The 57671-nt window shown below is 36.7% G+C and carries 62 protein-coding genes, 1 tRNA gene, 1 pseudogene and 1 other annotated feature (1 of these 65 cut by a window edge); of the genes and pseudogenes, 51 read left to right on the plus strand and 13 right to left on the minus strand.

Annotated elements, in window-relative coordinates; all coding sequences use genetic code 11:
* The first annotated feature begins 4 nt into the window (after positions 1 to 4).
* The 3 genes from A5866_RS14555 to A5866_RS14565 all read left to right on the plus strand — a co-directional run bounded on the left by A5866_RS14555 (position 5) and on the right by A5866_RS14565 (position 2971).
* Positions 5 to 850: a putative ABC transporter permease gene (locus A5866_RS14555; protein ID WP_086445006.1), complete on the plus strand. Its 846-nt coding sequence runs from the start codon at positions 5 to 7 to the stop codon at positions 848 to 850.
* Between the two features lie 228 nt (positions 851 to 1078).
* Positions 1079 to 2254 (plus strand): 3D domain-containing protein, encoded by a 1176-nt coding sequence (locus A5866_RS14560; protein ID WP_086281407.1) that lies wholly within the window; start codon positions 1079 to 1081, stop codon positions 2252 to 2254.
* A 147-nt stretch (positions 2255 to 2401) separates the two neighbouring features.
* Positions 2402 to 2971 carry a GNAT family N-acetyltransferase gene (locus A5866_RS14565; protein ID WP_086279982.1) on the plus strand — a complete coding sequence of 190 codons (570 nt, stop codon included), beginning with the start codon at positions 2402 to 2404 and terminating at the stop codon, positions 2969 to 2971.
* A 23-nt stretch (positions 2972 to 2994) separates the two neighbouring features.
* On the opposite strand, the gene A5866_RS14570 is transcribed toward A5866_RS14565, so the two are convergent.
* A complete protein-coding gene (locus tag A5866_RS14570) occupies positions 2995 to 3513 on the minus strand; it encodes an LURP-one-related/scramblase family protein (protein WP_176332630.1) in 519 nt (172 codons plus the stop codon).
* Between the two features lie 39 nt (positions 3514 to 3552).
* Positions 3553 to 4422, minus strand: coding sequence for a Cof-type HAD-IIB family hydrolase (locus A5866_RS14575; RefSeq protein WP_086445004.1), 870 nt, complete (start codon positions 4420 to 4422; stop codon positions 3553 to 3555).
* 316 nt (positions 4423 to 4738) lie between these two features.
* On the opposite strand from A5866_RS14575, the gene A5866_RS14580 reads away from it, so the two are divergent.
* The 5 genes from A5866_RS14580 to A5866_RS14600 all read left to right on the plus strand — a co-directional run bounded on the left by A5866_RS14580 (position 4739) and on the right by A5866_RS14600 (position 9179).
* Positions 4739 to 5422, plus strand: coding sequence for a uracil-DNA glycosylase (locus A5866_RS14580; protein ID WP_086445003.1), 684 nt, complete (start codon positions 4739 to 4741; stop codon positions 5420 to 5422).
* Positions 5423 to 5575: 153 nt separating this feature from the next.
* Entirely contained in the window at positions 5576 to 6556 is a 981-nt protein-coding gene (gene pta / locus A5866_RS14585) for a phosphate acetyltransferase (protein ID WP_086279991.1), read from the plus strand.
* A gap of 126 nt (positions 6557 to 6682) precedes the next feature.
* Positions 6683 to 7156, plus strand: a complete 474-nt coding sequence (gene tsaE / locus A5866_RS14590; protein WP_086445002.1) for a tRNA (adenosine(37)-N6)-threonylcarbamoyltransferase complex ATPase subunit type 1 TsaE — start codon at positions 6683 to 6685, stop codon at positions 7154 to 7156.
* The gene (locus A5866_RS14595) at positions 7153 to 7674 is read left to right on the plus strand and encodes a GNAT family N-acetyltransferase (RefSeq protein ID WP_086279996.1); all 522 of its coding nucleotides are present in this window, start codon (positions 7153 to 7155) and stop codon (positions 7672 to 7674) included. Before tsaE ends, A5866_RS14595 begins: the two co-directional genes overlap by 4 nt.
* Before the next feature lie 176 nt (positions 7675 to 7850).
* Positions 7851 to 9179: a 6-phospho-beta-glucosidase gene (locus A5866_RS14600; protein WP_086445001.1), complete on the plus strand. Its 1329-nt coding sequence runs from the start codon at positions 7851 to 7853 to the stop codon at positions 9177 to 9179.
* A gap of 67 nt (positions 9180 to 9246) precedes the next feature.
* Here the strand turns inward: A5866_RS14600 and A5866_RS14605 are convergent, their stop codons facing one another.
* From A5866_RS14605 to A5866_RS14620, 4 genes are read right to left on the minus strand one after another with little or no spacing between them, the layout of a single operon-like run.
* Positions 9247 to 10002 (minus strand): MurR/RpiR family transcriptional regulator, encoded by a 756-nt coding sequence (locus A5866_RS14605; protein WP_086280002.1) that lies wholly within the window; start codon positions 10000 to 10002, stop codon positions 9247 to 9249.
* Between the two features lie 39 nt (positions 10003 to 10041).
* Entirely contained in the window at positions 10042 to 10836 is a 795-nt protein-coding gene (locus tag A5866_RS14610; RefSeq protein ID WP_086445000.1) for an alpha/beta fold hydrolase, read from the minus strand.
* 18 nt (positions 10837 to 10854) lie between these two features.
* Positions 10855 to 11376, minus strand: coding sequence for a GNAT family N-acetyltransferase (locus A5866_RS14615; protein WP_086444999.1), 522 nt, complete (start codon positions 11374 to 11376; stop codon positions 10855 to 10857).
* A 12-nt stretch (positions 11377 to 11388) separates the two neighbouring features.
* A complete protein-coding gene (locus A5866_RS14620; protein WP_086444998.1) occupies positions 11389 to 11859 on the minus strand; it encodes a GNAT family N-acetyltransferase in 471 nt (156 codons plus the stop codon).
* A 244-nt stretch (positions 11860 to 12103) separates the two neighbouring features.
* Here A5866_RS14620 and A5866_RS14625 point away from each other — a divergent pair, with 244 nt between their 5' ends.
* The 14 genes from A5866_RS14625 (at position 12104) to A5866_RS14690 (ending at position 26621) form a co-directional block, all read left to right on the plus strand.
* Entirely contained in the window at positions 12104 to 12277 is a 174-nt protein-coding gene (locus A5866_RS14625) for a hypothetical protein (protein WP_254907202.1), read from the plus strand.
* 22 nt (positions 12278 to 12299) lie between these two features.
* On the plus strand, positions 12300 to 12809 hold the full coding sequence (locus tag A5866_RS14630; RefSeq protein ID WP_086444997.1) for a phage major tail protein, TP901-1 family: 510 nt from the start codon (positions 12300 to 12302) through the stop codon (positions 12807 to 12809).
* A gap of 517 nt (positions 12810 to 13326) precedes the next feature.
* Positions 13327 to 13668, plus strand: coding sequence for a tail assembly chaperone (locus tag A5866_RS14635; RefSeq protein WP_086444996.1), 342 nt, complete (start codon positions 13327 to 13329; stop codon positions 13666 to 13668).
* A gap of 56 nt (positions 13669 to 13724) precedes the next feature.
* A complete protein-coding gene (locus tag A5866_RS14640; protein ID WP_086444995.1) occupies positions 13725 to 14009 on the plus strand; it encodes a hypothetical protein in 285 nt (94 codons plus the stop codon).
* Between the two features lie 15 nt (positions 14010 to 14024).
* Positions 14025 to 16790 (plus strand): phage tail protein, encoded by a 2766-nt coding sequence (locus A5866_RS14645; protein WP_254907594.1) that lies wholly within the window; start codon positions 14025 to 14027, stop codon positions 16788 to 16790.
* 13 nt (positions 16791 to 16803) lie between these two features.
* Entirely contained in the window at positions 16804 to 17571 is a 768-nt protein-coding gene (locus A5866_RS14650) for a distal tail protein Dit (RefSeq protein ID WP_086444994.1), read from the plus strand.
* A complete protein-coding gene (locus A5866_RS14655; protein ID WP_086444993.1) occupies positions 17568 to 20336 on the plus strand; it encodes a phage tail spike protein in 2769 nt (922 codons plus the stop codon). Before A5866_RS14650 ends, A5866_RS14655 begins: the two co-directional genes overlap by 4 nt.
* A gap of 25 nt (positions 20337 to 20361) precedes the next feature.
* Positions 20362 to 21237: a phage baseplate upper protein gene (locus tag A5866_RS14660; protein ID WP_086444992.1), complete on the plus strand. Its 876-nt coding sequence runs from the start codon at positions 20362 to 20364 to the stop codon at positions 21235 to 21237.
* On the plus strand, positions 21237 to 21467 hold the full coding sequence (locus tag A5866_RS14665) for a hypothetical protein (protein ID WP_086444991.1): 231 nt from the start codon (positions 21237 to 21239) through the stop codon (positions 21465 to 21467). Before A5866_RS14660 ends, A5866_RS14665 begins: the two co-directional genes overlap by 1 nt.
* Complete coding sequence (locus tag A5866_RS14670) at positions 21464 to 21784, plus strand: collagen-like protein (protein ID WP_086444990.1); 321 nt, start codon at positions 21464 to 21466, stop codon at positions 21782 to 21784. Before A5866_RS14665 ends, A5866_RS14670 begins: the two co-directional genes overlap by 4 nt.
* Complete coding sequence (locus A5866_RS14675) at positions 21784 to 22326, plus strand: hypothetical protein (protein ID WP_086444989.1); 543 nt, start codon at positions 21784 to 21786, stop codon at positions 22324 to 22326. Before A5866_RS14670 ends, A5866_RS14675 begins: the two co-directional genes overlap by 1 nt.
* 218 nt (positions 22327 to 22544) lie before the next feature.
* Positions 22545 to 23009 (plus strand): MarR family winged helix-turn-helix transcriptional regulator, encoded by a 465-nt coding sequence (locus A5866_RS14680; protein ID WP_086444988.1) that lies wholly within the window; start codon positions 22545 to 22547, stop codon positions 23007 to 23009.
* Entirely contained in the window at positions 23006 to 24742 is a 1737-nt protein-coding gene (locus A5866_RS14685) for an ABC transporter ATP-binding protein (protein WP_086444987.1), read from the plus strand. The genes A5866_RS14680 and A5866_RS14685 overlap by 4 nt, the downstream gene beginning before the upstream one ends.
* Positions 24735 to 26621: an ABC transporter ATP-binding protein gene (locus A5866_RS14690; RefSeq protein WP_086444986.1), complete on the plus strand. Its 1887-nt coding sequence runs from the start codon at positions 24735 to 24737 to the stop codon at positions 26619 to 26621. Before A5866_RS14685 ends, A5866_RS14690 begins: the two co-directional genes overlap by 8 nt.
* A gap of 84 nt (positions 26622 to 26705) precedes the next feature.
* On the opposite strand, the gene A5866_RS14695 is transcribed toward A5866_RS14690, so the two are convergent.
* Positions 26706 to 26779: transfer RNA gene (locus A5866_RS14695), tRNA-Arg, on the minus strand.
* 172 nt (positions 26780 to 26951) lie between these two features.
* Positions 26952 to 27034: a sequence feature (ribosomal protein L21 leader region), on the plus strand.
* Positions 27035 to 27053: 19 nt separating this feature from the next.
* Here A5866_RS14695 and rplU point away from each other — a divergent pair.
* The 4 genes from rplU (at position 27054) to A5866_RS14715 (ending at position 29668) form a co-directional block, all read left to right on the plus strand.
* Positions 27054 to 27362 (plus strand): 50S ribosomal protein L21, encoded by a 309-nt coding sequence (gene rplU / locus A5866_RS14700; protein WP_010762829.1) that lies wholly within the window; start codon positions 27054 to 27056, stop codon positions 27360 to 27362.
* A gap of 34 nt (positions 27363 to 27396) precedes the next feature.
* Positions 27397 to 27741, plus strand: a complete 345-nt coding sequence (locus A5866_RS14705) for a ribosomal-processing cysteine protease Prp (RefSeq protein ID WP_086444985.1) — start codon at positions 27397 to 27399, stop codon at positions 27739 to 27741.
* A 12-nt stretch (positions 27742 to 27753) separates the two neighbouring features.
* Positions 27754 to 28041 carry a 50S ribosomal protein L27 gene (gene rpmA / locus A5866_RS14710; protein WP_010762831.1) on the plus strand — a complete coding sequence of 96 codons (288 nt, stop codon included), beginning with the start codon at positions 27754 to 27756 and terminating at the stop codon, positions 28039 to 28041.
* A 667-nt stretch (positions 28042 to 28708) separates the two neighbouring features.
* Positions 28709 to 29668 (plus strand): peptidoglycan amidohydrolase family protein, encoded by a 960-nt coding sequence (locus A5866_RS14715; RefSeq protein ID WP_254907593.1) that lies wholly within the window; start codon positions 28709 to 28711, stop codon positions 29666 to 29668.
* A 480-nt stretch (positions 29669 to 30148) separates the two neighbouring features.
* Here A5866_RS14715 and A5866_RS14720 read toward each other — a convergent pair.
* Together A5866_RS14720 and A5866_RS14725 are read right to left on the minus strand one after the other, a co-directional pair.
* Positions 30149 to 30352 (minus strand): annotated as a pseudogene (locus tag A5866_RS14720) (DUF5067 domain-containing protein); the annotation flags it as partial.
* Between the two features lie 93 nt (positions 30353 to 30445).
* Positions 30446 to 30754 (minus strand): hypothetical protein, encoded by a 309-nt coding sequence (locus A5866_RS14725; protein ID WP_254907592.1) that lies wholly within the window; start codon positions 30752 to 30754, stop codon positions 30446 to 30448.
* 229 nt (positions 30755 to 30983) lie between these two features.
* Between A5866_RS14725 and A5866_RS14730 the strand changes: the two genes are divergently transcribed.
* The 3 genes from A5866_RS14730 (at position 30984) to A5866_RS14740 (ending at position 32398) form a co-directional block, all read left to right on the plus strand.
* Positions 30984 to 31460: a DUF2798 domain-containing protein gene (locus A5866_RS14730; RefSeq protein WP_086444984.1), complete on the plus strand. Its 477-nt coding sequence runs from the start codon at positions 30984 to 30986 to the stop codon at positions 31458 to 31460.
* 147 nt (positions 31461 to 31607) lie between these two features.
* Positions 31608 to 32012, plus strand: coding sequence for a hypothetical protein (locus A5866_RS14735; protein WP_086444983.1), 405 nt, complete (start codon positions 31608 to 31610; stop codon positions 32010 to 32012).
* Between the two features lie 239 nt (positions 32013 to 32251).
* Positions 32252 to 32398, plus strand: a complete 147-nt coding sequence (locus A5866_RS14740) for a hypothetical protein (RefSeq protein WP_086280066.1) — start codon at positions 32252 to 32254, stop codon at positions 32396 to 32398.
* Between the two features lie 66 nt (positions 32399 to 32464).
* Here A5866_RS14740 and A5866_RS14745 read toward each other — a convergent pair whose 3' ends face one another.
* The gene (locus tag A5866_RS14745) at positions 32465 to 33274 is read right to left on the minus strand and encodes a metallophosphoesterase (RefSeq protein WP_086444982.1); all 810 of its coding nucleotides are present in this window, start codon (positions 33272 to 33274) and stop codon (positions 32465 to 32467) included.
* 175 nt (positions 33275 to 33449) lie between these two features.
* Here A5866_RS14745 and A5866_RS14750 point away from each other — a divergent pair, with 175 nt between their 5' ends.
* The 8 genes from A5866_RS14750 (at position 33450) to A5866_RS14785 (ending at position 40218) form a co-directional block, all read left to right on the plus strand.
* A complete protein-coding gene (locus tag A5866_RS14750) occupies positions 33450 to 34514 on the plus strand; it encodes a M24 family metallopeptidase (protein WP_086444981.1) in 1065 nt (354 codons plus the stop codon).
* A 344-nt stretch (positions 34515 to 34858) separates the two neighbouring features.
* On the plus strand, positions 34859 to 35284 hold the full coding sequence (locus A5866_RS14755; protein WP_086280076.1) for an Asp23/Gls24 family envelope stress response protein: 426 nt from the start codon (positions 34859 to 34861) through the stop codon (positions 35282 to 35284).
* Entirely contained in the window at positions 35277 to 35726 is a 450-nt protein-coding gene (gene nusB / locus A5866_RS14760; protein ID WP_176332590.1) for a transcription antitermination factor NusB, read from the plus strand. Before A5866_RS14755 ends, nusB begins: the two co-directional genes overlap by 8 nt.
* 330 nt (positions 35727 to 36056) lie before the next feature.
* On the plus strand, positions 36057 to 36902 hold the full coding sequence (locus tag A5866_RS14765) for a bifunctional methylenetetrahydrofolate dehydrogenase/methenyltetrahydrofolate cyclohydrolase (protein ID WP_086444979.1): 846 nt from the start codon (positions 36057 to 36059) through the stop codon (positions 36900 to 36902).
* A 9-nt stretch (positions 36903 to 36911) separates the two neighbouring features.
* A complete protein-coding gene (gene xseA / locus A5866_RS14770; RefSeq protein WP_086444978.1) occupies positions 36912 to 38255 on the plus strand; it encodes an exodeoxyribonuclease VII large subunit in 1344 nt (447 codons plus the stop codon).
* 4 nt (positions 38256 to 38259) lie between these two features.
* Complete coding sequence (locus tag A5866_RS14775; RefSeq protein ID WP_086280090.1) at positions 38260 to 38499, plus strand: exodeoxyribonuclease VII small subunit; 240 nt, start codon at positions 38260 to 38262, stop codon at positions 38497 to 38499.
* Positions 38499 to 39386: a polyprenyl synthetase family protein gene (locus A5866_RS14780; RefSeq protein ID WP_086280093.1), complete on the plus strand. Its 888-nt coding sequence runs from the start codon at positions 38499 to 38501 to the stop codon at positions 39384 to 39386. Before A5866_RS14775 ends, A5866_RS14780 begins: the two co-directional genes overlap by 1 nt.
* A gap of 16 nt (positions 39387 to 39402) precedes the next feature.
* On the plus strand, positions 39403 to 40218 hold the full coding sequence (locus tag A5866_RS14785) for a TlyA family RNA methyltransferase (protein ID WP_086280096.1): 816 nt from the start codon (positions 39403 to 39405) through the stop codon (positions 40216 to 40218).
* Between the two features lie 46 nt (positions 40219 to 40264).
* Here A5866_RS14785 and A5866_RS14790 read toward each other — a convergent pair whose 3' ends face one another.
* Positions 40265 to 41791: an NAD-dependent epimerase/dehydratase family protein gene (locus A5866_RS14790; protein WP_086444977.1), complete on the minus strand. Its 1527-nt coding sequence runs from the start codon at positions 41789 to 41791 to the stop codon at positions 40265 to 40267.
* Positions 41792 to 42076: 285 nt separating this feature from the next.
* Between A5866_RS14790 and A5866_RS14795 the strand changes: the two genes are divergently transcribed.
* A complete protein-coding gene (locus tag A5866_RS14795) occupies positions 42077 to 42526 on the plus strand; it encodes an arginine repressor (RefSeq protein ID WP_086280099.1) in 450 nt (149 codons plus the stop codon).
* 17 nt (positions 42527 to 42543) lie between these two features.
* Entirely contained in the window at positions 42544 to 44235 is a 1692-nt protein-coding gene (recN, locus tag A5866_RS14800; protein WP_086444976.1) for a DNA repair protein RecN, read from the plus strand.
* A gap of 144 nt (positions 44236 to 44379) precedes the next feature.
* Here recN and A5866_RS14805 read toward each other — a convergent pair whose 3' ends face one another.
* Together A5866_RS14805 and A5866_RS14810 are read right to left on the minus strand one after the other, a co-directional pair.
* The gene (locus A5866_RS14805; protein ID WP_086280105.1) at positions 44380 to 44493 is read right to left on the minus strand and encodes a DUF4044 domain-containing protein; all 114 of its coding nucleotides are present in this window, start codon (positions 44491 to 44493) and stop codon (positions 44380 to 44382) included.
* 71 nt (positions 44494 to 44564) lie between these two features.
* The gene (locus tag A5866_RS14810; protein ID WP_086280124.1) at positions 44565 to 45521 is read right to left on the minus strand and encodes a magnesium transporter CorA family protein; all 957 of its coding nucleotides are present in this window, start codon (positions 45519 to 45521) and stop codon (positions 44565 to 44567) included.
* A 184-nt stretch (positions 45522 to 45705) separates the two neighbouring features.
* Between A5866_RS14810 and A5866_RS14815 the strand changes: the two genes are divergently transcribed.
* The 12 genes from A5866_RS14815 to A5866_RS14870 all read left to right on the plus strand — a co-directional run.
* Positions 45706 to 46077: a DUF3397 domain-containing protein gene (locus A5866_RS14815; protein ID WP_086280127.1), complete on the plus strand. Its 372-nt coding sequence runs from the start codon at positions 45706 to 45708 to the stop codon at positions 46075 to 46077.
* 279 nt (positions 46078 to 46356) lie between these two features.
* Complete coding sequence (gene mraZ / locus A5866_RS14820; RefSeq protein ID WP_010762855.1) at positions 46357 to 46788, plus strand: division/cell wall cluster transcriptional repressor MraZ; 432 nt, start codon at positions 46357 to 46359, stop codon at positions 46786 to 46788.
* Between the two features lie 13 nt (positions 46789 to 46801).
* Positions 46802 to 47761, plus strand: a complete 960-nt coding sequence (gene rsmH, locus A5866_RS14825) for a 16S rRNA (cytosine(1402)-N(4))-methyltransferase RsmH (RefSeq protein WP_176332589.1) — start codon at positions 46802 to 46804, stop codon at positions 47759 to 47761.
* Between the two features lie 16 nt (positions 47762 to 47777).
* Positions 47778 to 48179, plus strand: coding sequence for a cell division protein FtsL (ftsL, locus tag A5866_RS14830; protein WP_086280130.1), 402 nt, complete (start codon positions 47778 to 47780; stop codon positions 48177 to 48179).
* Positions 48180 to 50060: a peptidoglycan D,D-transpeptidase FtsI family protein gene (locus A5866_RS14835; protein WP_086280133.1), complete on the plus strand. Its 1881-nt coding sequence runs from the start codon at positions 48180 to 48182 to the stop codon at positions 50058 to 50060. It begins immediately after the preceding gene.
* 58 nt (positions 50061 to 50118) lie between these two features.
* Positions 50119 to 51084, plus strand: a complete 966-nt coding sequence (gene mraY, locus A5866_RS14840; RefSeq protein ID WP_086280136.1) for a phospho-N-acetylmuramoyl-pentapeptide-transferase — start codon at positions 50119 to 50121, stop codon at positions 51082 to 51084.
* Positions 51085 to 51365: 281 nt separating this feature from the next.
* Complete coding sequence (gene murD, locus A5866_RS14845) at positions 51366 to 52736, plus strand: UDP-N-acetylmuramoyl-L-alanine--D-glutamate ligase (RefSeq protein WP_086444975.1); 1371 nt, start codon at positions 51366 to 51368, stop codon at positions 52734 to 52736.
* 7 nt (positions 52737 to 52743) lie between these two features.
* Positions 52744 to 53835: an undecaprenyldiphospho-muramoylpentapeptide beta-N-acetylglucosaminyltransferase gene (gene murG, locus A5866_RS14850; protein WP_086444974.1), complete on the plus strand. Its 1092-nt coding sequence runs from the start codon at positions 52744 to 52746 to the stop codon at positions 53833 to 53835.
* 192 nt (positions 53836 to 54027) lie between these two features.
* Entirely contained in the window at positions 54028 to 54888 is an 861-nt protein-coding gene (locus tag A5866_RS14855) for a cell division protein FtsQ/DivIB (RefSeq protein WP_254907591.1), read from the plus strand.
* A 161-nt stretch (positions 54889 to 55049) separates the two neighbouring features.
* Positions 55050 to 56372, plus strand: coding sequence for a cell division protein FtsA (gene ftsA / locus A5866_RS14860; RefSeq protein WP_086280150.1), 1323 nt, complete (start codon positions 55050 to 55052; stop codon positions 56370 to 56372).
* A 26-nt stretch (positions 56373 to 56398) separates the two neighbouring features.
* Positions 56399 to 57655, plus strand: coding sequence for a cell division protein FtsZ (gene ftsZ, locus A5866_RS14865; protein ID WP_086280153.1), 1257 nt, complete (start codon positions 56399 to 56401; stop codon positions 57653 to 57655).
* 15 nt (positions 57656 to 57670) lie between these two features.
* Position 57671 carries a 1-nt sliver of a YggS family pyridoxal phosphate-dependent enzyme gene (locus tag A5866_RS14870; RefSeq protein ID WP_086280155.1) on the plus strand. Its footprint extends 677 nt past the window's final position, so a 1-nt sliver of its 678-nt coding sequence is all that appears in the window; its start codon straddles the right edge of the window (only 1 of its three bases is visible, at position 57671); its stop codon lies beyond the right edge, outside the window.

Here is a 57671-nt window from a genome sequence, read left to right on the forward strand (position 1 = left end):
AGATATGAATGAATTTATTAAAATCGTTTTATTATTTTTCATCTACTCGTTTATTGGCTGGCTATGGGAAACTGTTTATTGCTCATTGAAGGCCAGAAAATTTGTATATCGTGGTTTTTTAGTAGGTCCGTATTGTCCAATCTATGGTTTTGGTATAGTAGGTGTCCTGTATTTTTTAGAGCCGCTTAGACAAAATATTGTTGTTTTATACTTATTATCGACGATCTTGGTTACGATTCTAGAGTATATTACAAGTTATGGATTGGAAAAGTTGTTCCATGCTTCTTGGTGGGATTATAAAGATGTACCACTAAATATCAATGGCCGTGTCGCATTGCCTGTATCACTTTTTTGGGGTGTCGGCTGTGTGCTGATTGTCCGCGTTATCCATCCTAAAGTGATGTTGTTAGAGCACTTTTTATCTGAAAAATTTGGCTTGGTTCTGCCGATTATTTTATTATTACTGATTACTAGCGATTTAATTTATACATTAGTTAATATGCAATCATTCAAAAAAGTCACAACTCAACTTAGTGCAGCCGTTGAAGAACGTAAACAAGAATTAGCTGCAACCTTAAATGAAAAACGTGATGAGTTATCAGCAAGTATTTCTGAGCTTAAAGAATCTGTTTCTGATGAAATCAACGAGCGAAAAAAATCAAAAAAAATGGAACGAACTTCCTTGATAGAAGAGTTCAAAAACACACCGTCAATTAAAAAATTAGTAGGTCATATGAGTTACAATCAAAAACGTTGGATTCGAAATTATCCTAATTTGAAGTTGAAAAATGTTAAAAACCCTTCTGAAGTTCAACAAATCATCGATAAAAACAAGAAAAATAGTAAATAATATCTATAAAGTATAACAGTCATTCGTAGTGTCTTATAAGAGTCATAAACGTTATTATATAAAGGTTTTTAAAGGTTTGTTTTAAAAAGAACGAACTAGATAGAACAAAGCAATGTTACAGAAAAAGGGCTGTTTTCGTTAAAACGTAATAAATTGTAACGCTATTGAAATAAAATGAGCGTTATAGATTAGTATAATAGGTGGAGTTGGATTTAGTTAGGAAAGGTGTTGGATTCAGTGAAAGTAAAAAAATTGATACCATTTTTAGCTGCTGTCTTGCTAATAAATGTTGCTCTACCAATCGGCGCTGCAGCAGAGTCATTAGATGAGCTGAAGGACAAAGAAGCACAAGCCGCACAAACAGGAGCATCCCTTAGCGAAGACATCAATACAGCTCTGAATGATGTTAATGAAAAATACGCTGAAATTGAAAAACTTAAAGCAGATATTTCAAAAGCTGAAGAAACAATCAAGAACTCTGAAGCCGAAATCACAGTAACAGAGCAAAGTATTGCACGCCGTAAAGAAGTCGTTGGAAATCGTATGAAAGATGTCCAGCTAAGTGGGGAACAGCGTACATGGCAAGTATTATTAGATGCTGAAAGTGTATCAGATTTTTTTAATAAAGCGTATGCGATGACGATCTTACAAAATGCAGAAAAAGAAAAAATCGATAGACTATCTCAAGATAAAGAAAAATTGTCTGACCTTAAAGAAACTGTAAAAAGTAAACAAGAAGAATTACAAACCAACGAAACGAAATTACAGGATGAAGCATCAGCAATGGATGAGCAAGTTGTAACATTAAAACAGCAATTATCTGATAATCAAACAGCGTTACAACAAATCGCTAGTCAAAAACAAACAGAAGAAAAACGAATCACAGATGAGAAAAAAGCAGATGAAGCTCGCAAACAACAAGAGGCAGCTAAAGAAGCTCAAAGAAAAGCTGACGTTGTCTCATCGTCTAGCTCAAGTAGCAGTTCTTCATCAAGTAGTGAATCAAGCGACAGTTCAAGCTCTAGTTCTAGCAGTGAAGAACAACCAGTCGTTACACCGCCATCTCAACCAGAAGAAGTACCAAGCACTGGCGGAGAAACGGGTAATGGTGGAGCAAATGGTCGTGTTCTTTACATGCAATCAACAGCTTACTCATGGAGAGAAGCAGGTTCTGGTTTCATTACAGCAACAGGAATCGATCTTCGCTCACAAAGTAATGTGATTGCAGTTGACCCAAGCGTGATTCCACTAGGATCGCTTGTACAGGTAGAAGGCTATGGATTTGCAGTTGCCGGTGATACTGGCGGCGCAATCAACGGAAATATCATTGACGTCCATTTCCCTACAGTTGACCAATGTTTAACTTGGGGACGTAGAAATAACGTCAAAGTTACGATTCAATAGAAAACGAAGACACTCATCTGAGTGTCTTTTTTTGTTACATATGTTGTTTCCTCAAACGATTATTAAAACAAATTAAAAAACAAAGGAATGTAATGCATTAATAAACAATAAATGGTACACTTCAAGAATAGAAAGTGAGGAATAACAATGATTCGTTTTGCAACAAAAGAAGACGGAGAGGCTATTGCTCCGTTGATTTTAGTTATTTTAAAAGATATGGAATTACCTTTATTAGAAATTGTACCAGAAGACACTCTTTTGGCTGTTTTAGCTGAAGCTGTTGCAGACCCTACCTATCGTTATGGTTATCAACGTGGTCTGGTTTATGAAGAAGCGGGCGAGGTTGCTGGAATTGCGTTTGGCTACCCTAATGAGGATGAACCGATCATCGATGAACCGCTAAAAAAAGTATTGCGGAAATACAATTTGGATGAAGAAATCAGAATATTTATCGATCCAGAAACGTTACCTGGTGAATGGTACCTTGATTCGATCTCTGTGGATGAGAAATATCGTGGTTTAGGAATTGGCTCTAAATTATTAGATGCTTTACCAAAAATGGCTAAAAAATCAGGTAAAGAAGTCATTGGTTTAAGTGTAGACAAAGGGAATCCTAATGCTAAAAAATTGTATAGCCGTAAAGGGTTTAAAGATGTTGCTGAGATGATGATCAGCGGACATTTATACGACCATATGCAGAAAAAAATCAGCGAATAACCATACGCTGATTTTTTATTTGTTTAACAAGTTCCCCAACCGATGATTGGTTTATGATTTTGATGTTTCTTCTTATTATATAACCAGTAATCTAACACAGCAGCAACACAAATGCATAGTGGTGCATCTTCATCATTAGTAACTACTAAACTAAAATAATTACCTGAAAAGAGAGTCGCTTTACTCATTTCCATGATTTTGTTGTGATTGACTTGATAAATAGAATAATGATGATTTTTTATGTCACCTAAAACAGTCCAATGCAAGTGTTGAATATAATAAAAATCAGCATTTAAATTTAAGATTTTTCTTAAAACACCAACTTTTTCAAATCCTTTATACAATTCGAAACGTGAACCAAAAGCAAAAGATGTCTGTCTGATGCTGGCAACTAGTTCGCCATTCATTGCATACAAAGAAAGCGAGTCACCACGAGTACCCCAGCGTCCAACAAGTAAGAAAATGGACTTACCGTCCTCATCTTTGACAAGGGTTCTTGTGACATTGCTCAATTGTTGTTCTTGAATAAAAAACTCAGACACCATATTTCACCTCTTTTCAGCGTTTTAGTTACTTGGATATTACAAATTTTCTCGGATTGCTCGCATGATTGCTTCGCCAACGCCGTTTTCTAAATTCGTCGATGTGACGTATTTTGCGTGGTCTTTAACTTCTAGCTCAGCATTTCCCATGGCAAAACTAACACCAGCCCATTGCAGCATGCTGACATCGTTAAAATTATCTCCAATCGTCATGACCTCTTTTTCTGAAATTCCGCGATCTTTCGCAACATGAGCAACTGCGATTCCTTTTTGAGCATTTTTATGATTGACTTCAATATTATTTTGGGCAGATGATGTGACAACTAAATCGTTTAACTGTCGAATATCAGTACTTGCAGGACCTAAAACCTTTGGACCATCCATACTGAAACCAATGATTTTTAGCACTTCGATATCACTTTCTTGGATCAATGTCCGCATGTCTTTGATGTAAGTGATATCTAGTAAAGACAGATGAGCTGCCGCCATTGCGATTGCTACTTTATAAGTCAAATGGGGCATCATTGTAGCGATATGCGAAGCAAAGTTTTCAATTCTTTTTTCTTGGCGCTCAGAATAAATACCTTTGTTCGTTGAAACTTCAAAATACACATCATGTGCATCTAAAATATCTAAAATTTCAAGTGTTGTAATTTTGTCGATCCCAGCTGTAAAGAGCGAGTTCCCGGCTTTGTCAAAAACTTTCGCACCATTTAGGGTAATCATCGCACATTCGATCCCAGCTTCATCTAATGCAGGTTTTGCTTCGGTATAAGCGCGTCCTGTAGCGACCATAAATTCAATGCCACGTCGTTCCGCTTCTCGAATAGCAGATGCATTGTTCTTAGAAATTCCCATTTTTGAGTCGAGTAATGTTCCGTCCATGTCTGAAGCAATCAATTTAATCATAAAATTTTCTACACCTCGTTTATTTAACTTATCTATAGTTTACCATGTTTTTTCCATTTCAGTGCAGAAAAAATGTTCTTGTCACTTCTTAAAAAATCAGATATGCTTAACGTGTAAAAGAAAGCTGTCAGAATAGTAGTTTTAATTAGTTAGAATTAAAAAATAGCGTACCGATCGAAATTGTCTAGCTTCACGTACTAACCTTTCGGGAAAAAGATAAAAATGACTTGTGGAAAAAAAGCCACAGTCATAATTTCCTATTTTCCTGTCAGAGCTGGACGAGCCCGTTTCGCATTTAAATTAAGGAGGACAATAAATGAAAGCAATTATTCATAATAGTTGGCAAGATGTTTTAAAAGAAGAGTTTACAAAGGAATACTATTTGCATTTACGGGATTTTTTGAAACAGGAATATAGTCAGCAGACGATTTATCCAGATATGTATCATATTTATTCTGCTTTGGAATTGACCCCTTATGAAGAGGTAAAAGTGGTGATACTTGGGCAAGATCCTTACCACGGTCCGAATCAAGCACATGGGTTAAGTTTCTCTGTGCAACCAGGTGTGAGAACACCGCCATCTTTGATGAACATTTATAAAGAACTGCAAGCTGATTTAGGTTATCCACCAGTTGCCCACGGATTTTTAGAAAGCTGGGCAAAGCAAGGAGTCCTTTTACTGAACACTGTTTTAACGGTGCGTAATGGTCAAGCGTATTCTCACCGAGGACAAGGATGGGAAAATCTAACAGATGCTATTATTAAGAAGTTGAACGATCGAGATAAACCAATTGTGTTTATCCTATGGGGCAAACCCGCACAAGAAAAAATCAAAATGATTGATACAAGTAAACATATTATCATTAAATCACCGCATCCAAGTCCCTTAGCAGCTCATCGAGGCTTCTTTGGTTCTAAGCCATTCTCAAAAACAAACCAAGCTTTAGAGCAATTAGGAGAAGCGCCGATCAACTGGCAGTTGCCTGATACAGTGTCCTAAAACAGTTCTCTCTGTTATAGTGCAGAAGGGCATGTTTGTGAAAACAATATCAGAATCAGCATTTTTTACACTAATACAGCTAGAAATAACTGTTATTTTCTTGAAGAATGGTGTATGATAAGTTTGTATAAATAATCAGTTGGAGGGTATATCGTGGAACTATTCGATAGCTTAAAATTTAAAGTCATTCGCCGTAACATCAAAATTGTTTTCCCAGAAGCAACAGATCCTCGTATTTTAGGGGCTGCAGCTCGCTTGAAAGCAGAAGAATTAATGGAACCGATCTTGATCGGGAAACAAGAAGCCATTGTAGAAGCAGCACATGCTCGTGGAATCAAGACATCTAACTTTACGATTATCGATCCGGATAATTATGATGGCTGGGAAGACATGGTTGCAGCGTTTGTTGAACGCCGTAATGGAAAAGTCACAGAAGAAGATGCACGCAAGATTTTGAAAGACGTCAACTATTTTGGCACAATGCTAACGTACATGGGACTTGCAGATGGAATGGTTAGTGGCGCGATCCACTCAACTGGCGACACTGTTCGTCCAGCATTACAAATCATCAAAACAAAACCAGGTGTTAGCCGTACAAGTGGTGCGATGATCATGGTTCGTGGTCGCGATCAAGAAAAATACATTTTTGCAGATTGTGCAATCAATGTAAACCCAACAGCACAAGAACTAGCTGAGATTGCTGTTGACAGTGCAAAAACAGCTGAATTATTCGATATCGAGCCAAAAATAGCGATGATGAGCTTCTCAACAAAAGGTTCTGCTAAAGCGCCAGAAGTAGACAAAGTAGTCGAAGCAACAAAAATTGCGAAAAGCTTAGCTCCAGAACTTGAGATCGATGGCGAATTACAATTTGATGCTTCATATGTAGCGTCAGTTGCTCAATTAAAAGCACCAAATTCACCAGTCGCTGGCCAAGCAACAGTCTTTGTTTTCCCAGAATTACAATCAGGAAACATTGGCTACAAAATTGCACAACGTTTAGGTAACTTTGAAGCAATTGGTCCAATCTTACAAGGATTGAACAAACCAGTTTCTGATTTATCTCGTGGTGCAAATGAAGAAGATATTTACAAATTATCGATCATTACTGCTGCCCAAACATTAATGAACTAATTAAAACGACTAGGAAACCGGAACTAGACGCTCAGCGTTTTGTCTCAGTTCCCTAGTTTTTTTTGCGATAATTCGGTATACTACAGTACATAGAAACATGAATTGTTTAAATAGGCAGGTGATAAAATGGAAATGATGATCAACAATCTTGAAGAGATGGAAGCTATAGCGAAGATCATTGGTTTGGTTGCTGATCCAGGAAATGCAATCATTCTTTCTGGCGATCTTGGTGCAGGGAAAACGACAATGACCAAAGGGATCGCCTTAGGTCTGGGCATCGGTCAAATGATCAAAAGTCCTACTTATACAATTATTCGTGAGTATCAACAAGGACGTTTGCCACTGTATCATATGGATGTCTACCGAATCGAAAATGGCGCAGATGATCTTGGATTAGATGAATATTTTGAAGGCGATGGCTTATCCGTTGTTGAATGGGGAAAATTATTAGGAGAATTTTTGCCGGCTGACTATTTAGATATCACGATTGAGAAAGATCCAGAAGACATGGAAAAAAGAAAACTACTAATGCAAGCTTTTGGGGAAAAATCAGAACAGTTTTTAAGACGTATTGAGCAAAAAATGGAGGAACGTACATGACAGAGGTTGAATTTACAATTCGGGAAGCTATTCCAGCTGATGCTGCAGATATTTTACAAGCCTTAAGAATTGTTGGAAGAGAGACCCCCTATCTTGTAATGGATGAAAAAGGTATGGAAATGACGCCAGACGAGATGAGTGAAAACTTGGCGAACTTATATGAATCTCCCAATAACGTGTTGATGGTGGCTTTAGCAGACGGAAAAGTCATTGGCACGGCTTCTGTCAAAGCATCAGCGAAAAAACGCATGGAGCATATAGGTGAGATCGGTATCAGCATTTTAAAAGATTATTGGGGGTTTGGTTTAGGTAGTTTGATGATGGAAGAGCTAATTGAATGGGCTAAGGAAAGTAAGGTGATCCGTCGTCTAGAATTGACTGTCCAACACCGCAATCAGCGTGCGGTTCATGTGTATGAAAAAATCGGGTTTAAAACAGAAACGATCATGGATCGTGGTGCGAAGACGGACGATGGAGAATTTTTAGAGGTTCATTTGATGAGTATGATGATTGATTGAGTTAAAAAGTATTGAACAAGAAAGTATGTTCAATACTTTTTTTGTAACTTCTTGTTACTCAAATGTTACAGGTTACTTCTTCCTTTACTATGTAACCACTTTCTTCTTTTCTATTTATTCTGACTTGTTAAAAGGCTATACTTAAGTCAGATAAAATGCTTAAGGAGCTGAAGGAAATGTCAAAAGGAATTAAAATCGTCACGATCGGTGGAGGATCAAGTTACACACCAGAATTAGTTGAAGGCTTTATTAAGAGATATGATGAATTGCCAGTACGCGAGTTATGGCTAGTTGATATTGAAGCAGGAAAAGAAAAATTAGAAATCGTTGGTGCAATGGCCAAACGTATGGTCAAAGCAGCTGGCGTAGATTGCGAAGTTCACTTAACTCTAGATCGTCGTGAAGCATTGAAAGACGCTGATTTCGTTACAACACAATTACGTGTAGGACTTTTAGATGCACGGATTTTAGATGAGCGCATCCCACTAAGTCATGGCTTGATCGGTCAAGAAACAAATGGTGCTGGCGGTATTTTTAAAGCGTTGAGAACAATTCCTGTAATTTTAGATATTGTAGAAGATATGAAAGAGCTCTGTCCAAACGCTTGGTTGATCAACTTTACAAATCCAGCTGGTATGGTAACAGAAGCTGTGTTACGTTATGGTAATTGGGATAAAGTTGTCGGTTTGTGTAATATTCCAGTTAATGCGGTATTTGAAGAAGCAGCATTGCTAGGAGAAGACAATCGCGATTTATTCTTCCAATTTGCTGGGATCAATCATTTACACTGGCATACGATTACAGATAAAAATGGCAAAGATCGTACGGACGAGCTAATCAAAGTCATGTATGGTCAAGACGATGCCAAATCGATCGTAGCAAACATCAAAGATAATAATTTGATTTGGGAACAAGTCGAAAACCTACACATGGTTCCTTGTCCATACCACAATTATTATTACTACACAGATAAAATGTTAGCAGAAGAATTAGAAGATTTTAAAAACAATGGAACACGTGCTGAAAAAGTCAAAGAAATCGAACATGAATTATTTGAACTATACAAAGATCCTAATTTAGATTACAAACCAAAACAATTAGCAGAACGTGGCGGTGCACGTTATAGTGATGCAGCGTGTGAAATCATCAACTCAATCCATAATGACAAACGCACAACAATGACTGTTAGCACTCGAAATAACGGTACGATCACGGATCTACCAGCTGAAAGTGCAGTAGAAGTAACGTGTACGATCACTGGAAAAGGCCCTGTACCCTATAACTTCGGTAGCTTTAAACCACAAGAACGTGGTTTATTACAAGTGATGAAATCAATGGAAGAGTTAACGATCGAAGCAGCAGTTACAGGTGATTATGGTACATTACTACAAGCATTTACAATGAACCCATTGATCACAAGTGGTGATGTTGCGAAAGAAGTAATGGACGAACTATTAGAAGCACATAAACAATATTTACCAGCTTTCTTTAAAGAAGGAAAATAATTAAAAGAAATCAAGAAAAAGCGTTAAGCTCCGAAATATAATAAGGAGTTTAACGTTTTTTTGCCGTTTATTTAGGTTCTACTCTTTTTTGTTTTTGGACTTCTTTTGCCAAATATTCTACCGTATAAAGCGCTGGAACTTGAGAAGTAATGTCACTATCGCCAATTCTTTCTGTTGAAATATAATAAGGAATATTTACGTCTGAAAGGGCTGCAATCGGTGATTTTTCACTATTAGTAATCGAAATAATCGAACTATCATTTGTAATAAAATGGTTTAGATAATTGATGATGGCCTCATTTTCACCACTAACAGAAAGAGCAATCACGCACACATTTTTTGCCATCGCTTTATTGAAAAAATTGACTGGATGATTGATTGGGTCTTCGATATGAAACGCCATACTGAAAATAGAAGAAAAATACAGTGCACCATATTCAGCAATAATATTTGATGAGCCGGTTCCGATAAACAATACAAGATCTTTTTCGGACAATAATTTTGCTGCAGCCTGAATCCGTTCTTGATAAAAAGCTTCAGTAGAGCGCTGGATAAAATTAGTAAATGACGTTTCATCCACGGCATGTGTGGTGACTGGTTCAGTCAATGATTTTCGATATAAATTCAATTTGATTTTAAATTCAGAAAACCCTTCACAACCAAACTTTCGACAAAAGCGTAAAATACTGGCAGTGCTGCTGTGGGTTTCTTTGGCTAGCTCACGAATTCGCATATAAACCACTTCATCTAAGTGAGACGTAATATATTTATAAATTTCTAAATCGATAGGACTTAAATCTGGACTGTGATCTAAGAATAACAAGATATCCACTACTTTCTTTGTTGAATAATTAATAGTTGTTTAGTGTAGAAAAAAATCAGTTACCAGTTGCTCAACTAATTCTGGACATTCTAAGTTAGCTAAATGAGCAGCATTAGGAATAATTACTTTTTCAGCATGAGTAATTTTTTGATGTAAAAAAGCAGAAATTTTTTGAAAATCATCAACATCATGATCACCAATAATAATCAACACTGGGCATGTGAGCTGATCTAATTTTGTAGATAGTGGTTGAGCCATTTGAATTTCTTCAATGGGTGATAGTGGCTCTGGCTTAGTAAAAGCTGTCATTTGCATATCAAGTATTAGTTTTTTTATGTTAGAATCGAAATATTTTGGATCACGGTCTCTAAGAACCCATGTGTGATAATTTAAATCGGCTGCTTGTTCGTACTGATTTAGTGCTAATAAGTGTTCCTCTTTTTCATCATATTGTTGCAATTCTTCAGAAAAATCCCATTCTCTAATAGTGGAAGATTCTAATGCTAAACGTAAACAGCGCTTAGGATTTTCAAGTACAAAATCTAATGCTACTTTTCCACCAAAAGAGGCTGCGAAGATGTATGTTTGTTTGATTTTTAAATGGTCTAAAAGTTCATTAATGATCATTGTGTAAGAAAATGAGCCGCCTGTAAATGAACTTTGACCGAAGCCAGGAAGATCGAATCGAGTGACTTGAAACTGCTGAGCCAAAGAATGAAATTCATGATACCACATTCGTGAATCAGCGATTCCAGCGTGAATTAATAAAATATGACTTCCTTGACCTTTCGATTCAAAATAAATAGTAGCACCAGAAACGTTTAAAAAAGGCATTTGATCCCTCCAATATTGTCAGTTTAGATCAAGACTATAAACAAAATGTCCGACTGGTCGTCCAGAATAATCTTTATCAAATTGTTTGATGATGGTCATACCATTTTTTTCTGCAACTTTTCGAGAGGACAGATTTGTATCTCGAATGATTGAACAAATTTTTCCAGCCTTTAATTTGTAATTAGCATAAGCCATGCATAGTTGGCTGGCGGAACTTGCATAGCCTTGATTCCAGTATTGCTTGTTTACTAAATAGCCGATTTCTAAGAGCGATTCATCTTCAACATCAGAATAAACAATCCCACATTGACCGATAAAATTCTGACTTTTTTGATCGATGATTGCCCATAAACCAAAGCCGTTTTCTTGATAGCTTTTTAAATTCCAGTTTAACCAATCACTTACTTGCTGTTTCGTAAAAGCTGCCTCATAGGCATACATCGTTTCTTCATCTTGTAAAATCAAACTTAAATCCTCGAAATCATCAGATGTGAGTTCTCTTAAATAGAGTTGATCATTTTCAATTATTCTATTCTGCATTACTTGTCTCCTTTAGTCCAATTTTACACTCATGATATATAAAGGTCCATATTCTCCATCAACGATTCTGTTTAACCGTTGATACCCAGTTTTTTCATAAAGACGTTGCGCTGCTATATTTTGTTTATTTACTGCAAGAATAATTTCATTCGCATTTGGAAAATGTAGATGAACAAATTCCGGTAATAACTGGAGCGCTTTTTTCGCATAGCCTTGTCCTTGGTATCTTTGATCCGTGGAGAAGGTTCTAAGTAAAAGTGCCTGCTCATTGCTTGTATATAAAGCAACATCCTTTTTTTCATCCAAGACAAAAAAATTCGTCAAGCGATCATTAGCAATTCCTATTATCGGATGGATGAACGGATTTTTCAAAGAAATCTTGATAGGCATTTCTGGCGTTCCCGTATAGCGCAATTGTTCGTCATTTAATTGGTATTGCTGGATCATCTTTGAGAAATCGTTGGTATATTTTTGTAAGAACATGATTCAGCACATCCTTTTTTGTCGTTTCCATTATTTTACCATAGTAACGGCTTTTATCAGAAAAAAAGAAGGTTTAACCCTCTAAATAGTGAAAGAAATGTAACAGTATCTTGGGATGATTTTAACAGACTTCTGGGAGTTTGAACTTACTATTTCTTTGTATACTAGGTTCATCAAGTAATAACTGCTGTAAACAGTCGATTCACAGAGTCGCCCGTGACTTTAAATGAGAGGAGATGTCAAAGTGAAAGTAGAGGATGTTGCTTTGCAAAATAAGATGTACTTAACTTTTGAACAGCAAGATAAGGCAATCAAACAACAGTTGAAAATTATCGAAAAGCTGCAACGAAGAGTAAAGGCAGAACAACGACGGAAAAATCAACTGGCATCTCAATTAAAAAAATTAACACAGCAGTAAAACACAAGGAGGAAATGAACAGATGACAGCATTAAGTGGAGTAGATGTAGTATGGCGTTTTCGTTTAGCCGAAGATGAAGGAAATGAACGTGCGTGGGGCTTAGCATACAGCACAGAGAATGGTTATTCCAAATCAAAAGAAAGTGAATCAACTGTCACGAAAGATGGCAGTGTGGTCACACCAGGAGCGACTGAAACAACAGTGACGGCAACAACATTGTATAAAATCGGTTCAACTCAAATCGACAAATTGGAAACGGCAATGGATGAAAACAAGCGTGTTCAGATTTGGCGTATTAATACCAAGGAAATTGGTACTGGCAATGATGAAGGCAAATTTAAAGCAAAATATTTTGAAGGCTATTTTACTTCATTTGAAGAAACTGATTCAGCAGAAAATAAAGTTGAATACTCTTTGGAGTGGGCGATCGAAGGTGCAGGTAAGAATGGTTTTGCGGCATTAGAGCTGGATACATCAGAAGGTGGCGATTATGAGTTTAAAGACACTGTAAAAGTGGAAACAAAAGCATAATCAATTCACAATAAACTATTTAGAAGAGGTTAGATTCTAGCCTCTTTCACATAGTTTTTTATAGCGAGACAATTATTGTCGTTTTTAAATGTTATTGAGCTTCACAGGCTAGCTCTTCAGAAAAAAGATAAAAATGGAGTGAGACAAAAAGAGTCTTAAGCAATTTTTCCTATTTTTCAGACAGAGCTGAAGGAGCCTGTTCAGCTTTTGCTTTGAAACACAGTGAATAAAATGAGCTGATGTTGAAAAGTACAAGGTGGAGTGCAGCGGAACGTTGTTACCTTAGGAAAATAGATAAATCATCATTGAAACATAGGAACGTTTCAATGCCAATTTCCTAATTTTCTACAGGATTAATCGATTTGTTCCGCTTTTAACAGTATCTAGCTTCACAGGCTAGACTTTCGGGAAAAAGATAAAAACTGATTGTGGCAAAAAGCGCCACCTTCATTTTTTCCTATTTTCCTGTCAAGTCTGAACGAGCCTGTTACGCTTTTAAAATTAGGAGGAAAATAATATGGAATTAATGATGAACGAAAAAATATTTGCTTGTAAATTTGGCTATGGCTTTTTAAAAGAAATCAATAAACGTTATTCAGTAGAACGTGGTGGGATGCAACTGAAATTAGGTGTAGGAGCAATTGTTTCAAATCTGCTTTTATCTGATGTGGATACTCTGTTTGAAGTTCTATTGATTGCAAATATGACAGAGAAACCTCGGATGACGGTTAAATTTTTAGAAGATTACGTTGAACAAAAAGGTACGAAAAATTTGTTTGAAGAAGTGATTGATGAGCTAAAAAAGTCGGAATATACCGGGATGATGACCAGCAAGATGTTGGAAGAAGCACAAGCGTAACCACCGTAGATTTTGATGAAGTATACGAGCAAGTTCGCTTAAACTGTTTACGTTTCTTGAAGATCGAGGATTTTAATGAAATAGATCGTTTGACGATTCCAAATTACGAACTACGTATGAAGGCCTATCAATTAAAACAGTTGGATCGACAATATGAGATTCATCTACAAGCTTGGGCAACGGTTATGGCGGGGCAAACACGAAAAGGCAAACCTGTTTTTAGAACCTTTGATAAATTCTTCGATTATCGTAAAGCAGAAGAGCGATTATTAGGCAGACAAAAACGTACTTCTCCTGATAAAGAAAAACTTCAAAATTGGATTGCCAATTTTAATTCATAGGAAAGGAGGAGGAAGATGACAGACGAGATATTACCAACAACAAATAGACAATTTGCTCGATCCATAAACAAATCAATCAAGGCTACTAAGGGGTTGGATCAACAAATAGTTAAAGCGACTAAGCATTTGAATAACTTTGTAAAACCGCTATCGAAAACTTCAAAACTATCAAAACCATTTCTTCATATGGAAAAGCAGATCGAATCTTTAAACAAAGCAATTTCAGCGAACGATTTATCAGAATTTCAAACAACTCTTACAAATATCGGAGTGGTCTTTTCTGAGGTAACGAATCAAAGTTCTCAGATGATTCGTTCAATGAATCAAGCAAGTAAGAGCTATGAAATGCTTAGTAAAGCTTTCAATGGGGAACTAAGTATAGATGACACTAGTTTAATTTCGCTGGATAGCCAAACAAAAACTTTAATTCAAAGTTTTGTCAGCTTTCAAACTCTTCTAACTAGCTTGAAAAACGAGTTAGTTCTGGATGGTTCAAATCTTAAGGAATTAGTTGATATCGGAAGAAAAATAACAACCGAATTTTTTAGTATGAGCCAAGGTATAAATGCTTTCAGTACAACATTTACGAGCAGCCTACCAATTGTTGGAACTTTTAGCAGTATAATTAACGCGACGATAGCATCAATTGATGCATCAGTTTCTAGTTTGATAGTAACGAGTGAAAAACTAAATAGTACATTGACAAATGCTATAAAGGAACCAGAAAAGCAAATAAAAAGTACAGAAAATAGTTTTCAAAAGTTAAAAATAAGTTTAATAGGACTTTTTAAGCCACTAGAAAATACTTCCAGTATAGGGAACTCATTTGATGAAATAAAAGCTAGGATAAGTAGTTTGGATGGAAATCTAGGGAACATTGGGCTGCCAGATTTTCAAAGTTCTCTCATAGGCATTGGAAAAGCCTTCCAAACAGTTACTTCTAAAAGTGGTTCAATGTTTCAAAATATGAATCAATCGATGGATCAAACAAGTCAGAATTATTCTTTGTTAAAAAATGTTTTTAAAGGGAAATTGGAAATTGATGACTCCCAATTTAATCGAATGGATGAAAGCACACAAAATTTAGTTCGACGATTTTCAGATGCCAAAAATGGTCTGAAAGTTTTTAAGGGAGAACTAAAAATTGGGGATGATGCATTTAAGGAGCTCGATAAGGCGTCACAAATATCTGTAAAAAGATTTTCTGAGTTGGAGAAAAAAATAAGTGGTGTCAAGGAAACAATGAGTAATACAGGATTTTCAATGTTAGCGAAGATTGCTCCGCCCAAATTGACAGACCCATATGCTAGTGGGGAATTAGATCCAACTGCAGCGCTCAGATCTACATTAGATTTTGGGTTAGAAGATATAAAACAGAAACTTTCAAAGTTCAGTGTAATAGGTACCGGATTATCTAAAGCAATACAAGTACCGATGAAAATCGGAACAACAGCTTTAGGTGGAATGGTTCAAGGATTAGTGTCAGTTATGGGGATCGCCATGAAAGCTATCGCACCTACGGCCATTTTAGGTGTTGCATTAGCTGGATTAGCTTTGTTAGACGGTCAGATGGGTGGTCAAATTAGTAGTATGATTGAAACTGCTACAACCAAAGGGCCTGAAATCATTCAAGGATTTGTAGCTGGAATTATTACTAAATTACCAGATTTGATTAGTTCTGGTGCTCAAATAGTTGCAGGATTAGCAAAAGCAATTTCTGAAAATCTACCTGTAATCATGCAAAGTGCAGTTGATCTGATTGGCGCACTAGTTCAAGGTGTAATTGAAACCTTACCTACCTTGATTCCAGCAGCACTGATGTTGATTGAATCATTAGCTACTAGTTTATTATCGGCAGCACCACAACTATTATTGACGGGACTAGATTTGTTGATTGCTTTAGTTGATGGGATTTTAGCGAATAAGGATCAGATTGTTACTACTGTAACAAATATTATTGAAGCATTTACCACAAATATCACGAATAAATTACCAGAAATTATTAAAAAAGGTGTCGAGGTTTTAACAAAACTTGCAGAAGGGATTGCCTCTGTATTACCCACTTTGATACCAGTCGCTATAGAAGCAATTGCAACTTTAGTAGGAACACTATTAGAGCAGTTACCAACATTAATTGATGCAGCAATAAAAATTGTTGCAACGTTGTGCAAAGGATTATGGGATAATCTACCAGAAATTTTATCAGCAGCTGGTAAGTTGTTGGGGACTTTTGTTGAAGGGATTATTGGACTTTTACCAGATATTGCTAGTGCAGGATTGAGAATGGGTAACGAAATAATCAAAGAACTTACAGGAGTAGATTTATTTGAAATTGGTGGCAATATAATCCAAGGCTTGATAGATGGTATCGAGGCAGGAGTGAAATGGCTTTTTAAAACTTTGAGCAATATTGGTGATGGTATTAAAAATTTCTTTACTGGCAAGTTCAAAATCCATTCACCATCTCGCTGGATGCGAGATGAAATCGGAGCAATGTTACCAGCGGGTCTAGCTATTGGTATTGAAAGAAATGCTCATGTAGTTGATCAACCAATGGATAAATTAGCTTCTCAAATCATGCTGCCAAGCTTAGACAGTCTAGATCAGCAGTTAGAAACAGTTCAAGATGTATCCGTTCAATCAAGTAGCAAACAAATGATGGTTCAAACTAAACAACCTGCAACCTTCAACATCAAACTCGGCAATCAACAATTCAAAGCCTTTGTTTCCGATATTTCAGAAGCAATGGGACAAGATTCTGCTATCAATCTAGCATTTTAGAAGGAGGGAAAAAATGTATTATTTTGAAGACACAACTAAAAAAGTCCACAAAGATGATTTGATCCTTCCTTCTTCGGCCATGATGTATGACGGTGTTTATCTCGAAAAAATGATCGATGGTTATCGTACTTTAGCGGTAACAGGTAGAGAAATGCTATCACTTACGTTAGACACGCAAGAAACTCAGGTTGGAAGTATCAAACTAAATCAAAAATTACCCGCCAGAACGCTTAAAGTAACCTATCAATTGATTGGAAAAGACGCCAAAGATGTTCAGAAAAAATACCATCAATTGATGCGTTTACTTTATAAAGAGTCTGCGATTGAGATTCGTTTTAAAGACGAATTGGATTATCACTATTATGGACAATATATTGCGACAGATGAGGTACGAGGAGATACCAATAGCATTATTGCAAGCTTTGAAATTCTGTGCACAGATCCGAAAAAATACTCTGTTTTGTTGCAAACCGATGAAACCATCACAACCTATTTACCCTATCAAACGACACCAGAAAAAATTACAGTAAGGATTGCCGCTTTTGGTCCTTTAAAGATTACAAACGGCGGCCAAACAATCAAAATCACTAGTTACAATTTAAGCGCAGGTGATCTAGTTGTGTTTGATTTCTTAAAAGGAATAGTTTTTGTAAATGAATTGGATCAAACTTTTTTACTCGATTTAGAAAGTGACTTTGAAAACTTTAGGATTAAAGAAGGTCAATCCGTTCACTGTAATAACGGTAAAATGATTCTTTCTTATCGGGAGGTACAACTATGAACAAGAGCGTTTATTTTTTTGATGAGCGGCAACATTTACTTCGAATCGTTAAAGAAAAGGAATTAGTCGAAGTGATTCAGGAAAAAGAAATCACTTCAAATAAAGCTGAGTTGATGAATGATACGCTGAATGTATCAACCATCTATGACGAAGAATTAAAGCAAGCTGCTTATATGGCTGTGAAGGAAGAATCCGCTTCATATAGTTTATATAGAATTATTTTAGATAGTGAAGAGGAAAACTTGTTATCTTTTGTGGGAATTAGCTTTGCAACTGATGAGTTAGATTCCTACGTGGTTAAAAATGTCCAAGTTAAAAATGAATCGATTAAAAACACGCTTCAAAAATTGTTGACAGAAACCGAATGGCGTTTGGGGAAAATTGAGTCCAATTTACCGTTACTAACAGAGGATTTTCGTTTTCTGTCTGTGCGGGATGCCTTAAAAAATATTCAAGCACAAGGCTGCGAAATCTTGTTTAAATATAAGATTGACGGAATCGGTATTACCGATAAATGGCTAGAGGTCTATCGTGAAATTGGGGAACAAAGCAAGCAACGCTTTACGTATGGTGAAAAGGCGTTAAGTATTGTGAAAGAACAAGATCGGAATCAAGTTTATACAAGTTTGATTGGACGTGGTCGCGGCGAAGAAGTTGGTGATGGCGATGGCAAACGGATAGAATTCACGAATGTAGAGTGGAAAAAAACAAATGGCAAGCCTTTGAATAAACCCAAAGGACAAAATTGGCTAGAATTTCCCGAGATGACCAAACAATATGGTATTCCGCTAAAAAATGGTGGGATGCGGAGACGGGAAAAAGTTATTACATTTGATGATGAAGAAGATCCAGCAAAACTCCTACAAAAAACCTATGACTCACTTGTCGAGTATTCTCGTCCACTTGTTCAATTTAAAACGGAGGTTATAGGTGGTGATACGATCGGGAATACCGTAACGATTCATCGACATGATCGAAATTATCATTACCAAACCCGGATTTTCAAAGTCAAAATCGATCGTTTAACAGGAAAAGTTGAAACAGGACTAGGCGATAACATCACGAAAAGCATTTCAAAAGCGACTTCTGATTTAAAAGGAAATGTTGATTCTTTAGAAGAGAAGAAGATGACTTTTTATGATTCAGAAGAAATATCTAAATGGCAAGATGATATTATTCGTGGCGCTAAAGGTGGTTCTATCAAATTGATGAATGGTATTGAAACTGGAAAATCTAATAGTCGTGAGCCGTACCAACAAGTATTCATGGACGGAAACTCGTTAGAAAATAGTAAGCATTTTTTGGTAATGAATTCTGAAGGAATTGGTTTTGTTAAAGATAAGTTTACTAACCAACCTAAAACTGCTTGGACGATTGATGGAAAGTTTAATGCAGATTATATCAACACAGGAACATTGAGAGCAATCGACATTAGAGGTGTTAACATTTACGGTTCTCAATTTGAGTCAGATAGTAATGGATTTAAAGTTCATATCATTGATGGCAAGATTCGATTTCTTGATTCAAAAACAGGCAAAGAACTGGGCGCAATTAGTCCAGCATTTTCAAATGGAAAATTAGAAGGATACACCATTATCCAAAAAACTGGCTATTCAATCAATATTGCGACTCAATCAACAGATGCAAAAACGCATGCCAATGTAATTAGTATTCCGCCAGATAGTACAGCTGCTAATCCTAAGTTAGAGATTTATGGAAAAGTTGCCCTAAAAGGTGAGTTAAATATAAATGGAAAACTATTCCTCAATGGCAAAGAAATTACAGGGAACGGTAGCGGAGGATCTGGTGGAAGTGGAGGAATACCGCCTGAACTAACAACGGATCAAGAAAAAAATGCTTGGGGAATTTGGCAGTTCTTTAAAAATAAAGGTTGGACGGAACAATCTATCGCTGGAATGCTTGGTAATATCCAATCAGAATCAGGAATCATGCCTGATATTGATGAATTGAGTGGTGGCGGTGGCTATGGTCTGACGCAATGGACACCTAAATCTAAGCTTGTTAATTGGTGTAATGAATATGGATTGGATTATCGAACACTTGATACTCAATGCCGACGAATCCAATGGGAAATGGAAAATAATCAACAATGGTTTCCAAATTATGAACGTCCAGATTTATCAACTATATCATTTAGCGACTTTACAAAATTGTCAGATGTTAGACTAGCAGCAGAATATTTTATTGCATTTTATGAACACCCTAAATATCCCAATCAACCAATTAGAGCGCAGCAAGCTCAATACTGGTATGACAAATTAAGAGACTTGAAGCCAGGATCAACTACAGGCGCTGCTGGTTTAGCTCATTTAGAGACATTATACAAACAGCCTTTAGGCAATGGACAATGTTATGCAGTCCCAGCAGAGTATTCTGGATTTCTAGGTGGCTGTGGTTTAGGTGCAAATACAGGCTATCCCTTAAGCCATGTGATTGGAAATACTGAAGCAGCAGCTGAAATTGGTAATGGATATAATTGGGCCGCAGTCGGCTGGAAAGTTATTTATAACCCATCGTACGAACAGTTAGTACAAGGAGCAATCATCAACTGGAAGCGTGGTGGCAATATAGGTGGCTTTAATGTCGATTATACCTATGGGCACACTGGCGTTATCCGAGGTTTAACAAATGGTGGTTTCCAAACCTATGAACAAAATATCGGATTAGGGCAAGTGGTCGGCAAATATGAGCGAACATGGATTGGATCAAGCGAAATCAGTTCGATCGTCATCCCGCCAAAATAAGCAATTTTTAGAAAGGAGTGAGCAAATGTCAATTCTATATCCAATTTTTTTATCGATCACACAGCCAAACGACAATATTCCATCGATCATGATTCGTCAATTTGACGAAGGAACTCAAGTCTTGGATGTGACGATCACGGAACACGGTAAACCAAAAGACATTTCAAATTTAACCCCATTTTTCTGCGTCAAACAAGGACACCATGCCGGACTTGGTTTATCTGAGCAAAAAGTCACGAAAATCATTGATGCAAAAAAAGGGAAACTACAATACACATTAACTAATTACGACATGCAAAATATAGGAGAAAATACAGCCTATTTCAGTTTTAGGGAACTTCAAAAAGATCTAAGTTGGCGTCAACAATTTTCCACACGAGATTTTGCTTACCATGTTAAAGAAAGTATTTACGATGAAGGAATCAAAGATAGTAACTATATTTGGACATTTGAAGAAATATTGCGCTATTTCACAGAATGGGTAAAAACCTGTCAAGACGTTTATGATGATTGGTATTTAGTGGCACAAGAAGAATTACAGCGCATCATTACAGAGTTTCAAACATGGATTACAACCAGTCAACAACGTTATGACCAATGGACGGAAATTCAACGAGCTGCATTTGATCAATGGTTTGCGACAATCAAAGGAATTCTAGACGAAAATACTGCAGGAAACCTTTTAAATTTGATTGAAGAACTAAAACAAGCACATTTTACGTTGAAAAGTGGAGAGACTGGTGTTCTTAGAACAATTCGCGATGATAAGTTTAGCTTGAATCATACTGTAACTAAAGTAAAAACTGTTGCTCATAAAAAAGAAGCATCGGCTTTGGTTATAGCTGAGATCGATAGTCAAAAGCAAAATACGTTCTTTATTCGAAAGGTGGGATCAGTATAATGGCTCATGAAGTAGAGATCAAAAAAGTCATGGAAACAGATAAAGCAGGTGTACAACGTCAAGTATTTCCCGAGACGCATATTAGTGCAATCCTCGGTTTAGATAAAATCGAAACAGTAGGAGCCGGCGTAACGTCGATCAACGGAAAAACGGGCGATATTACATTAACGGCCAAGGACTTAGGAGTTCAAGGCACAAATATCACAATAGATAAGGTGGGAACAGTATGACAGATATCGTTGAATTAAAAAGTGATGGAGCTGTTGTTTATCCTAAAACACACGTCAGTGCAGTTGAAGGGATCACAACGATCAAAGGTGAAAAAGGAGACACAGGTCCACAAGGCCCTCAAGGTCAAACTGGAACCACTGGTGCAACAGGTCCGCAAGGTCTAAAAGGGGCAACGGGACCACAGGGACCAGCTGGAACAAATGCTACAACAACAGCTGAAGCAACACAAACAGTCAATGGACTAATGAGTGCCACGGATAAGAAAAAATTAGATACATTACCAACAATAACGTTTAGTAAGGTGGGAGCAGTATAATGGCAGATATTGTACAATTAGAAGAAAAAGGAAATTTATTATATCCGAAGACGCATACAAGTGCGATTGATGGTTTTGACGAATTCAAGACTACTGTGGTAAAAAAATCTGGTGATGAAACGATTGTAGGAATTAAAAACTTTAAGGATGGTATTCAAATTAATGGGAAAGAACTTAACTTGCAATCACCAGTCCAAGTTGGTGTTTGGAAAGATTGGGATTTAGGGACTAGTTTCCAAAAATATGATGATTCGCTAAACTACAAACCTATGTGGCGAATAATAACAATCAATGAATTGAAATTTTTACAAAGTAAAGGTATTGTCAAATGGAAAGGAACGGCAAAAGGATCCCCTAAAACAGCTTATCCCTTTGTTAAACATGAGAACACACTTCCATATATGTATGAAACCCCAGTATCGTGTTTGGAAAATGGTGTGAGTGCAATGTTTAGTTTAGGACGTGATGGTGCTACGTCAATAAATGCCAGTGGTGAATGGACTGGTGTCAGAATGTCATTCTTTGTGCCTATATTTAGTTAGTCATTTCATTAAGTAGAATGGACATAACAAGATAATAATATAAAGTGCCGTTTTGAAAGTTATGTTCAAAACGGTATTTTTTTCAGGTAATCAAAGAACTGCTATTTGTAATTTATTAACAAAGTAAATAAGTTACTATCCAAAATTTTTCTCTTGACCTTTCAACACTTCTTCCTTAGAATAGTTAGGAACCGAACTATTAAATAAGGAGGTAAATCATGGACAGAAAAATCGGTCTAAAAATTAGAATTTTAGCCAACGAACTTAACCGCAAAGCGGCAGAAATATTAAAAGAAGATGATGGCGAAGCATCCTCAAGTATCCAAATGCGCATCCTCAACTTTATTCATCGCCGTAATAGCCAACAAGTACCGGTCTACCAAAAAGACATAGAACAAGAATTTGACATTCGGCGCTCTACTGCGACAGGTGTGTTGCAAACAATGGAAAAACGCTTATTTATCGAAAGAAGTAGTTGTAAAGATGATAATCGCTATAAAACAATCATCTTAACTGAACTAGGGCAACAGAAAGTCAAAGAAAACATCGTGAAGCTACATAAATTCGATGAATTACTTGTTCAGGGGATCCCAGAAGAAGAGCTAGCAATCTTTTTTAAATTGTTGGAAAAACTATCTGAGAACAGTAAAAAAATAAATAAAGAAGGCGAGTTGATTACGTGAAAAAAAAACTGATTGCCAATATTGGTATTTATAAAAAAGAAAGCATCATTACGCCATTGTACGTAACTGGGGAAGTTATCTTAGACATCATTATCCCTGTAGTCATGGCAATGATGATCGATAATGGGATTGAAAAACGAGACACCAAAGCGATTTTAATGTATGGAGCGATTTTATTTATTTGTGCAATTATTGCGTTATTTTTTGGTGCGATGTCAGGTCGTTATGCGGCCGTTGCTTCAGCTGGATTTGCGAAAAATTTACGAGATCAATTGTTTGTTCGAATCCAAGGTTTTTCCTTTTCAAACATTGATCGTTTTTCTACCTCAAGTTTGATCACACGAATGACAACAGACGTGACCAATGTCCAAAATGCGTATCAAATGATTATTCGACTTTTAGTCCGTAGTCCATTGATCATGATTTTTTCATTAGCGATGGCTTATAGTATCAACAAGGATCTGTCTTTGATTTATTTAGGTGTTGTACCGTTTTTGATGATCGGTTTAGCGCTCGTTATTTATTTTGCTCATCCTAATTTCAATAAAGTTTTTCGTATTTACGATAAATTAAATAACGTAGTTCAAGAAAACTTACAAGGAATTCGGGTTGTTAAATCTTATGTAAGAGAAGAACATGAAGACGAGAAATTTAAAACTGTTTCTAAAGACATTTACAAAACCTTTTCAAAAGCCCAAAGTATTGTTGCGTTTAATAACCCTATTTTACAATTTGCGGTTTATACATGCATGTTGCTGATATCATGGTTAGGGGCAAAATTTGTCGTTGGCAGTACGTTGACTACTGGTGAATTGGTCAGCATGTTTACGTATACAATGCAGATTTTGATGAGCTTAAACATGTTATCAATGGTTTTTGTGATTGTGCTGATCGCACGAACTTCTGCAGAGCGGATCACAGAAGTTTTATCTGAAGAAAGTGATTTAAAAAATAATGAAACCCCACTTTATGAAATTCCAGATGGTTCGGTTCGCTTTCATGATGTTTGTTTTAGCTATGCTAATGATCTTGAAAAACTAGCCTTGATGCATGCAAATATGAAAATCAAATCGGGTGAAGTGATCGGAATTGTTGGTGGAACGGGGAGTTCTAAATCAACATTGGTTCAGCTGATCCCAAGACTATATGATGTTACCCAAGGATCAGTCGAAGTTGGCGGACACGATGTACGGCATTATGATCTGAAATCATTGCGTGATCAAGTCAGCATGGTGTTGCAAAATAATGTGCTATTTACAGGAACGATCAAAGAAAATTTACGTTGGGGAAATGAAGATGCTACAGATGAAGATTTAATCAGAGTCTGTAAGATTGCGCAAGCGGATAGTTTTATCCAGGAGTTTCCCGATAAATATGATACGTTGATTTCGCAAGGGGGAAATAACGTTTCTGGTGGACAAAAGCAACGTTTATGTATTGCCAGAGCCTTATTGAAGAAACCAAAAATTTTGATTTTAGATGATTCAACAAGTGCGGTTGATACTAAAACAGATCGGTTGATTCGTGAAGGGATGCGTCAAGAGATTCCAGGAACAACAACGTTTATCATCGGACAACGAGTGTCGTCTGTTCAAGATTCTGATCGGATCATTGTGATGGATAAAGGGTTGATCAATGAAATTGGAACGCATGACGAATTATTAGCGAATAATCAGATTTATCAAGAAGTTTATGAATCTCAAGCGAAAGGATTTGGTGAAGAGGATGCGTGATGAACAAAAAGGAATTCGTAAAAATCAAAATCCTTTGAAAACGTTGAAACGTTTATTTGCCTATATGTTTAGACAAAATAAGTTTCTTCTGGTACTAGTGCTGCTACTCATTTTCTTAAGCACGTTTGCCAATGTTCGAGGCTCTTTATTTTTACAAGTAGTGATCGATGATTACATTACTCCGCTACTTGGACAAAGCAACCCCAATTTCTCTGGATTGTTAAAAGCAATCACAACGATGGCACTGATTTATGTTGTTGGGATCATATCGAATCTATGCTCTAATTTGATCATGGTGCGAATTAGTGAAGGAACCCAAAAAACGATTCGGGATGAAATGTTTACCCACCTTGAAACTTTACCGATCCGTTATTTTGATTCAAATTCTGATGGTGACATCATGAGTCATTTCACGAATGATACAGATACCTTACGACAGATGGTTTCTCAAAGTATTCCGAATTTAGTGATGGCCGTGGTTAGTTTTGTCAGTGTTTTTATTGCGATGTTTACGATCAGTGTTCCCTTGACTTTGGTTGTGATTGTTTCTGTTTCTATCATGATCGTGACAATTCGGATGATTGCTGGACGTAGTAGCCGTTATTTTGGCAAACAACAAAGAGATCTTGGCAGTGTTAATGGTTATATTGAAGAAATCATGCATGGTCAAAAAGTAGTGAAAATATTTAATCATGAGCCACAAACGATCAAACAATTTAAAGCAATCAATGAAGAATTACGGCAAAGTGCTACTAAAGCAAATAAGTACGCGAATAGTTTAATGCCGATCATGATGAACTTGCTAAATATACAGTATGTACTTTTAGCGGTTGTTGGCGGAATTTTTTCAGTATACGGTGTTTCAGGTCTAACCATTGGGATGATTGCGTCTTTTCTTCAATTAAGTCGTTCGTTGAATATGCCGATCAGTCAAGTTTCTCAACAAATCAATTTTGTGATCATGGCTTTAGCAGGAGCCGATCGCATCTTTAGTTTAATTGATGAAAAACCGGAAGTAGATGATGGCTATGTAACATTGGTGAATGTAACGCGAAAAGCTGGGGATCTTGTTGAAAGTGAAGCGAGAACAGGAATATGGGCTTGGAAACACCCTCATGCGGATGGTACTGTCACCTATACTGAATTAACTGGAGATGTGCGATTTGAAGATGTTTCTTTTGGTTACACAGAAAAAAATCGTGTCTTAAAAGATATCAATCTTTATGCAGAACCAGGACAAAAAGTCGCCTTTGTTGGGGCTACTGGGGCAGGTAAAACGACAATCACCAACTTGATCAATCGCTTTTATGATATTCAAGAAGGCAAAATTCGCTATGATGGAATCAATGTGAAAAAGATCAAGAAGAGCTCGTTGAGAAGGTCGTTAGGGATTGTTTTGCAGGACACTCATTTGTTTACCGGAACGATTCGGGAAAATATTCGTTATGGTAAGCTGGATGCATCAGATAGTGATGTGATTAACGCGGCACAGCTGGCCAATGCCGAGGATTTCATTAATAATCTACCGAATAAATACGATACGGTGATCACAGGGGATGGTGAAGGCTTGTCACAAGGACAACGTCAATTATTGTCCATCGCACGAGCAGCGATTGCAGATCCACCTGTAATGATTTTGGATGAAGCAACTTCTAGCATTGATACTAGAACAGAAAAGCATGTGCAAGCAGGAATGGACCGTTTGATGAAAGGCAGAACCGTATTTGTTATCGCTCATCGCTTATCGACGATTCAAAATTCAGATGCGATCATGGTAATGGATCATGGCCGGATTATTGAACGGGGTAGCCATGAAGATTTGCTTGAAGAAAAAGGTATTTACCATCAACTCTATACAGGAAAAGTAGAGCTTTCATAGATTTGAGAAGAGAAAATAAAAAAACACCGACTGTTAGAAAAATTCTAATAGTTGGTGTTTTCTTGATATAAACGTTTAAAATAATACGCCAAGAGAGATTCGAACTCCCGACCGCTCGCTTAGAAGGCGAGTGCTCTATCCAGCTGAGCTATTGGCGCAAAATGTTAACGCAACAGAATTTATTATAATGAACATGGAAAACAAAGTCAATCATAATTTAGAAATAACAACAAAAAAGTTTCGAAAAGTGATTTTTAGAGCTAAATGACTAAGTTTTTATTGACTCTCGTTCCTTATTTTGATATAGTATTAATGTTGTAATTGTGGACTCCACAGCTACAACCGCACAGAACAAGTTTTTAAGTATGACAATCATCTTGTTGTCACTTGGGATGGCGAGTCTAAGTCTAGAAGAAGGAGGTGCTGTATAGCATGTACGCAATTATCAAAACTGGTGGTAAACAAGTAAAAGTTGAGGTAGGTCAAGCAATTTACGTTGAAAAATTAGACGTAGAAGCTGGCGAAAAAGTTGTTTTTGACGAAGTTATCTTAGTGGGTGGCGAATCTACGAAAGTAGGAGCTCCAACTGTAGCAGGTGCAACTGTCGAAGGAACTGTAGAAAAACACGGCAAACAAAAGAAAGTCGTAACTTTCAAATACAAACCTAAAAAACACACTCACCGCAAACAAGGTCACCGTCAACCGTATACAAAAGTTGTAATCAACGCAATCAACGCATAATTCTTTTAAGTTGCATAGGAAAGAAGGCCTATCAATGATTAAAAGTTCTTTTAAACGAAATGACTCAGGTCAAATTGTTTCTTTTGAAGTCTCAGGGCATGCTGAATCGGGTCCTTATGGCAGTGATATCGTTTGCGCAGCAGTGTCTGCTTTAGCGATCAGTACTGTCAATGGCATCGATGCATTAGCTGGTTTTGAACCGATTGTTGAAACCAACGAAGATGAAGGTGGTTACCTTTATGTTGAAGTGATTTCAAAGTCCAATCAAGAACAAACCAACATTGCCCAAATTATCTTGGAAAATCTTTTATTAGGTCTCCAAGCAATCGAGCAAGAAAATCTTGAATTTATTCAAGTCAAAACCATAAATGAAAAATAGGAGGTGCAGACTATGTTATTAAATATGAATTTACAATTATTCGCCCACAAAAAAGGTGGAGGTTCTACTTCCAACGGACGTGATTCTGAATCTAAACGCCTAGGCGCTAAAAGTGCTGATGGACAAACTGTTACTGGTGGATCAATTTTATACCGTCAACGCGGAACTAAAATTTACCCAGGAGCAAACGTAGGTATCGGCGGAGACGACACTTTATTTGCTAAAGTTGACGGTGTAGTACGTTTCGAACGTAAAGGCCGCGACAAAAAACAAGTGTCTGTTTACCCAGTAGCTCAATAATAATCGACTTAATGGCTCTATCCCTTTTAATTAAGGGATAGAGTTTTTTTATTTTAAATAAACAGTAACTTGAATACATCTATTAAAAATGAGCGAATTGAGCAGTCTTTCTAAGAGTTTGTATGTTTTATTATCAAAGGGATATTATTTTATTAGATGATTTTGTTCTCACAGATAATACGGCAGGAACCATCTCTAGTTTTAGCTAGCGTTTTGATAATTTTTAGTCTTTTCTTACTAAAATCAATGCATTACGAGTTAAAACTAATCACTTATAGATAGTGAGGTAGCTTTAAGTAAAAAGTTCGTAAGTGAAGATTACGATTAAGCATAAAGGATATGTGTAAAACAGTACAAAATAATAAAATTGTTCTAAAAAATAGATACAAAGTTTTAAATGTGGGTATATCAGATCTTTAAAGGTACATAGTTGTATAGAGTTTATATTATTCACAAGTAATGATAGCCTGTGGTATTTTAATCAGCATGAGTTTGATGCCATTTAAATTGAGTTTTGGCTACTTAATCATATATAGTCATTGCTTGTGCGGTGGCTTTTTGTATTCGGGAGGATAATGACAGAATAATGATAGTTTGAAAGAATAAATATTCTTTATACTAACGATGTAAGATCTTACAAAAACGTTATTATCGGGAGGTAAAAAGTATGGCAAATATTGAATCAGTAATAAACTGGTTTCGAGCAAGGGAAGGAAAGGTAACATATAGCATGACAAATCGTTATGGTCCTTATAGCTATGATTGTAGTTCAGCTGTGTATAATGCCCTAGTTGAAGCAGGTTTTCTGCCAGTAGGAACTGCGATTGGAAACACTGAAACTCTTTATGCGTTAGACGGATCATTGTTACAGCCTATCTCACGTGCAGAGGTGCGAAGAGGTGATATTTTTATCTCAGGAGGCAAAGGGACTAGTTTAGGAGCAAATGGTCATACAGGAGTATTTGTAAGTAATAGCAGAATTATTCATTGTAATTACGGATCGAATGGAATTTCAGAAACATCAATAGAAGGTGGATGGTTGGGTGGACCACCGAATGATTTTTACCGGTTAAAAGGTGGAAGTCCAACACCAGAAACAAGAAGAAATGGTATTGCAATTGACAATATTTCATTCGATCAAGCCAAACATATGGTAGCTTGGATTCAAACTAAATATTCTTGGACATTATTAAGTGATCAAGTCAAAGCGCATAAGCAAAGTGATGGTCGATATAAACTAGTGATTAAAAGTGGGCAAGGTAAACGGTTGAATAATTCACTAGCTCGATTGCAGCAAGAGTTAAGAACGTACTATCCTGGGTATATGCAACAAAATATCGCTATCTTAGATGGGGATAAAAACAGTGCTCGTATCGAAGCACGTAATATGCCAGCTTCTGCTTTTACAGGAAATAAACCTTTTGATTCACATATGAGAGGCTTTTTAAAAGATATTTTATTGGACGGTCAAACTTATGGCGAAGAAAATTCGTATGGCACTTGGGATGTTCGCGTAAAAGGTGAAGGGTTTAACGACCATGATACATCTATCGTAAGAAATGAAATTGAAGCAGAAGTTCGAAAAACTGGAGCAAATGCTTTTGCAGTAAAATCATTTAAATATTAACAGAAAAAATTTTGACAATCGCTTTAAAAAAAGTGAGGCAATAATCAGAAAAAAATTTGATTAGCGTCTCAGTTTTTCTGAATTTAGAGTGCACAAAAAGCGCGCAAATATGTAAGATTAAGTAGACTAAATCCATTATCATATTGAAGAATAGGAGTAAATTTAAAGTGGGCTGTTTGTTGATGTTGCTAGGAGTATTTTTTATGTTAGGTATGTTTAGTATAGTAGATGTTAACAGGACACAACTAGATTATTAAATGAAAGAAACCATCTATTTCATTTAGTTGATAGCTCACAGGTTATGTCCAGTAGCTCAACAGTATTATTAAAAAGTATCTCTACTCTTTGTCAAACAAGTGTAGAGATACTTTTTAATGTCAGAAACGGTTGTAATAAAATTGATTTTAAAAAGATAAGGTTAATCAAATTAATTTCCATCGGAATACTGAATTGCAAATTTTGATGGAAACGTGAGTGGTATTATTTCACTGGAAAATCTGCTTTTCCATACTCTGTTCCTATAATGCTTTTAGCAATTAATGTAACTGGAGTTTCAGTATCAGTCAATTCGTAAGTGGTAGCATTTGAAACGGTTCCGCCAGGCTTGATTTCTGCTATTTGGGATTCTAAATATTGAGAATCAGGTAATGACGCTACTTGTAGTTCGTTGACCTTATTTGGATCATTATCTTGAACAGCTTAAAAATTCATGATCCAAGAGGTATTAGGATTTATTGCATGATCATCTTTGTAGTCAGGCGAAACAATAGTATCATATCAGAATGCGATTACTGGTTTATTACCGTATTCATTGCCAGCTTCACCAGGTTGAATAACTTTAGTATCAGTAATTTTCACGCTATATGAATTTCCCTTGAGCATCTTGCCATCAAAAGTAGTATCTTTTGCAGTCTTAACAAAATCTCCACTTGTTTCATCCATTTTTTCTTCTGTAGATTTGGATGTACTGCTTTGAGATGTTTTAGTTTCCTGCTTTGTGGAGTCTTCTTTACTTGCAGAATTTCCGCATGATGCTAATACGATACTTGATAATACGACCAAACTTAAAACAAATGTCTTCTTCATTTTAATTACTTACTTATTCATAATATTGTTAAACAAATTGATTATATCATAAGTCATTATTATTTTTTTAAAAATTAGAATATGTTTTTTTAGTTTTAATCATTTGGAAAAAATGTACATGGTTATTTCAAGAGATATTATTAGGAAATGATTAAAAAAATTTAACTTACGAGAATTTTTTTTCTATGATAGCATAAACTCTGCTACAAAAAATAAAGGAGAGTGTTTTATGCCGCAAAACAAAAAAGAAGGTTTGTTTTTCACGACGATTGTCTGTTTTTCAATGATGAGTATAATGAGTGCTTACAATCTTTTATTACATGGGCAATTTTCGTTAAGCAATTTATTTGGAGGACTAGTCCCAGGATTTATTGTTGCATTTTTATTTGATGTCTTAGTCGTTTCGGCACCAGCTAAAAAGATTGCCTTTGCCTTACCAGTCAATAAAGAGAGAAAAATCCAAATGATCATTGCTGTTTCTAGCTGTATGGTTTTAGGAATGGTCTTTTTTATGTCAATGTATGGTGTCATTATGCAGTTTGGCTTTACAGAAAATTTCTTGAACTATTATCTTGGTGCGTTTGCTAAAAATTTGATTATGGCTTTGCCATTGCAATTACTTATAGTTGGACCGATTTGTAGAATGATTTTAAGTGTAAGTCGTCAAAGTAATTGGTTGCAAGAGAGCAATGAATTGGATGACTAAATAAAAAGTAGGACAGAACGGAACTTCGTTCTGTCCTACTTTTTGAGTAGTAAAGAGAAAATCTAGCAAAAAAAAGATATAATTTTCCAATAAAGCAATATTGTTGTTATAATTAGTAGAATCTTGGTCAATAGGGGGACCTCAGCGATGGAAATACATGAGAGAATTGTCAGGTTATTAAATTCAAGTACCGTATTTTTGATTTCAACAATTGATCAGCGTGATTTTCCAACGGTTATTACTGTTTCTGAACCGTTATGGAGAGAAGGGCTATTAAAGCTACAATTTTATTTGGATGGAAATGGTGAAACCGTTAAAAATATTCGATGTAATCAAAACGGCTCTGTCTGTTGCTATGAAGAAATTGAACATGAAAGTTTGCTTTTAAAAGGGAAGTTTATCATTGAAGAGATTGAGTCGTTAGACGAAATCGAACCCAAGTTGTCAGCATATCAGAAAGAATTGAATCATGTAAAACCTGTACTGGTCAATTTTGAAACATGGACAGCTAGGATACATATGGATAAAAAAACAAAAGACATTATCGTTTAAAGGTAAAGAGCAATTTTCAACTTGTGAGGACCATAATGTTATATAGAGAGTTGAGTGAAGTAATAGCTCAACTTTTTTTCTGTTTTTCCAGTATAAGCGTCCTTCTTAAACGAATATAGATATTCTTCGCTTTTTCTTAATACATCTTCATACATTCTTCGCAGATTTTTATGTTTGAGTTAAGTTCTTTTGAGTATAGTTTTATCATCACTTAATAATAAAGCAAAGAAGGAATGGTTATGTACGCTGTAAAAGTATTACATGGATATATCGGTAAGGACGGACAACGTACAAGAGATAAAAATCGTGTTCGCGTCTTTCCAAACAAACATTATGCAGAAAAATTTGCTGATAAAATCGGCGGTCGAGTAAAAATGCTTAGCTAAATGAATACATTAACAGGAAACGGGTAGCCCAAATGTTATAGCATTTGGGCTACTCGTTTGTAAAAATTAAACGTAAAGATCAAAAACTGCAATTTCCGGCGGTACTCTAAAACGTGCCGGAATTTTTGTTGTACCTAAACCTGTATTAACATACAAATTTGTCTCATTAGGTAAACTATAAAAGCCATCATAATATTTTTCGGCCAGCGCATTTTTGATTGTAAAAAAAGGTAGTTTAACTTGTCCTCCGTGACTATGTCCAGCTAAAATTAGCTGAATATCATGGTCTAATACATCATCAGCTTTATCTGGTTCATGGCTCATTAAAATAGTGTAGTCACTTTGTCGGCCAGCTAATGTTTCTTCGATCAAGGAATTACCTAACATAGAATCATCCAAACCGCCGATATAGACTGATTTTCCATTAGATAAAGGAACATTGACACCAGAGTTCTCCAATAATTGGAAACCAGATGCCGCTAAAATTTCTGGATAAGCGTGAGCGGCCCCACCGCCGTAATCATGATTTCCCCAAACTGCATATTTTCCTAAAGGGGCTGACAAGCGGTCGAGTGCTGTAATAACTTCTTCGGTAGGTCCGTATTTTGCATAGTTATCAAATAAATCACCGGTGAATAAAATAATATCAGGTTGTTCATTGTTAACTTTTGTGACGATTTTTTCTAATTGTGTCGTAGAATAGTTTTCTTGAATGTGAATATCTGAGAGCTGAACAATTTTGACAGGTTTTTGTCCATCGTTAGTCCCCACTGTATAATGATGGGTAACGATTCTTTTTGGTTCTATAAAAAAGGCATAGAGGACCATACCAATAATGGCGAATAAAAATAAGTAGACAATAGATCTTTTTTTCATTGTTGACCTCACTTTCGAATTTTACTATAACGGATATAGCTTAAAAAAAGGTAAATATCGAGTAGTAAATGGAGAAACTTTAAAATAATTTAGAGGTTGTGTGTCTTCGGTGTTTTTCAAAATCATTATTTGCTATAATAAAGAAGAACTTATTTTGGAAAGAAGGATGAAAAAAATGATGGTAAGAGTAAATAAATTAAGAGCATCAATGAAAAAAAATGATCTTTCAGGATTTTTAGTGACAAGTCCGTACAATTTACGTTATTTAACGAATTTCACTGGGACGACAGGATTAGCTGTGATTACCCTAGATAAAGCCTTTTTTGTTACTGATTTTCGTTATACAGAACAAGCTACGGCACAAGCACAAGGATTTGAAATCATTCAAAATTCTGGTCCGATTTATGATGAAGTCGTAGCAATTGCTGAAAAAGAACAGCTAGATAATATTGCGTTTGAAGAAGCTTTTGTGAGTTTTGCAGAATACAGTTTATTAGAAGAGATCACGCCTTGCGACTTGATTCCAGTAGCTGGCTTGATTGAAGAATTGCGTGAAGTTAAAGATGAAGAAGAAATTGCAATCATCGAAAAAGCGTGTAGCATTGCAGATCTTGGGTTTAAACATATCTTAACGGTGATCAAACCAGGAATGACAGAAATTGAAATTGCCAACCAATTAGATTTTTACATGCGTTCTTTAGGGGCTTCTGGTGTCTCTTTTGAAACAATCGTTGCAAGTGGAATTCGTTCTGCGATGCCTCATGGTGTGGCGAGTCAAAAGGTCATCGAAAAAGGGGATTTGATCACGTTAGATTTTGGCTGTTATTATGAAGGCTATGTTTCAGATATGACAAGAACGTTTGCCATTGGCGAACCAGATAGTAAATTAAAAGATATTTATCAAATCGTTCTAGAGGCACAATTAAAGGTACTCGATGAAGCAAAACCAGGTTTAACTGGTATTCAGCTAGATGGGATTGCGCGTGATCATATTGCTTCTTATGGATATGGTGAAGCCTTTGGACATAGTACAGGGCATGGAATCGGCTTGGAAATCCATGAAGGTCCGAATGTTTCCTTCAGAGCAGATCAACAATTTGTGCCAGGAAATGTGATTACGGATGAACCAGGTATTTATTTAGCTGGACTTGGTGGTGTTAGAATCGAAGATGATTTATTGATAACGGAAGAAGGAAACCGTGTACTAACGCATTCACCTAAAGAATTGATCATCTTATAAAAAATGCTAGATCAGTGAAAAAAACGGTGGGCGCTTAGTTGTAATCAGATTTTGAACATAAACCGTTTTCGACGCATTTTCTCATAGTTTTTTTGGTAGCGAAACAAGCTAATTAATGATAAACTAGGTGTGAATGTAAACTTAGATAGGTAAATGAGTGGAAACCTTGATGATTCAGTGAATGTTTCTTACATTGTTATCGTTGTGTTATCTAGCTTTGCGGGCTAGCACTATGTTCTGCTTCGATCTCATCAATTTCTAAGAGCTAAAGCTCAAAGGCTTGAAAGCCTTCGGAAAAAAGCTAAAAGTGGAACATTGTTACCTATATTATAAGGAGGATTAAAATGACTGACGAAAAAAATCTAGTAATCAATACAAAAGATTCTTTAGGCGAAATCGTCATTGCGCCGGAAGTAATTGAAGTCATTATTGGTATTGCAGCATCTAAAGTAGAAGGTGTCTATGGTATGCGTGGGACATTTGCTAATAATGTAACAGAATTTTTAGGCCGTGCTGCTCATGGTAAAGGTGTTTATTTAAGAGCAGAAGAAGAAGGCTTGAAAGTCGATATTTATTGCTACTTAAATTATGGTATTTCAGTACCTAAAGTAGCATTAGAGATGCAAGATCGTGTGAAACAGCAAGTGCTGTTTATGACGGATATCGATTTGGTAGAAGTGAATATTCATGTTGTAGCAGTGGTTCCTGAAAAACTTCCTGAACCAGATTTTGATGAATTATTCCCGGAAGATGAGGGAGAAAATGAGTAAGCCAAGTTTCACTCGTCACGAGATTCGTGAAAAGGCGCTACAAGCGCTATTTCCTTTAGATTTTAATGTTGACTTAACAAAGCAAGATGCAATTTCTTATGCATTAGAGTTAGATAATCAAGAAATCATTAGTGAAGATGGGGAAGAATTCGTACCAATTTACTTAGATTTATTGGTAGGCGGCGTTTGTGATCGAAAAGCAGAACTAGACGAGATCATCAAAAAACATTTAGGAAACAACTGGTCGATCACTCGTATTGCTAAAATGGATTTGATTATTTTACGTATGGCTATTTTTGAAATGCTTTATGTTGGGGATGTACCTAACACGGTTGCTTTAGATGAAGCGATCGAATTAGCTAAAAAATATAGCGATGATCGTTCAAGAAAATTTGTTAATGGTGTTTTAGCCAATATAATGAAAGATATTGATTCAAAGTAGAAATACTTTGAATCTTTTTTGTTGTGAATCACTACGACTGGCTTTGCCAGAGTAGATGATGAACAATACTTGGCGACCGAAGGGAGAGAAGTAACCTTACTAGTGAATCACTACGCTGCGCTTCGATCTCATCAATTTCTAAGAGCTAAAGCTCTAAGAATTGAAGGACTACGACTGGCTTCGCCAGAGTAGATGATGAACAATACAAGGCGTACAAAGGGAGAGAAGTTTCATTTGTATACAATTCAAGGAGATAAAGATTATAGAGTGTTAAGACTAACTGAATTATGCTAAAATAAAAGAATGTAAGCAAAAAAGAGGAGTGAACTTATGGGAGAGTTAATCAACGGTCGTGAACTAGCAGATAGAATGCAAGCGCAAATCAAAGAAGAAGTGCAAGAACTTGAAAAAGAAGGCATTCGTCCAGGTTTAGTCGTTTTATTAGTAGGTGAAAATCAAGCAAGTCAAACATATGTGAAAAATAAAGATTTAGCCGCAGCTAAAATCGGGATTCGCTCGAAAATTGAGCGTTTACCTGAAACGATCTCAGAAGCAGAACTATTAGCTGTAATCGAACAATATAATCATGATTCAGATTATCATGGAATACTGGTTCAATTACCATTGCCAAAGCATATTGATGAAGAAAAAGTGTTGTTAGCTGTTGACCCCCATAAAGATGTTGATGGGTTCCATCCCATGAACATGGGACATTTATTTATTGGTGAACCTACAATGATTCCATGCACGCCATATGGCATCATGAAAATGTTTGAAGCGTATAACATTGATTTAGAGGGCAAACGAGCAGTTGTAATTGGGCGTAGTAATATTGTGGGAAAACCAATGGCACAATTAATGATGATGAAAAATGCGACTGTTACGATCGCTCATTCAAAAACGGTTGATTTACCTGCAGTCGCTAGAGAAGCGGATATTTTAGTCGTGGCAATTGGTCGCGGTCATTTTGTGACAAAAGAGTTTGTCAAACCAGGTGCAGTTGTAATTGACGTTGGGATGAATCGAGATGCTAATGGCAAGTTGATTGGTGATGTTAAATTCGGTGAGGTTGCACCGATTGCAAGTTTCATTACACCAGTACCAAAAGGTGTTGGACCCATGACTATCACAATGTTGATGTATCAAACGGTAGAAGCCGCTAAAAAACAAAAGTAAGGTGAGAAGATGGAGCAGCAATATTTAACAGTGACAGCTTTAACCAAATATCTAAAACGTAAATTTGATGCTGATCCATACTTGGAACGGGTTTATTTAACGGGTGAGATTTCTAACTTTCGAATGCGGCCAAATGCTCATCAATATTTTAGTATCAAAGATGACGGTGCAAAAATCTCTGCGATCATGTTTAAATCAGCGTTTCAAAAATTGAAATTCCAACCCAAAGAAGGTATGAAAGTATTGCTAGTTGGTCGGATCTCGTTGTATGAAAGCGGCGGTTCATATCAAATTTATGTAGAACACATGGAGCCAGACGGAGTTGGTGCGCTGTACCAAGCGTTAGCTGAATTACGTGAGAAGTTAGGGAAAGAAGGCTTATTTGAGGGACCTAAAAAAATACTGCCGCGCTATCCTAAACGGATTGCAGTTATTACTAGCCCTAGTGGTGCCGTTATCCGAGACATTATTACCACAGTCAAACGAAGATACCCGATCGCTCAACTTGTTTTGTTTCCAACCTTAGTTCAAGGTGATAAAGCAGCAGATGATATTGTCCGCAATATTCAGCGTGTAGAAGAGCTCGGGAATTTTGATACGATGATCATTGGACGAGGTGGTGGTTCGATTGAAGACCTGTGGCCATTTAATGAGGAACGAGTTGCCAGAGCGATTTATCAGGCACAAACACCGATCATTTCTTCAGTCGGTCATGAAACTGACGTGACGATTGCTGATATGGTCGCAGATGTAAGAGCTGCAACGCCAACTGCAGCAGCAGAGTTGGCAGTACTTGTTTTAAACGAAGAACTACTGAAAATTAAAGAACGGCAAACACGTTTAGAACAAAGTTTCCTTTACCAACTACAACAAAAAAATGAGCGTTACCAACGTTTGAAAAATTCATATGTATTCAAACAGCCTGATCGTCTATATGAAGGGCAAACAATTAAACTGGATCGGATTACGCAGCGCTTGACGCAATCAATGGAAACCGTTTATCATCAAAAACAACGGATAGCTCAAGAAATCATTGCGCAGTTCAAACAGCAAACACCTCAGGGGCAAATCAGAGAAGGACAGCAGCAACTAACGTTTTTGAGTAAAACACTTCATGATCGTATGGAACAATACATGAAAGATAAAGAAAAACAATTTACTTCTGCTATACAACAACTGGATTTGCTAAGTCCGTTAAAAATCATGGGTCGAGGCTATAGTTATACAACGAAAGAACAACAAGTAGTGAAGTCCGTCAATGAACTGAAGACAAAAGAAAAAATTCAAATCCATTATGTAGATGGTATTGTAGATACGGTGATTGAAAAAATAATACCTGCTGAAGAGGAGTAAAAAGATGGCTAAAGAAAAAGCAGTCGAAAAAACATTTGAAGAATCATTAACTGAGTTAGAAGAAATCGTTCAACGTCTAGAGCGTGGCGATGTACCTTTAGAGGAGGCGTTAGCCGCTTTTCAAGAAGGGATGGTTTTAAGTAAACAGTGTCAAGATACTTTGGAAAAAGCTGAAAAGACATTAACGAAAGTGATGACTGAAAATAATGAGGAAGTTGCCTTTGAAGAAAGTGAGGAAAATTGATGGAGGCTTTCACTGATTTTCGTAAGCAGAGTTTACCGCTTATTGAAAAGGAAATGGAAAACTTTATCGATGATTACACTGCAAATGAACGCTTAAAAGAGGCTATGTTGTATTCAATTAGAGCCGGGGGCAAACGATTTCGCCCGTTGCTTGTTTTAGCAGTTCTCCGTTCATTTAATAAAGAAGCACAAACCCACGATTATCAAGTTGGAGCAGCGTTGGAAATGGTTCATACTTATTCGTTGATCCATGATGATTTGCCAGCAATGGATGATGATGATCTCAGGCGAGGCAAGCCAACGAATCATAAAGTATTTGGCGAAGCCCATGCAATTTTAGCAGGTGATGGTTTGCTTACTGCAGCATTTCAATTATTAGCTCTTAGCCAAATAGAAGCGAATCAGAAAGTCCTATTGATCCAACTATTAAGCAAGGCTTCAGGCACACAAGGAATGGTTGCTGGACAAGCGGGTGATTTGCAAGGCGAGGATCGTTTATTAACATTAAGCGAGTTGGCAGCAGTTCACGAAAAGAAAACAGGTGCTTTGATTGAGTTTGCTCTTTTAGCTGGTGGAATCCTAGCAAATCAACCGGAAGAAGTTGTCGATTTATTAGGTGTTTTTGCCCAGCATTTAGGGTTAGCATTTCAGATCAAAGATGACCTGTTAGATGCTACGAGTTCAGAAGAAGCGTTAGGTAAACAGGTTGGACGGGATGAAGCTTTAAACAAAAGCACTTATCCTAGCCTGCTTGGATTAGCAGGTGCAAAAGAAGCCTTGAAAGAGCAATTGTCAATGGGAAGCGATATTTTAGAGTTAATCAGGCAAACAAGCTCAGAATTTCATTCAGAATTATTACAAGAACTAGTAGAACAATTGCGTTTATGATAGAAAGAAGGCACTTATGAAGAAAGAGCGCGTAGATATCTTAGCGTTTACTCAAGGATTATTTGAAACAAGAGAAAAAGCCAAACGGGCAGTGATGGCCGGATTGGTTTATAACGATAAAAATGAGCGATTAGACAAACCAGGTGAAAAAATCTTGATCGAAACACCGCTTCAAGTAAAAGGGCAGACATTGCAGTATGTTTCTCGTGGTGGTTTGAAATTGGAGAAAGCCTTAGAGGTGTTTGAATTAGATGTATCGGGCAAAACGATGTTAGATATCGGTTCTTCAACAGGTGGCTTTACTGATGTAGCATTACAAAATGGTGCTCGTTTGAGCTATGCACTAGATGTCGGCTATAATCAGTTGGCTTGGAAAATTCGTCAGGATGAACGAGTGGTGGTTATGGAACGGACCAATTTTCGCTATAGTACACCAGAAGATTTCAATGAAGGTGTGCCGGATATCGCAACCATTGATGTATCATTTATTTCGCTTAAATTGATTTTACCTCCATTGCACAAAATCTTGAAACCAGGCGGTAAGGTAGTTGCACTGATCAAACCTCAGTTTGAGGCAGGTAAAGAGTTAGTTGGGAAAAAAGGGATCGTTCGTGAACCAGAAACCCATACATTTGTTTTAAATGAAATTCTTTCGTTTGCTCAAAAGCACGGGTATACTATCAGTGGATTGGATTTCTCGCCGATTACTGGTGGAGAAGGAAATATCGAGTTTTTAGCTTATTTGACTTCGGTAGAAGGTGAAGGGGTCGTTGAAGATACTGTAAATATCGAAGAAGTTGTTGCGACCGCACATCAGCAATTGAAAAAATGAAAAGACTCTGGCAACGAATCTCTATCGTGTGCCAGAGTTTTCTTATCTAAAATTTAGAAGTAGCTGTTATATCAGTATCTTTTACATATTTTTTATACTCATGTGTTTGCTCAGATTTATCGTGAAGAGGGTACCAAACTTGAGCAAAGAAAGGACTCTGCTTTGCTAGTTCGTGATAATTCCAGCTACTTCTTTCACATTCATCGCACCAATGCCCACCTTCTAAAACCAAACGTGGACTGGCTGAAAAATGGTGGCCTAAATGGCATGTAAAGTCTAATTTAGTCGTCCAATCACCAGCTGTCATTGATTCTGACAAACATTCTCCGCCTCTAAACTTTGCAGCCTGCTGTAAATCAGCTAAAGATAATTCTGTTTTAGGTTTTGATTCATCATAACCATGATCCAACCAAATAGCTTCTCCTTCTGGTCGATATAGAACAAAACGATCCCAACCAGGAATTTTAGCCCACTGCTCTTTTGAGATAAAGAATGGATCCACTTGTTCTTCTTGATTATGGATCAGCCAATGCAAGGTTCCTGTATCTGTTAATGCAACTTGTTCATTTGTTTGTTTTAACATGGCAGCAAGTTGATTGCTATTCATAACGGGCGTGTTTTCAGGTGTTTGCTGAGCAGCTTGCTCTCGCATAACTTTTCCATAGTAACGAACAAAGTCTTTTGTTGTTTGAGAACGGAAATGTAGGAAGTCATTTAATTTATCGGAATCTAAATACCATTGACCGTGAAAATTATGGGTAGCATACCAATTAGGCTCGCAAACTTCTTTAAACTGTTTAACGCCGATTTCCTTCATCATGGCTGACATCAACTCATAGCTTGTATTTCGACAATCCTCACCACCACCGATATTGTAAACATGTCCCCAAAAGTCAGTATCGACCCAATCTTCACAGGCGTTAGCGCAAAGGACACCTGAATCGTGATCGGTGACCCACTCCAAGACATTGTTTAAAGGCTGATGGAAAGCGATTCCTTCATTTAAACTGAATTCTTTGATCGACATGATCCCAGTCTGACGCAAAGATACCCAATACTTGATTCCGGATTCGATAACAGCACGTTCAGCAGCGATTTTTGAAACAGCGTAATAATCATGAACGCTAGGTTTTAAGGGATCGCCAACACGTCCCCAATGAATAGGGGCCATTCTATCGCCAGTTTCCGCTACTGTTCCGATATTCACTAATTTAATGTCATCTTTGTTTGGTTGAGCTAAAATTGCTTGAATTAAATTGAGTGTTCCGCCATAATTGATTTTCATTGCTTCAGCCGGATAGCGATCAGCTGAAGGCGAGACGAAAGCGGCACAATGGATAACAAAATCGCAGCCAGCGACACATTTTAGGACGTCATCATAGTTTACTAAGTCGCCCCAATGAACTTCCAAATCAGGATTATCAATATACTGTTGCATAAATGTACGGTTTTTTTCTGAATCTCTTGCAAGGGTGACGACTTGAAAACGTTCTGATCGATTTAAAAGTTGTTTCATAGTTTCGCCACCCATTGTTCCTGTTGTACCCGTAACAAACACTCTTTTTTTCTTCATAAAACTCGCTTCCTCTCTTTAATCTATTTTTAATGTTAGCGGTTTCTGGTTGTGTTTGTCAATAGCTGAACTATTTTTACTGGGGAAGTTTAAGCGTTTCTTTAAGTGTTGGAAGTGCCTTAGATGTAGATAAGTCCTAGGTAATTTGCTTTCAGTCGATTTTTTATTTAGCATTAAGGTGAAGAGTGCATGTGAGGATGTTGTTTTCTTAGCTTTTAGACTTTCAAAATGAATAAAAATACGCTATGATAAAATGGAAATCAATCGAAAAAGGGGCATATTATTATGAGGAAAAAAGATCGGCATCGTCTGATTACTCGTTTATTAGCTGATAAAAATATCCAAAAACAAGAAGATTTTGTTACATATCTGGAAGAAAAAGGCATAGAAGTGACTCAGGCAACGATTTCTCGTGATATTAAGGAAATGAAATTGATTAAAGTGCCTTCGATAGATGGTGGTTATCGTTATAGTATTCCAGCTGAAACTAAAGAAGATACATCGATAAAGTTGGAAAAATTGATGAAAGATGCATTTGTTTCAGTTGATCAAATGGAAAAGCAGGTTATTTTGCGTACTATACCAGGGAATGCTGCAGCATCTTCTAACCTAATCGAAAAGCATTACAAAGAAATCGTTTTTGCGGCAATCAACGATGATGACAGTGTGTTGATTATTGCTAGAACTGAAAAAGATGCTGAGTTTTTAAAAAATGAATTTTTCCGATATTTATAAAACGGAGGTGAATAAAAATGCTGCAAGAACTTTCTGTAAAGAATTTTGCAATCATATCTTCGCTGCAATTAGAATTTCAGATGGGTATGACGGTTTTAACAGGGGAAACCGGAGCAGGTAAATCAATCATAATTGATGCAATGGGATTGCTGACAGGTGGTCGAGGATCAAGTGATTATATCCGTCAAGGTGCTTCTAAGTGCACGTTGGAAGGGTTGTTTACGATGCCTAAAAACCAAGAATTGATTGCTCTTTTAGATGAATTAGGGATCGAAACAGATGAAGAGTCGATCGTGATTCAACGTGATATATCAACTTCAGGAAAAAATGTTTGCCGAGTTAATGGTCGGATCATTAATATTGCGAATTTACGTAAAGTCGGTGAATTTTTAGTTGACATCCATGGTCAAAACGAACACCAAGAACTAATGCAAAGTGAGAAACACCTAGGCATGTTAGATGATTTTGGTGGGAAAGAGTTACTAAAAATAAAAGAGCAGTATGAAGAAAGCTATTCGGAATACCGCATGATCGAAAAGAAAGTCAGGAATCGTCAAAAAAATGAAAAAGAATTTGCTCAGCGTATGGATATGTTGCAATTCCAAAGTGATGAAATTGCGGCGGCTGAACTCGTTTTGGATGAAGAAGAACAATTGATTGAAGAACGCAACAAGCTGGGAAATTTTCAGAAAATCGCTGATGCCTTAGCGACAAGCTATAGTGCAATCAATGGAGATAGTGACAGTAGTTTAGATAAAATCGGATATGCTATGAATGAGCTGTTATCAATCGAGACGCTAGATCCAGAATACAAGGCAATATCAGAAGCTGTTCAAAATAGTTATTACCTTTTACAAGAAGCCAGCGGCGATTTGTCAAGACATATTGATAGTTTAGAGTTAGATGAAAATCGACTAAATGATGTGGAAACAAGGTTGGAATTGATTCGACAAATGAAAAGAAAATACGGAGAATCTATTGAATCTATTTTAGACTATTATCAAGAAATCACTCGTGAACTAGCCGATGCTGATTTCTTGGAAGGACGGACTGGTGAACTGGAAACGTTGCTGATCGAAAAGCGGAATCAAGTGGTCGAAAACGGTTTGAAGCTACGAGATATCCGAAAAAAAATTGCGAAAAAACTGGAAAAAAATATTTTACGGGAATTAAAAGAGTTGTATATGGAACGAACAGTGTTTGATATTCGTTTTACTGAATTAGCGCAAGAACAATTTACTGAAGAAGGTTTAGATCAAGTTGAATTTTATATCACAACAAACCCAGGCGAACCGCTGAAACCTCTAGTTAGAGTGGCATCTGGCGGGGAACTTTCTCGAGTGATGTTGGCGTTGAAAACAATCTTCTCTAAATCACAAGGCATCACTAGTATCGTTTTTGATGAGGTTGATACAGGAGTGAGCGGCCGCGTTGCACAAGCGATTGCAGATAAAATTTATCAAATCTCCAAAAACTCTCAAGTACTATGTATTACGCATCTTCCTCAAGTCGCAGCGGTAGCAGATTATCAATATTTTATTGAAAAAGAAATCATTGGCGAGCGAACAGAGACGAAAGTTAGCAGGCTAAAACAAAATGAACGCGTAGCAGAAATTGCGCGTATGCTTTCTGGAAGTGAGATTACGAAATTAACAACAGAGCATGCAAAAGAACTATTGAACATGGCGGAGAATGAACGCAGACATTAACAAAGTGAACAAATTGACTCTTGATGAGGCTTGCTGTTAAATAGCGGTCAATCGAGAGTTTTGTTACGTGAAAATGAATGAAAAAATAGAGAAGAAAAACGATGTTTAACATCAATCTTTCTTCTCTGCTGTTTATTTAGTTGATTATCGTAAACTCATGATAGCTGTCAAAATTGTTGAGCCAGCAATGGCAATTAGCATCAACCAAACAACGATTTTAGTGACTTTAGAAAAAGTACTTGTCTTTTTATCGTTCATTGATTATACACATCCTTATTCTTTACTTTCTCTAGTTTACATCGTTTTACTAAAATCAGCAACTAGAAATTTTACAAAAGGTTTCGTTTTTTTAGCCGTCGAATCACAAAGATACAGGTTCCTGTTGTTATAATGAAAATCCAGAAAAAGGCATCTTCTCGATTGGCAAAGGGGAGTTTAACATTCATACCAAAGATTCCACCAATGATCGTAGGGATCGTCAAGACGATCGTTAACGAAGTCAAAATTTTCATGACATTATTCAAATTATTTGAAACGATTGCTGAAAAGGTGTCGCTAATTTTATCCACAAGTTTCAGTTGGATTTTAGTTGTGGTCGCTGCTTGTTTTGTTTCAACCAGAATATCATGAAGTCGTGGTAGATGTGCTCTAGGATCTTTAAAAATACTAGCACTGTAAAGCATATTCAAGACTTCTAAATTAGAATTGATGGCAGATTCAAAATAAACTAAACTTTTTTGGATATCCATGATTTGGTAAAGTTGGCTATTTTCGGTGGAAACTTTTAATTCTCCTTCTAGCTTATTGGTTTCTTTAATCAATTCTTTTAAAAAACGATTGTAACAAGTTGAAATATGCCAAGTTAAATATAATATTAAGGTTTCTTGAATTGGCAGTTCGATATCCGGGACTGGGGTGGAAAGAGCTTTTTTTAAGAAATCCGCTGAATTATTGATTACTGTGATCACTTTTCCGTCTGTGGTTAAAATAATGCCAAACGGAAATGTATTTAATTGCGTGTATCCGCTTGGGCTGATTGTAGCGTGAGGATATTGAACAAGCATCAAGGCTGGTTCTTCCAAGACGTTTTGATGAAGCCCCTCAAAACGAGAATTTTCGTCATCATCCAAGACACCTGTGATATAATCTTTAGGGAGTTTGTAAGTTGTGACTAAGTGTGCAATCTCTTCTTCCGTCGGTTGTTCAACAGCCAACCAGATTGTGTCGTCTGTATCGGTTTTAGATGGGGTAAATAATCCGTTTTCTATTTTTAAATAGTTGATCAAAAGGTCACCTCATTTTTTTAAGAATCTATTTCACTCTATTATAATGGAGTTGGCTTATTTTTGGGGAATAAAGCCCTTGGAAAATAGTATTATTTAGGCACGAAGTTTTAAACGAAATGAAACATCTGTGTAAAGAAAATAAAGTATAGTTAATAAAGTGTGTTACGAAAGGAATTGTTAAGAAATGGTGTCGTTTTCAGTCATTATGCTCTTTTGGTATGTTTTTCCAGTTATTGTCTTATTTGCGTGCAATTTTATTATTTCAACATTCTCGCTTACAGAACGTTTTAAAGTAAAAGCGCCGGATATTTCAATTCCATTTTTGTTTATAGGATTAAATGAATTGTCAAAAGATAGTTATGGACAATCGATCGTGCCTTATATGGTTATCTCAGTTTTACTATTAGGTATTTGTGTTGCTGTTTTTCAAGCATACTATTATGGTGAGATCCTCTATGGTAGATATTTTAAAATGTTTTGGCGCTTAGTATTTCTACTGAGTTTAATTTTATATGGCGTACTTGTTTTGTTAAATATCATCCATTACTTTTCATAAAAACAAAATAGGTGGGCGGATACTCCCCACTACTCCCCACCTATTTTGTTTGTAATATTTTTATGAGAAATCAAACATAAAAACACGTAGGGAAATTCCTTTAAAAAGCAATTACATAGCTGTTGATACCGCTTTTTTTTAAAATGTGGGAACATATTGAAATATTACAAACTTTTTAAATAACCATTAAATGAGGGAAGATTCACTGTTTTTGGTGGTAGAAAGTGGCGGGATGTGGTAGACTATTTCTATCAAGTGGAAAAGTGGGGAATATTGGCTATGTTTATGGGTGAATTTCAACATAATATAGATGCCAAAGGCCGACTCATCGTACCAGCTAAATTTCGTGACCAATTAGGTGAGAAGTTTGTGGTAACAAGAGGGATGGATGGCTGTTTATTTGGTTATCCGATGTCCGAATGGGAACAATTAGAGGAAAAGTTAAAAGAAATGCCTCTGGCCAAAAAGGATGCCCGTACGTTTGTCCGCTTTTTTTATTCGGCTGCTACTGAATGTGAAATAGATAAACAAGGTAGGATCAACATTCCTGCTGCGCTTAGAACACATGGCAGTTTGGAGAAGGCTTGTGTGATCATCGGTGTTTCAAATCGAATCGAGATTTGGGATGAAGCCCGTTGGCAAGAATTTTCTACAGAAGCTGAAGAGAATTTTGATGAAATTGCAGAGACAATGATTGATTTTGGTTTTTAGAAAGAGGAGCATTATGACGGAAGAGTTTCAGCACTATACTGTTTTACTAAAAGAGACAGTTGACGGCTTACATGTGAAAGAAGACGGCATTTATGTCGATTGCACATTGGGCGGTGCAGGTCATAGCGAGTACCTACTCTCTCAATTAAGCGAACAAGGACATTTGTACGCGTTCGATCAAGACCAAAAAGCATTGGATTTTGCAGCACAACGATTAAAAAAATATGTTGATCAAGGCATGGTGACCTTTATCAAGTCGAATTTTCGACATTTAAAAGAAGAATTAGCGAATCATGGGATTGATCAAGTCGATGGGATTTTGTACGACTTAGGTGTCTCTTCACCTCAGTTAGATGAGGCTGAGCGCGGATTCAGTTATCACCAAGATGCACCGTTAGACATGCGGATGGATCAAGATGCAGCATTATCCGCTTATGATGTGGTCAATGATTACAGCTATCATGAATTAGTGAAGATTTTCTTTCGTTACGGAGAAGAAAAATTCTCTAAACAAGTTGCCAGAGAAATCGAGCGAGTACGTGAAAAGACTCCTATTGAAACAACTGGTGAGTTAGTAGAAATCATCAAAGCAGCAATTCCAGCGCCAGCAAGGCGAAAAGGTGGACATCCAGCAAAACGGATTTTCCAAGCCATTCGAATTGCGGTAAATGATGAACTTGGCGTTGTAGAAGAATCGTTAGAACAAGCTATTGCTTTATTAAATAAAAATGGTCGGATCAGTGTGATCACGTTTCATTCTTTAGAAGATCGAATTGTCAAAAGCATGTTTAAAGAATATAGTACTATGCAGGATCTACCACCTGGACTACCCGTAGTTCCGGAAGAGTTTCAACCAGAGTTGAAAGTAATTACAAGAAAGCCAATTTTACCAGGTGAGACTGAGTTGGCTGAGAATAATCGTTCACGAAGTGCTAAATTAAGAATTGCCGAAAAAGTTAAATTAAACTTATAAAGAAAGGGGTAACGACATGGCTGAGTTAAAAAAAGTGGAAGATTTCCAATATGACATTCCAGTAATAGAGGAGCCAGTCACAGAAGCTGAACAGAAACCTAAAGTTCAGAGAAATCTAGACCTACCCCAATCTCCGAAAAGGAAGTTGAGAAATATCTCACTTTTGGAAAAGACAATCGGCTTTTTATTATTAGTAGCGATTATTGGAATAGCTGTTCTCACCATTCAAGTCCGTACTTCTATTACACAAATGACAAACGAAATTACTGAAACGCAAGCGACGATCCAAGAGAAAGAAGAATCTGCCTTAAAATTAGAGCAACAAAAAAATGAACTATCAAAAGCAGATCGCATCAGGGACGTTGCAAAAAGCAAAGGGCTTTCAGATAACCTTGATAGTATAAGGAATGTGAAATAAATGAGCATAAAAAATAAAATAAAGAATTTTGTCAAAAAGAAGAACTTAAATCCAATGAACAATCGTAAAAAAGTAGGCATTATTTTATTTGCTACGAGTATTGGATTGTTCTTTTTATTTGCCTTTAGATTAACGTACATAGTAGCTGTTGGGAAAGTTGCAGGAGTTTCATTGCCAGAAAAGACAGCGAATCTTTATCAAGGCAGTAGTGTGGTCAAAGCAAAAAGAGGGTCCATTTTAGATCGAAATGGACAAGTTATCGCAGAAGATGCTACATCTTATTCTGTTTATGCGATTTTGTCTGAAACATACTTAGGTGAAGAAAACAAAAAACTGTATGCACAGAAAAAAGATTTCCAAACACTAGCAGAAATTTTAGATAGAAATACTGAGCTTACGAAGGATGAAGCTTTAGGATTCCTCAATAAAGGTGTTAATGAGGATGGGACAGTCAAATTCCAAGTGGAGTTTGGTAATAAAGGAAAAAATATCACTTTAGAGACGAGACAAAAAATCGAAGAAGAGCTCAAGCAAAATAAAGTAGTAGGCCTTTATTTTGAAGGTCATCCAGCAAGAATTTATCCGAATGGTGTTTTTGCTTCTCACTTTATCGGGTATACTGACTCAGCTGATGCAGAGGACGATTCAAAAGGCCTCATAGGGAAAATGGGTTTAGAAGAATCGTATAATGATATTTTGAGTGGTCAAGACGGTAAGATCGAGTATGAAAAAGATGTCTACGGCAATCCGTTACCAGGAACTGTGGCGAATGAAAAAAAAGCGGTTGATGGAAAAGATATATACACAACCCTAGATTCTCGGATTCAAAGTCAGTTAGAAATACTGTTAGATCCAGTTGTAGAAGAGTTTAAACCAGAAGATATGACGGCAATGTTGATGAAAGCCAAAACAGGTGAAATACTAGCGATGTCTCAAAGACCTTCCTTCAATCCCGAAACAAAAGAAGGGCTAAATGACAAGACTGTCTGGCGGAATATATTGGTCGAAGATAAATTTGAACCAGGCTCTACAATGAAGCTTTTTACAGCGGCAGCAGCAATCCAGGAAGGCAAATTTAGTCCAAATACAACATTCGCGTATCCAGCGGGTGGTTATAAATTAGATGATCGAACAGTAAATGATCATGATTTTGGAGCAGTTGGACCTTTAACTTTCCGTCAAGCGATTTCTTGGTCTAGTAATGTCGGGATGCTGACATTAGAACAGGCAATGGATCCGACAGGTCAAATTTGGAAAAGCTATTTAGAAAAATTTGGTTTTGGAAAATCAACAAATTCAGGTTTAGCAGGTGAATCTGCTGGGGAACTTCCTGGAGATAACTGGGTCGATATCGCAATGTCATCATTTGGACAAGCGGTTTCTGTTACAAACTTTCAAATGATGCAAGCTTATACAGCAATAGCGAATGACGGTTCAATGGTGAAACCACAATATATTAGTAAAATCGTTGATAAAGATACTGGGGAAGAAAAAGTCACACAAACTGAAAAAGTGGGACAACCAGTAATCACTCCGCAAGCAGCTAACGATATACGGACTTACATGGTCGATACAGTAGAAGATCCCAATTATGGTATTGCGTATGACGTTTATAAAGTTCCAGGCTACCATGTAGCTGCAAAAACTGGGACGGCGCAAATTACAGGAGAAAATGGTTATATGGCTGGGTTAACAGATTATACTTACTCTGTTGTAGAAATGGTTCCTGCTGATAATCCAGAATATATTTTGTATCTAACCATGAAAAAACCACAAACTTATACGAGAGAAGCTCTTGCAAAAATTGCCAATCCGTTGATGAAATTGGTTATGGAGTCAATGGATAGTGAATCAACTAAAATAGCAGAACCAGAAAAATAAATAAGTTTAGTAGAATAACAGGTAGACCAATACGAGTCGAATAATTAGGAGAGATATCATGGAGTGGACACAAATTTTTATTCCCATAGTATGCAGTTTTGCTATCACAGTGGCGGTGATGCCGATGTTTATCGGTTATTTCCAAATGAAAAAGCAAGGACAAACAACGCGTGAAGATGGTCCAACTTGGCATAATGTGAAAACAGGCACGCCAACGATGGGCGGTTTAGTATTTCTAGTTGCAAGTTTTATCACGGCATTATTAGTAGGGCTATGGAAACAAGAACTCACTCCGTCTTTACTGATTATTTTATTCATTTTAGTACTGTATGGGTTATTAGGCTTTTTAGATGATTTTATCAAAGTCTTTAAAAAAAGAAATATGGGTCTAAATTCTCGTCAAAAATTGTTCGGTCAAATCATTGGCGGTTTAGTGTTTTATTTTGTTTATCGTTCTGAAGGCTTGTCAGATACACTAGATTTATTCGGTGTTGTGACGTTGCCATTAGGGATTTTTTATGGGGTATTTGTCATTTTTTGGTTAGTTGGTTTTTCAAATGCAGTAAACTTAACGGATGGAATCGACGGATTAGTTGCAGGATTAGGGACAATTTCATTTGCTACTTATGCAATTATTGCATGGAAACAACAACAATTTGATGTTGTGATCATCTGTTTGAGTGTAATCGGTGGTTTATTAGGATTCTTTCCTTATAATAAAAAACCGGCTAAAATCTTTATGGGTGATGTCGGTTCACTTGCTTTAGGTGGATTATTAGCAGCTATTTCTATTATTTTACGACAAGAATGGACCTTACTATTGATTGGTCTCGTTTATGTGTGTGAAACAGCTAGTGTTATTTTACAGGTTACATCATTTAAATTATTCGGCAAACGAATTTTCAAAATGTCGCCGATCCATCACCATTTTGAAATGTGTGGCTGGTCTGAATGGAAAATCGATATTGTTTTCTGGTTGACAGGTGCCGTTTGTTCAGCTATTACATTGTGGATTATTTTTTAGAGATATGATTAAAGGGTTAAAGTGGTACTAGCATCCAGAAGCAACTCTTAGAAAGTAGATAAATTTGAAAAGGAACCAAAAACGTTCCATATCAAATTTCCTAACTTTCTACAGAGTTAACCGCTTCTTTCAGCTTTTCTATGTGTCTAGCATCCAGAAGCAGTCTTTAGAAAAATAGATAATCTTCGAATGGAGCCAAAAGCGTCCCACTCTCAGATTCCTAATTTTTTTACAAGACTAACCGCTTCTTTCAGCTTTTCTAAAGATAAGGAGAATTTAGAATGAAAAAGATAACAGATTATGAAAATAAAAAAGTCCTTGTTTTAGGGCTAGCTAAAAGCGGTGTTAGTGCTGCGAAGTTGTTGCATGAGCTAGGTGCATTTGTGACAGTTAATGACTTTAAACAATTTGATCAAAACCCAGAAGCCCAAGATTTATTAACCTTGGGTATTCGTGTTGTTACAGGTGGGCACCCAATTGAGCTTTTAGATGAAGATTTTTCTTTGATTGTAAAAAATCCAGGGATTCCTTACACGAATCCTTTAGTAGAGAAAGCTATAAGCTTGAACTTGCCCGTGCTCACTGAAGTGGAGTTGGCGTATCAAATTGCTGAATGTCCTATCATTGGTATTACTGGAACAAACGGTAAGACCACGACAACGACAATGATCGGGTTGCTTTTAAATGCTGATCGCTTAGCAGGAACTGCTCGTTTAGCAGGGAATATTGGTTATCCAGCTAGTGAAGTTGCTGAAGAGGCAAGTATTGCTGATGATATTATTATGGAATTATCGAGTTTTCAATTGATGGGCATTAAAACATTCCGTCCACAAATTGCTGTGATCACGAATATTTACGAAGCACATTTAGATTATCATGGTTCAAGGGAAGAATATGTAAAAGCTAAATGGGCTATTCAAGAAAATATGCAGGAAAATGATTATATCGTTTTAAACTGGAATCAAGAAGAACTACAAGAATTAAGCAAAACAACGAAAGCTGCAATTATTCCTTTTTCAACAAAAGAAAAAGTTACTGGCGCCTACCTTGCTGATGGACAATTGTATTACAAAGATGAAGCAATCATGAAAGCAGATGAATTGGGTGTACCAGGAAGTCACAATATTGAAAATGCCTTGGCAGCAATCGCTGTGGCAAAATTAAAAGGTGTTTCAAACGAAGTGATTAGGCAAACATTGATGATTTTTACTGGAGTTCCGCATCGTACACAGTATGTTGGCGAATTAGCAGGACGTAAATTTTACAATGATTCAAAAGCAACAAATATACTTGCAACGGAAATGGCTTTAAGTGGATTTGATCACTCTTCACTGATTCTATTAGCTGGCGGTTTAGATCGAGGAAATAGTTTTGACGAGTTAGTTCCTTCATTAAAAGGGCTCAAAGCCATCGTGCTTTTCGGAGAAACAAAAGATAAATTATACAAAGCAGCAATCGCAGCAGGAATCCAAACAATACAATTAACAGAAAATGTCCAAACAGCAGTGAGTGAAGCCTATGATTTTTCCGAAAAAGATGATACTATTCTATTATCGCCTGCGTGTGCCAGTTGGGATCAATATCCTAATTTTGAGTTGCGCGGAGAAGCGTTTATTCAAGCAATACACCAGCTAAAAGACATAGAAAAGTGAGATAATTATGAAAATATTAATAACTGGCGGCGGAACAGGCGGACATATCTATCCTGCTTTGGCTTTCGTTAATTATGTAAAAAAAATCGAACCAAATACTGAATTCATGTATGTGGGAACAGAAATAGGCTTGGAAAGTCAAATTGTACCTAAATACAACATCCCGTTTAAAACGATTAAAATCCAAGGGTTTCGTCGTTCGCTTAGTCCGCAAAATATTAAAACGGTCTATCTTTTTCTCAATAGTATTGGAAAAGCAAAAAAAATCATTAAAGACTTTCAACCAGACGTTGTGATCGGAACGGGTGGTTATGTATCAGGTTCAGTTGTATATGCAGCAAAACAATTGAAAATACCAACGATTGTGCATGAGCAAAATAGTATACCAGGTATGACAAACAAATTTTTAAGTAAGTATGCAACTAAAGTTGCTATTTGCTTTCCAGATGTGGCTGACTATTTTCCTAAAGATAAAGTAGTTTTAACTGGAAATCCACGAGCACAAGAAGTTGTGATGATTGAAAAGACAGATGTTCTAAAAGAATATGGCTTGGATCCTAACAAGAAAACTGTGGTCATTTTTGGTGGAAGCCGTGGTGCTCTGAAAATCAATCAAGCATTTATTGAAGCATTGCCTCTTTTTGAACAAAGAGACTACCAAGTGCTTTATGCATCAGGAGAGCGATATTATAAAGAATTACAAGAAACATTAAATCTTTCCGAAAAGAAATTGACAAACATAAGCATTCGGCCTTATATTGATAAAATGGCAGAAGTTTTAGCTGCTGCCGATTTGATGGTTGGCCGAGCAGGAGCAACATCTATAGCAGAATTTACAGCGTTGGGGTTGCCAGCAATTTTGATTCCTAGTCCGTATGTTACAAATGACCATCAAACAAAGAATGCTCAAAGTCTGGTTAAATCTGGAGCGGTTGAAATGATTGCTGATCAAGAACTTACTGGTCTTAAATTAGCGACTGAAGTCGATGGGATTTTGTTGGATGAAACACGTCATCAAGCGATGGCGACAGCTTCTAAACAAGAAGGTATTCCTGATGCTGCTGAAAGACTTTATAAAGTGGTAAAAGAAATTATTTGATAGGGGGTGTAAAAGATTAGTAAGAAAAAAGATGCTTCAAAAGGACCAGAAGAGCCACAGGTCGATCCTGTAGAACTTCCAGATGAACAAAACCTGACTCCTTGGCAAAAAGAAAATTTAGAGTATTTAAAAACACAAGGCGATCAGCCGATATGGAATTCTTCTAAAGAAACTGATGAAACAGAGACAGCGTTGGAAGAGGAAGAAAACGAAACAGTAGCAGAAGAATCTGCTTCGGAAAATCCCGAAACAGAAGAGAAACAAAAGAAAACTTACGAATCTTTTGCAGACCGCTTACCAAAAATAAAAGAAGTGCGCAATAAACGACTGTATCGACGACTGACATTGATCGTTTCCGTCTTTTTGATTGCAATAGTCATTGTGCTCTATTTTGTTTCGCCACTTAGTAAGTTAGGGAATATTAGCGTGACGGGAAGTGAAGCTGTAGATAGCCAGAAGATTATTGTGCAATCTAAGCTAGAAAAAGGTAAGAGCTTGTGGGAGCAATTTGGCGACAGAAAAATTTATGAAGAAAAAATTGAGCGTCAACTACCACGTGTGAAAAAGGCCTCGATCTCATTGAACGGAATCAATTCATTCAATATCAAAATCGATGAGTATAAAGTAGTTGCTTTAGAATCTGTTAACAATGTTTACCATCCAATTTTAGAAAATGGAAAAATTTTACCAGAAGAAATGAAAGCACCTGTGAGTGGTATGCCTGTTTTTCAAAACTTTAAAGACCAATCGATCATTAAAAACTTAATGAATTCTTATAATAAACTGCCTGAGGATTTGAAGCAAAATATCTCAGAAATTCGTTATGCGCCTTCTAATGCAAACAAAGAATTGATTAATCTTCACATGAAAGACGCAAATGAAGTGATCGTAAATATCTCTCAATTAGAGGAGAAAATGGCGTATTACAGCAAGGTAGCAAGTCAAATGGAGAAGCCGGGAATCATCGATATGGAAGTCGGTATTTTCTCATATCCTTTTAATAATGAAGCGACTGAAGAAAGTGTAGAAGAATCTTCACAGGCGTTAGAATAAAGTTAAGAAAAATAAAAGAATAAAATAGTAGAATCTGCTTTCTAAAAAGCCTATGTTTATGGTAAAATTGAAAGAAGTGAGTATTCATAAAAAATATATATGTAAAAGGGCATTTGATGCCCGCATACATATTGGAATTAATAGGAGGAGGAACCCCATTCATGGCAAAGACAGGAATGTATGTAGGCCTTGATATTGGTACAACGTCAGTAAAAGTTGTAGTGGCTGAGTTTATTGAAGGTCAAATGAATATCATTGGCGTAGGAAACGCAAAATCTGATGGATTAAATCGAGGGATCATTGTCGATATCGATAAAACAGTAAATGCGATTCAAAGAGCAGTAAGACAAGCAGAAGAAAAAGCGGGAATTCAAATTAAAAGTGTGAATGTGGGGTTACCAGCAAACTTACTTGAAGTTGAAAATTGTCAAGGGATGATCGCTGTTAGTAGTGAGTCAAAAGAAATCACTGATGAAGATGTAAGAAACGTAGCATCGGCAGCTCTGGTTCGTTCAACTCCTCCTGAACGTCAAATCGTGGCCATCTTACCACAAGAGTTTACGGTAGATGGATTTGAAGGGATCAAAGATCCTAGAGGAATGATTGGCGTTCGTTTAGAAATGTTCGGAGTAGTTTTCACAGGTCCGAAAACAATTATCCATAATACAAGAAAATGTGTTGAAAAAGCTGGTTTGACGGTGAATGAATTAGTCATTATGCCGTTAGCATTAACAGAGACAGTTCTTTCAGACGGTGAAAAAGACTTTGGAACAATCGTCATCGATATGGGTGGCGGACAAACAACGACTTCTGTGATGCATGATAAACAATTGAAGTTTACACACGTGAATCAAGAAGGTGGCGAATTTGTCACTAAAGATGTTTCTATCGTTTTGAATACATCGTTCAATAACGCTGAAGCATTGAAAATCAACTATGGTGATGCTTATCCTGAAAGAACATCAGTTAGTGAAGAATTTCCGGTTGATGTGATTGGTAAATCAGAACCTGTAAAAGTGGATGAACGTTATCTTTCAGAAGTAATCGAAGCAAGAGTTGAACAAATTTTTAAAAAGTCTAAAGAAGTGTTAGACGAAATCGATGCTTTAGAACTTCCAGGCGGAGTGATCCTAACTGGTGGCGGCGCAAGCCTTCCAGGTGTGGTTGACTTAGCACAGGAAATTTTTGATGCGAGTGTGAAATTATATGTGCCTAATCATATGGGGTTACGTAACCCAGTATTTACAAATGTGATCAGTATCGTAGAATATTCTGCTCAACTAAATGACATTTATCATATTGCAAAAGGTGCGATTCCTGGTGAGAAGATCAAATCATCCCAACCAATCGCCATTCAACAAGAAGTACAATATGATACTTATGCAGATACACCACAAGATGATTACGATGATTCTGAAATACATGAATCTGGTGAAAAAGTTACTGGCAAGATCAAAGACTTCTTCTCAAACATTTTTGACTAACAATTAAAACAGGAGGAAACGATACTATGGAATTTTCTTTAGACAATAACATTAACAATGGCGCTGTCATCAAAGTTATCGGTGTAGGCGGCGGCGGTGGTAATGCTGTTAACCGTATGATCGATGAAAACGTTAAAGGCGTAGAATTTATCGCGGCCAATACAGATGTACAAGCCCTTAAAAACTCAAAAGCAGAAACAGTGATCCAACTTGGACCTAAATATACACGTGGTTTAGGTGCTGGATCTCAACCAGAAGTCGGTCAAAAATCAGCAGAAGAAAGTGAACAAGTTCTTTCAGATGCCTTACAAGGTGCAGATATGATTTTTATCACAGCTGGTATGGGCGGCGGAACAGGAACTGGAGCAGCCCCTGTAGTTGCTAAAATCGCCAAAGAACTAGGCGCTTTAACAGTAGGTGTTGTTACGAGACCATTTAGCTTTGAAGGACCAAAACGTGGACGCTTTGCTGCTGAAGGAATTGCTCTTTTAAAAGAAAACGTTGATACGTTATTGATCATTTCAAATAACCGTCTATTAGAAGTTGTAGATAAAAAAACACCAATGCTAGAAGCATTCCGTGAAGCAGACAATGTTTTACGTCAAGGTGTACAAGGGATTTCAGATTTGATCACAGCACCAGGGTATGTTAACTTGGATTTTGCTGATGTGAAAACAGTTATGGAAAACCAAGGAACTGCTTTGATGGGAATTGGTGTTGCTAGTGGTGAAGACCGTGTGATCGAAGCAACTAAAAAAGCTATTTCTTCTCCATTGTTAGAGACATCTATTGATGGTGCAGAACAAGTATTGTTAAATATCACTGGCGGACTAGACATGACCTTATTTGAAGCACAAGATGCATCAGATATCGTAACAAGTGCAGCAACTGGTGATGTAAATATTATCTTAGGTACTTCTATCAACGAAGATTTAGGGGATGAAATTCGCGTTACAGTTATTGCAACAGGAATCGATCCTTCTAAAAAAGATCGCAAATCACAACGTCAACATAGACCTACTCAAATCCAAACGGTACAACAAGCACCAGTATTGGATATGGAGCAATCAAAACCAGCTCCATCACAACCACAACCTCAAGAAGAAACAAGCGCTTTTGGTGACTGGGATATCCGACGTGAGCAAAACGTACGACCTAAAGTCGAAGATACAACATTTGAAAATGTTGAAAAGAAAGATTTTGAAACATTTCATCGTGAAGAGCCATCACAAAACAATGACGATGAGTTAAACACACCACCATTTTTCCGTAGAAAAAGATAGGAGCGACTTTTGATCA

The sequence above is a fragment of the Enterococcus sp. 12C11_DIV0727 genome (assembly GCF_002148425.2).
Taxonomy (GTDB): domain Bacteria; phylum Bacillota; class Bacilli; order Lactobacillales; family Enterococcaceae; genus Enterococcus_L; species Enterococcus_L lemimoniae.

Excerpts from the sequence above, each read along its gene's own strand:
- A5866_RS14555 (WP_086445006.1), top strand. The coding sequence starts at position 5 with ATGAATGAATTTATTAAAATCGTTTTATTATTTTTCATCTACTCGTTT.
- A5866_RS14565 (WP_086279982.1), top strand. The coding sequence starts at position 2,402 with ATGATTCGTTTTGCAACAAAAGAAGACGGAGAGGCTATTGCTCCGTTG.
- A5866_RS14575 (WP_086445004.1), bottom strand. The coding sequence starts at position 4,422 with ATGATTAAATTGATTGCTTCAGACATGGACGGAACATTACTCGACTCA.
- A5866_RS14580 (WP_086445003.1), top strand. The coding sequence starts at position 4,739 with ATGAAAGCAATTATTCATAATAGTTGGCAAGATGTTTTAAAAGAAGAG.
- tsaE (WP_086445002.1), top strand. The coding sequence starts at position 6,683 with ATGGAAATGATGATCAACAATCTTGAAGAGATGGAAGCTATAGCGAAG.
- A5866_RS14595 (WP_086279996.1), top strand. The coding sequence starts at position 7,153 with ATGACAGAGGTTGAATTTACAATTCGGGAAGCTATTCCAGCTGATGCT.
- A5866_RS14600 (WP_086445001.1), top strand. The coding sequence starts at position 7,851 with ATGTCAAAAGGAATTAAAATCGTCACGATCGGTGGAGGATCAAGTTAC.
- A5866_RS14610 (WP_086445000.1), bottom strand. The coding sequence starts at position 10,836 with ATGCCTTTTTTAAACGTTTCTGGTGCTACTATTTATTTTGAATCGAAA.
- A5866_RS14615 (WP_086444999.1), bottom strand. The coding sequence starts at position 11,376 with ATGCAGAATAGAATAATTGAAAATGATCAACTCTATTTAAGAGAACTC.
- A5866_RS14620 (WP_086444998.1), bottom strand. The coding sequence starts at position 11,859 with ATGTTCTTACAAAAATATACCAACGATTTCTCAAAGATGATCCAGCAA.
- A5866_RS14630 (WP_086444997.1), top strand. The coding sequence starts at position 12,300 with ATGACAGCATTAAGTGGAGTAGATGTAGTATGGCGTTTTCGTTTAGCC.
- A5866_RS14635 (WP_086444996.1), top strand. The coding sequence starts at position 13,327 with ATGGAATTAATGATGAACGAAAAAATATTTGCTTGTAAATTTGGCTAT.
- A5866_RS14645 (WP_254907594.1), top strand. The coding sequence starts at position 14,025 with ATGACAGACGAGATATTACCAACAACAAATAGACAATTTGCTCGATCC.
- A5866_RS14650 (WP_086444994.1), top strand. The coding sequence starts at position 16,804 with ATGTATTATTTTGAAGACACAACTAAAAAAGTCCACAAAGATGATTTG.
- A5866_RS14655 (WP_086444993.1), top strand. The coding sequence starts at position 17,568 with ATGAACAAGAGCGTTTATTTTTTTGATGAGCGGCAACATTTACTTCGA.
- A5866_RS14660 (WP_086444992.1), top strand. The coding sequence starts at position 20,362 with ATGTCAATTCTATATCCAATTTTTTTATCGATCACACAGCCAAACGAC.
- A5866_RS14665 (WP_086444991.1), top strand. The coding sequence starts at position 21,237 with ATGGCTCATGAAGTAGAGATCAAAAAAGTCATGGAAACAGATAAAGCA.
- A5866_RS14670 (WP_086444990.1), top strand. The coding sequence starts at position 21,464 with ATGACAGATATCGTTGAATTAAAAAGTGATGGAGCTGTTGTTTATCCT.
- A5866_RS14675 (WP_086444989.1), top strand. The coding sequence starts at position 21,784 with ATGGCAGATATTGTACAATTAGAAGAAAAAGGAAATTTATTATATCCG.
- A5866_RS14680 (WP_086444988.1), top strand. The coding sequence starts at position 22,545 with ATGGACAGAAAAATCGGTCTAAAAATTAGAATTTTAGCCAACGAACTT.
- A5866_RS14690 (WP_086444986.1), top strand. The coding sequence starts at position 24,735 with ATGCGTGATGAACAAAAAGGAATTCGTAAAAATCAAAATCCTTTGAAA.
- rplU (WP_010762829.1), top strand. The coding sequence starts at position 27,054 with ATGTACGCAATTATCAAAACTGGTGGTAAACAAGTAAAAGTTGAGGTA.
- A5866_RS14705 (WP_086444985.1), top strand. The coding sequence starts at position 27,397 with ATGATTAAAAGTTCTTTTAAACGAAATGACTCAGGTCAAATTGTTTCT.
- rpmA (WP_010762831.1), top strand. The coding sequence starts at position 27,754 with ATGTTATTAAATATGAATTTACAATTATTCGCCCACAAAAAAGGTGGA.
- A5866_RS14715 (WP_254907593.1), top strand. The coding sequence starts at position 28,709 with ATGGCAAATATTGAATCAGTAATAAACTGGTTTCGAGCAAGGGAAGGA.
- A5866_RS14725 (WP_254907592.1), bottom strand. The coding sequence starts at position 30,754 with ATGAAGAAGACATTTGTTTTAAGTTTGGTCGTATTATCAAGTATCGTA.
- A5866_RS14730 (WP_086444984.1), top strand. The coding sequence starts at position 30,984 with ATGCCGCAAAACAAAAAAGAAGGTTTGTTTTTCACGACGATTGTCTGT.
- A5866_RS14735 (WP_086444983.1), top strand. The coding sequence starts at position 31,608 with ATGGAAATACATGAGAGAATTGTCAGGTTATTAAATTCAAGTACCGTA.
- A5866_RS14740 (WP_086280066.1), top strand. The coding sequence starts at position 32,252 with ATGTACGCTGTAAAAGTATTACATGGATATATCGGTAAGGACGGACAA.
- A5866_RS14745 (WP_086444982.1), bottom strand. The coding sequence starts at position 33,274 with ATGAAAAAAAGATCTATTGTCTACTTATTTTTATTCGCCATTATTGGT.
- A5866_RS14750 (WP_086444981.1), top strand. The coding sequence starts at position 33,450 with ATGATGGTAAGAGTAAATAAATTAAGAGCATCAATGAAAAAAAATGAT.
- A5866_RS14755 (WP_086280076.1), top strand. The coding sequence starts at position 34,859 with ATGACTGACGAAAAAAATCTAGTAATCAATACAAAAGATTCTTTAGGC.
- nusB (WP_176332590.1), top strand. The coding sequence starts at position 35,277 with ATGAGTAAGCCAAGTTTCACTCGTCACGAGATTCGTGAAAAGGCGCTA.
- A5866_RS14765 (WP_086444979.1), top strand. The coding sequence starts at position 36,057 with ATGGGAGAGTTAATCAACGGTCGTGAACTAGCAGATAGAATGCAAGCG.
- xseA (WP_086444978.1), top strand. The coding sequence starts at position 36,912 with ATGGAGCAGCAATATTTAACAGTGACAGCTTTAACCAAATATCTAAAA.
- A5866_RS14775 (WP_086280090.1), top strand. The coding sequence starts at position 38,260 with ATGGCTAAAGAAAAAGCAGTCGAAAAAACATTTGAAGAATCATTAACT.
- A5866_RS14780 (WP_086280093.1), top strand. The coding sequence starts at position 38,499 with ATGGAGGCTTTCACTGATTTTCGTAAGCAGAGTTTACCGCTTATTGAA.
- A5866_RS14785 (WP_086280096.1), top strand. The coding sequence starts at position 39,403 with ATGAAGAAAGAGCGCGTAGATATCTTAGCGTTTACTCAAGGATTATTT.
- A5866_RS14790 (WP_086444977.1), bottom strand. The coding sequence starts at position 41,791 with ATGAAGAAAAAAAGAGTGTTTGTTACGGGTACAACAGGAACAATGGGT.
- A5866_RS14795 (WP_086280099.1), top strand. The coding sequence starts at position 42,077 with ATGAGGAAAAAAGATCGGCATCGTCTGATTACTCGTTTATTAGCTGAT.
- recN (WP_086444976.1), top strand. The coding sequence starts at position 42,544 with ATGCTGCAAGAACTTTCTGTAAAGAATTTTGCAATCATATCTTCGCTG.
- A5866_RS14805 (WP_086280105.1), bottom strand. The coding sequence starts at position 44,493 with ATGAACGATAAAAAGACAAGTACTTTTTCTAAAGTCACTAAAATCGTT.
- A5866_RS14815 (WP_086280127.1), top strand. The coding sequence starts at position 45,706 with ATGGTGTCGTTTTCAGTCATTATGCTCTTTTGGTATGTTTTTCCAGTT.
- mraZ (WP_010762855.1), top strand. The coding sequence starts at position 46,357 with ATGTTTATGGGTGAATTTCAACATAATATAGATGCCAAAGGCCGACTC.
- rsmH (WP_176332589.1), top strand. The coding sequence starts at position 46,802 with ATGACGGAAGAGTTTCAGCACTATACTGTTTTACTAAAAGAGACAGTT.
- ftsL (WP_086280130.1), top strand. The coding sequence starts at position 47,778 with ATGGCTGAGTTAAAAAAAGTGGAAGATTTCCAATATGACATTCCAGTA.
- A5866_RS14835 (WP_086280133.1), top strand. The coding sequence starts at position 48,180 with ATGAGCATAAAAAATAAAATAAAGAATTTTGTCAAAAAGAAGAACTTA.
- mraY (WP_086280136.1), top strand. The coding sequence starts at position 50,119 with ATGGAGTGGACACAAATTTTTATTCCCATAGTATGCAGTTTTGCTATC.
- murD (WP_086444975.1), top strand. The coding sequence starts at position 51,366 with ATGAAAAAGATAACAGATTATGAAAATAAAAAAGTCCTTGTTTTAGGG.
- murG (WP_086444974.1), top strand. The coding sequence starts at position 52,744 with ATGAAAATATTAATAACTGGCGGCGGAACAGGCGGACATATCTATCCT.
- ftsA (WP_086280150.1), top strand. The coding sequence starts at position 55,050 with ATGGCAAAGACAGGAATGTATGTAGGCCTTGATATTGGTACAACGTCA.
- ftsZ (WP_086280153.1), top strand. The coding sequence starts at position 56,399 with ATGGAATTTTCTTTAGACAATAACATTAACAATGGCGCTGTCATCAAA.